Here is a 57,445-nt window from a genome sequence, read left to right on the forward strand (position 1 = left end):
TGGACACCCAGGTATCGGTGACGACGCAATCAGCGCCCGCCACTGCTTTATCGGCATCGTGGTACAGCGAGATTTCGCCACCATTGTTGCGTGCCCAGTTCAGGAACTTGTCGTGCGGTTCCGAACCCATCGGTACTGCCATCGCCATGCGGTAACCGAAACGGGCGGAGCCTTCCACGAACGAATGCAGCACATTATTGCCGTCACCCGTCCAGGCAATGGTCTTGCCCTTGACCGGGCCGCGATGTTCCTCGAACGTCAATATATCCGCCATAATCTGGCAGGGATGCGTGTCGTCCGTCAGGCCATTGATAACAGGCACGGTGGCGTGTTCGGCAAGCTCGAGCAGACGCGAGTGATCCGTGGTGCGGATCATGATGGCATCGACATAGCGCGACAGCACCTTGGCCGTATCGCCAATCGTTTCCGCGCGGCCCAGCTGCATTTCCGTGCCCGACAGGAACAGGGTCTCACCGCCGAGCTGGCGCATGCCGACATCGAAGGAGACGCGGGTGCGTGTGGACGGTTTTTCGAAAATCATTGCCAGCATCTTGCCAGCAAGCGGCTTTTCCGCCGTGCCGGTTTTGGTGGCAATCTTGCGCGTGCGCGCATCATCAAGAATTGTCCGCAGATCCTCCGACCCGACGGCCGAGAGGTCCAGAAAATGTTTTGGTGAACCCATTCTAATCTGTCCCATGCTTGCGAGCCCCTGAAGAGAGGCCCGCTCTTGATTTTTTCAGGCGCTTTTTGCCTGTTTCGCAACCGTCAGGGAGGCGGCAGCCGCGTCGATACGTGCAAGACCCTCACGGGCCTCTTCCGCCGTGGTGACGAGCGGCGGCAGAAGACGGATGACATTGTCGCCCGCAGGCACGCCAAGCAGATGCTCTGCGCGCATGGCCTGCAGCAATTCGCCCGAAGGAATCTTCGCCTTGATGCCCAGAAGCAGGCCTTCGCCGCGAATTTCCTCGATCACGTCAGGATAACGGTCCTTGAGCGAGGCCAGACCCTGCCGGAAGACCAGCGCGACGTCACGGACCTTCTCGAGAAAACCTTCGGAGAGAACGACGTCAAGCACGGCATTGCCGACTGCCATGGCCAGCGGGTTGCCGCCGTAAGTGGTGCCATGTACGCCCGCCGTCATGCCGGAAGCGGCATCTGCCGTGGCAAGGCATGCGCCGAGCGGGAAACCGCCACCGATACCCTTGGCGACCGCCATGATATCGGGCGCAACACCGGTATGTTCATAAGCAAACAGCTTGCCTGTGCGGCCGACACCCGTCTGGACCTCATCGAAAATCAGCAGCAGGCCGTGCTCGTTGCACAATCCGCGCAGGATTTGCAGGAATTCCTTGCTGGGCGAGCGAATGCCGCCCTCGCCCTGGATGGGCTCGATCAGAAGTGCTGCAGTCTCAGCCGTGATGACGGCCTTGAGGGCATCGACATCACCGAACGGAACCTGATCGAAACCTTCGACCTTGGGACCGAAACCTTCGAGGTATTTCTGCTGGCCACCCGCGGCGATCGTCGCCAGTGTACGGCCATGGAAAGCGCCTTCGAAGGACACGATGCGGAACTTCTCCGGATGGCCCTTGGTATAGTGATAACGGCGGGCGGTCTTAATGGCGCATTCCAGGGCTTCCGCGCCTGAATTTGTGAAGAATACCTTGTCCGCGAAAGTCGCTTCCGTCAGGCGCCTGGCGAGTTTTTCCTGTCCCGGTACTTCATAAAGGTTCGAGACGTGCCAGACCTTCTCGGCCTGCGTCTTGATCGCATCAACGAGGTGAGGATGGGCGTGGCCCAGCGAGTTGACAGCAACACCGGCCGCAAAATCCAGATATCGCTCGCCGCTTTCCGTGAACAGCCATACACCCTCACCGCGCTCGAAGCGCAGGGGGGCTCTTGAAAACGTATCAAACAATGGCGCGCCGGCTTCGGCCATGGCTGTATCACTCCTTGCGCAGATGCGCTGTCAAACTGTTGTCAATAGGCTTGCGGGGTTATCCCTCGCCTGAAAATCAAAATGCCGCCTTGCGGCGGCAGGGGCACTATTGTCACTTCGTTTGCCGATGTCAACAAAAGTCAGCGTTTCCCGGGCTTCTCAAGCACTAGTATGCGGCGGCGGGCCAGCCCCAAGGTGTTGCCTTTCAGACTCAATACGCCAGCAAGTTGGGGAAAACCGGAAAATCGATTCCAGATGATTCCCGCGACTCTTGCCACGGAGTCGGGCTGGCACTAGGTTAATCGCTAATTACTAGACTGCATTGCGGCGGAACTAGTCACCGAAAATCAGGCGGAAACCACGCTTGCGGCATGCGCGCGAGACGGAGAGGGATTCTGCCGAAAATACACGCGACAAGCGGAGAAGCGGCATGAACTGGACAGACGAACGAGTCGAAAAGCTCAAGAAATTGTGGTCCGAGGGCCTTAGCGCCAGCCAGATTGCAGCGCAGCTGGGCGGCGTCAGCCGTAATGCCGTGATCGGCAAGGTCCATCGTCTCAATCTGCCGGGACGCGTCAAGGCTGGCGGTCCAGTGACTTCGGCACGCTCCGCGCCGAAGCGCACAGCTGCCCCTGCCCCGCGCGCGACGACTTTCGCAGGTCGCGTCAACGCGGCACCGGCGCGTATCCTCACCCGTTCGAACGCTGCAACGGCGCTGCACGAGGAGATCGATATCGAGACCGCGCAGGTGCTCGATTACGTTCCTTCCAAGAACGTTGTCACGCCGATTTCCCGTCGCCTGACGCTGACGGAACTGACCGAGCGCACCTGCAAATGGCCGGTTGGCGATCCGCTGAAGGACGACTTCCATTTCTGCGGTTGTGAAGCGCTGGAATCTTCGCCCTATTGCAAGTTCCATGCGAAACTCGCCTACCAGCCGGTGAGCGAGCGCCGCAAGGCTTGAGTGTTGCGGCACGCATTCAGCACTCAAAAATTACGGGCCTTCGGGCCCGTTTTTTTATGACAAAAATAAAGCCGCTTTCTGGGCGGCTTGATGGCAGGCCTCACCCTTTCCCCTTACTATCGGGCGTGACCCTTCAATCCGGATTTCAACGCGCCGCCGATCTCCTCCGGTCAAAACGGACAATGGCATCGAGTTTGGCGGATATTCATATTGAAAAAGCCCGAAATCGTTTCAGATTTCGGGCTTCCTGATTTTTTGGTGCACTACTTCGCCAGCGAAACTATCTGGTTCCGCATCGCTCAGGCTTCCATCGAATATCCCGCACCACGCACCGTGCGGATGACATCCTGCATGTGCGAGAAATTCAGGGCCTTGCGCAGACGTCCGACATGCACATCGACAGTACGCTCGTCGACATAGATATCATGACCCCAGACGCCATCCAGCAATTGCGAGCGGGAAAACACCCGACCCGGCGACGTCATCAGGAATTCCAGCAAGCGGAATTCCGTCGGGCCGAGACGCACTTCGCGGCTTTTGCGGTGAACGCGATGGGTCTCGCGGTCCAGTTCGATATCGCCGCATTTGAGCACCGACGACAGAACCTCCGGACGGGCCCGGCGCAACATGGCCTTGACCCGGGCCATGAGTTCCGGCGTCGAGAACGGCTTGACGACATAATCGTCAGCGCCGGTAGCGAGACCGCGAACCCGTTCGCTCTCTTCGCCACGCGCCGTCAGCATGATGATGGGCAGGCGTTCTGTTTCCGGCCGCATTCTCAAGCGCCGGCACAGTTCGATACCGGAGACACCGGGCAACATCCAGTCCAGGATAAGAAGATCCGGAATGCGCTCCTGCAGCCTGATTTCCGCCTCATCGCCACGGGGTATCGTGTCGACGTCGTATCCCTCAGCCTCGAGATTGTAACGAAGCAGGACGCTCAACGCTTCCTCGTCTTCCACAACTGCAATCTTGGGCACCATATGCTGAACTCCGCAAGCTTCTGCTTGTCTGTTACTCGGTCACCGAACCAAGCGTGTTGGAACTGTCGTCCTTCGGACGCTCGCCCTCCGGCTGGCTGCCGGTGGTCATGTAATAGATCGTCTCTGCGATATTCGTCGCATGATCGCCGATACGCTCGATGTTCTTGGCGCAGAACAGAAGATGCGTGCAGGTGGTGATGTTGCGCGGGTCTTCCATCATGTAGGTCAGAAGCTCCCGGAAGAGCGACGTGTACATGGCATCGATTTCCTCGTCGCGTTCACGGATCGCATTGGCCTTTTCGGCGGAACGCGTGGAATAGACGTCGAGGACTTCCTTGAGCTGCACCAGCGCCAGGTCGGACAGATGCTCGATGCCGCGGGCGAGCTTGCGCGGAACACCGGTGCCGGCGACAGCGATAACGCGCTTGGCCGTGTTCTTGCCAAGATCGCCGACGCGTTCGAGATCGGCGGCGATACGCAGGGTGCCGATGATCTCGCGAAGGTCTGCCGCCATCGGCTGACGCTTGGCGATGGTTACGATCGCCTTGTCGCCAATTTCGCGCTCAGCGTGGTCGAGAATGGTATCGTCCGAAATGACTTTCTGCGCAAGCGCAGCATCGGAATTGACGAGTGCGCGCACGGCGTCACCGCACATCTGCTCGGCAAGACCGCCCATTTCGGCGATGCGGCGCGTCAGAAACTTCAGTTCGTCGTCATAGGCAGACAGGATATGCGAATGGGTCGTTGTCTGTGTCATGGTCTATTCCTCCGGCTTGGCCTGCATGCGCGTGCCCAACAGCGGGGCACGGCAGAGGCACCAGTCTTGTACGGTTACGATAAAGCACCGGCCGGGGATCAGCCGAAGCGGCCCATGATGTAGTCCTGCGTGCGCTGGTCGTCCGGATTAGTGAACATCTTGTCGGTTTCGTTTTCTTCGACAAGATGACCAAGATGGAACATGGCCGTACGCTGGGAAACGCGCGCCGCCTGCTGCATGGAGTGCGTGACGATGACGATGGTGTAGTTGGTGCGCAGTTCGTGGATCAGTTCCTCGACCTTCGCAGTCGCGATCGGATCCAGCGCCGAGCACGGCTCGTCCATCAGGATCACTTCCGGGCTGACGGCAACCGCGCGTGCGATGCACAGACGCTGCTGCTGGCCACCGGACAGGCCCGTGCCGGATTCCAGCAAACGATCCTTCACCTCGTTCCAAAGACCCGCTTTCTGCAAGCTATGCTCGACGATCTGGTCCATATCCGCCTTGTTGCGGGCGAGACCGTGGATACGCGGGCCGTAGGCGATGTTCTCATAAATCGTCTTCGGGAACGGGTTCGGCTTCTGGAACACCATGCCGACGCGGGCACGCAGTTCCACGACGTCGATCTGCTGATCGTAGATATCGTCGGTATCGAGCGTGATCTTGCCGGTGACCCGGCAACCGTCGATCGTGTCGTTCATGCGGTTCAAGGTGCGCAGGAAAGTGGATTTACCGCAACCGGACGGGCCGATAAGTGCAGTCACCGTGTTTTCGCGGACATTGAGGTTCACGTCGTAAAGCGCGCGCTTTTCGCCGTAATAAACCGAAACATCCTTGCCGATCATCTTGTATGAGACTTCATTCATTTTCTTGTCCAGCGCCTTTTCAACTGCTGCTTCCGACAACATGTTCATTGCTCTAGCTCCCTCTACCAGCGCCGCTCAAAGCGGCGACGCAACAGGATTGCGCCAACATTCATGAGAATGAGGAACAGAAGCAGGATGATGATAGCGCCAGATGTCCGTTCGACAAAGGCACGCTCAGCTTCGTTCGCCCACATGTAAATCTGCACCGGCAGGGCCGTGGACGGATCCATAGGCGTTGTCGGATAGTTCGCGACGAATGCCACCATGCCGATCAGAAGCAGCGGCGCCGTTTCGCCCAGTGCGTGGGCGAGACCGATGATGGTGCCGGTCAGAATGCCAGGCATTGCCAGCGGCAGGACGTGATGGAAAATCGTCTGCATCTTGGAAGCGCCAAGACCAAGTGCGGCGGCGCGGATCGACGGCGGCACGGCCTTCAATGCCGCGCGGGTGGCGATGATGATCGTCGGAAGGGTCATCAGCGTCAGGACGAGGCCGCCGACCAGCGAGGCCGAGCGTGGAAAGCCCATGAAGTTGATGAAGACGGAGAGACCGAGCAGACCGTAAACAATGGAGGGAACAGCCGCCAGATTGTTGATGTTGACCTCGATAAGGTCCGTCAAACGGTTCTTGGGGGCAAATTCCTCCAGATAGATGGAGGCCGCAACACCGATCGGCAGCGACAGCACCAGCACGATCAGCATCATGTAGAACGAGCCGATCAGCGCAACGCCAACACCCGCGGCTTCCGGACGGCTCGAAGCGCCGTTGACGAAGATGCCGGTATTGAAATGCTTGCCAAGCTGTCCGCTTTCCACGAGCTGGTTCATCCAGCCGAGCTGCTGGTTCGAGATACGGCGGTTTGCTTCATCCCCCGACATGTCGACCTGGCCCTTGAAGGCGCTGTCGACATCACCCGACGCCAGAAGCGTGACGCTGCGCGTGGTGCCGATGACGGACGGATCGGCGACGACGATATCACGCAGCTGGGTGCGTACGCTGTCGGAGATCATGACGTTGACGGCGCGAAGACCGGCCTTATCCGTCGGCGCGACGCCGAGAACCTTGGCCACCGCATCACGGGCGAGGACGGGGTAGTTGGCCGTCATCAGCTTTGCGGGATTGGTTGCGCGCTCGTTCTTTGGATCGATGATCAGTTCGGAAAACTCGACCGGAACGGTGATCATCGTCTGCTGGAAGGCGGTGTGACCCTTGGATACGACCGACCAGAGCAGCAGAAAGAGGAAGATGAGGCCGAACGAGATTGCTGCCAATCCATAGGCGCGGAAGCGGCGTTCAGCAGCATAGCGACGCTTGATGCCGATATCACGGCGCGCGGCCTTGTTCACGGCGGCAGCACCGGCCGCCGGGGAAACGATGTCGGTCATTCATATTGCTCCCGGTATTTGCGCACGATGTAAAGCGCGTAGATATTCAGGCAAAGCGTGATTGCAAAAAGAGTTATGCCCAGCGCGAAGGCCACCAGCGTTTGCGGCGAGGTAAACTCAAGGTCACCCGTCAGCTGGCTGACAATCTTGACCGTCACTGTTGTCATGGGTTCGAAGGGGTTGAGCTGCAGGCGGGCAGCGACGCCAGCCGCAAGAACCACGATCATGGTCTCACCGATCGCACGCGACGCCGTCATCAGCACGGCGCCGACGATGCCGGGAAGAGCGGCGGGAAGGATGACCTTCTTGATGGTTTCAGAGCGCGTGGCGCCGAGACCGAGAGAGCCATCGCGCAGCGAACGCGGCACGGCGGTGATGATGTCGTCAGACAGCGACGAAACATAAGGGATCAGCATGATGCCCATGACGAAGCCGGCGGTGATGACGCTCTGCGCCTGGATGAAGTTGGCGTAGTTGCCTGTCGCAAGACCGCTGATCTGTGTGGAAATGTCTCGCAGGAAAGGACCAACGGTCGTCAGCGCGAAGAAGCCGTAGACGATTGTCGGGATGCCCGCGAGCACCTCGAGCAGCGGCTTTACAATCGAGCGAAGGCGCGGCGTCGCATATTCCGACATATAGATCGCCGAAAACAGCCCGACCGGAACGGCGACCAGCATGGCGACGAAACCGATATAGAGCGTGCCGGCGAGCAGCGGGATCAGGCCGAACTGGCCGGAAGAGTCAGTCGCACCGGCAGCGGCAAAACGCGGATCCCATACCGTTCCGAAGAAGAACTGGTGCGCCGGAACCATGGTGAAGAACTGGATTGCTTCTGAAAGCATCGAAAGGACGATGCCGATGGTCGTCAGGATGGCGATGGACGACGCGACGACCAGAGCGGCGAGAATGACCCGCTCCACCCTGTTGCGCGCCCGAAAACGCGGCGCGATTGAACGCAGTGCATAAGCGGCACCGGCGAATGCGGCCAGCAGCACGGTGGCGATCATGCCCAGGCGGCTGGTGGAGGTCATCGCATTCAGCGTCTGGGCGGCATCGACCATGAAACGCTGGGGTTCGCCGGCAATTGCCACGCCCTTCGATGCCAGAAGCGATCTTACCGCAGCCGTATCCGCATCAACCTTTGCGGTTTCTTCCGGCGTCAGACGCTGAAGACCGCGGGCGATGGACGTTACCATGCCGTAGGTGAGGCTCTGCTGCGCTTCGGATTGGGAGCGCACATCTTCGGGAAATTCGCCACGTACCGCAGAGGTAACGATCAGCGGGCTGATAACAAGCCAGATACAGAGAATGAGCGCTGCGGGCAGCACCGCCCAGACGACAGCGTAGGAACCGTGATAACCGGCACGGGAATGCATGCTGGAGGGACGCCCACCAGACAAAGCAACGGCGCGGCGGCTGCCGAGCAGATAACTGCCGATGCCGATCAACACCAGTATCAGCAAAAGGATCGATGTGTTCATTAGAGTTCCCTCGTCGTGCCTCAAGAGCACGGTGCGATATCGGGCAAATCAAAAAGTCATCAAAACGAGACCGCTGGACCATCCAGAGATGCTTGCCGCCTGACTGTAACAAAGTCTGGCAAGCGTCAAGGTTGATACATCCTATCCATCTGTAATCCATCAACAATTATGTGGACGGCGATGGATGGGAACTGTCAACCGGAGACAGCCGCCTTAAGCACAACGGTACCGGAGCGGAGAGAGGGGTGCGGCAGGCCGCACCCCTCCTTGTTTATTACATCGAAGCGCCGGCAGCGAACTTGGAGCGAATTTCTTCGCGTTCTTTTTCCGGAGCGGCAACGAGGCCGTAGTTTGCGAGCGGGGAGTCGGGGCCGATCATTTCGTCAGAAACGAAGAACTCGACATATTCCTTGAGGCCCGGGATAACGCCCAGGTGAGCCTTCTTCACGTAGAAGAACAGCGGGCGCGAAACCGGGTACTTGCCGCTGGCAACGGTTTCCGTGGACGGAACAACGCCGCTGACGGTCGCAACCTTCAGGCGGTCAGCGTTGTTCTCGTAAAATGCCAGGCCGAAAACGCCGAGGCCGGTCTTGTTGGCGTCGATGCGGGCAAGCGTCTCGGTGTAGTCGCCGTCGATGTCGACTGCAGCGCCGTCCTTGCGAACTGCAACGCACTTGGCAGCAGCCTGCTTGGCGTCGGTGATCAGCGCCTTGATGGCGTCGGTCGCCTTGGCTTCCTTGCAGCCGTCAGCCATGATCTTCTCTTCGAAGACTTCGCGCGTGCCGTGCTTGGAACCCGGAATGTAAGCGGCGATCGCTACATCAGGCAGTTCCTTGTTGATTTCCGACCACTTCTTGTAAGGGTTGGCAACGAGCTTGCCGTCCTTGACGATTTCAGCGGCGAGCGCGAGGTACAGATCCTTCGGCTCGAGCTTGATGTCCTTGTTGGAAGAGTCCATTGCGAAGACGATGCCGTCGTAGCCGATCTTCACTTCCTGAACGTCGGCAACGCCAGCGGCCTTACAAGCGGCAAGTTCGTCGCTCTTGATCGGGCGCGAAGCGTTTGCAATGTCGATGGTGCCTTCGCCGACGCCGGAGCAGAACGCCTTCAGACCGCCGCCCGTGCCGCCAGACTCAACAACCGGAGCCTTGAAGTTCGGGAAAGTCTCAGCAAAAGTTTCGGCAACGATCTTGGCATAGGGCAGAACCGTGGAGGAACCAGCAACCTGGATCTGGTCGCGAGCAGCGGCGGCGCCAGCGAAGGCGACAGAAGCCACCAGAGCTGCTGCGGAAAATTTAACGAAGTTCATTTGTCTCTCCCGTCGTGGGCTTGTTTGTGGACGCAGCCGATAGCGGCAGACGCTCTTAGCATGCGCTCGGCGGTCTCTTCTTAACCACCGTAACCACTTCCTTTTATGTCACTTCGGTGAAAGATTTGTGACAGCCTAAATTATTGATTTTATTTATAAAATTTTTCGAAGCTAAAGACTGTAACGTACTCTATGTCAGAATCTGACGGTAAAGTCAGTGCCATTGCCCAGTTCCGATTTAATGATGAGGCGGGCGCGGTGGCGGGTGAGGATGTGCTTGACGATGGCAAGCCCGAGGCCGGTCCCTTTTTTGGAGCGACTGTCAGCGACACTGACGCGGTAAAACCGTTCCGTCAGACGCGGCACATGTTCAGCAGGAATGCCCGGCCCCTTGTCAATGACGCTCACCTCCACCGGCTTGCCGGGTTCGGCACGCAGCCAGACATCCACGACCTTGCCTTCCTGGCCATATTTACAAGCATTTTCAACGAGGTTCTGAAACACTTGCACCAGTTCGTCGCGGTCGCCCTGCACTTCTGCCGACCGGTCGGGCAGATGCAGCGTAATAACCACATCCAGCTCGTTGGCGAGCGGCAGCAGCGCATCCCGGACATGGCCGATGACTGGGACGAGATCGACCTTCTGGTCCGGCGCAATATTCGCCCGCAATTCCAGCCTTGAGAGTGACATGAGGTCATCCACCAGCCTGCTCATGCGTGTGGCCTGATCCAGCATGATGGCGAGGAAACGTTCCTGCGCTTTGGGGTCGTTGCGGGCCGGCCCCTGCATGGTTTCGATGAAACCGCGCAGCGAGGCGAGTGGGGTGCGCAATTCATGGCTTGCATTGGCGACGAAGTCGCTGCGCATGCGGTCGATGCGGCGAAGCTCCGAAACATCGCGGAACGACAGGATGTAGAACGGTGGACCCGCCGCCTCTCCCGCATCCGCCCGGGCAATGCGGACGATGAAGACCCGCTCTGAGGGAAAACGCTCGGAATGCTCGACCTGGTTGGGCTGGCCGGTGGTGATGGTTTCGCGAATGACATCCAGCAAGCCCGGCGAACGCAGCCGGGCGGAAATATGTGCGCCGGCCGGAAGCTGGCCAAAGGCGCGTTCCGCCGCGCCGTTCTGATAAAGCACGCCTGCGTTTTTATCGAGGATGAAGACCGGCGTATCAAGAACGGCCAGACCCGCCCTCACCCCGGAAATGACGTTTTCGCCGGGCACATCAGGTTCTTCCGCCTCAGCAGCTGCGGTTTCATCCTTAGCCGGCTCCTCCGGCTTTTGCCGGGCGGTCAAAATAGCGATGACGGCACAGAGCCACAGGACGGCGGGCATGTAGGGCGTTTGCAACTCAGAAACGGCAGCGACGGCAAGCATGCTGACGACGAGAACAGGCAACCAGTTTCGGCCAAGCTTTTTCGCAAAAAGCTTCAATCCACTCTCGCCTTTCATGACTGCCATTTCAGCACACTTTCCACTTTCACCTGACAGCGCATCGGAGTCTCATAGGCCAGCTTCATGACAGAGATTCATCATCGCGTATTTTCCACAGCGTATATGCCCAAAATCTGCGCCGCAATCGTCACTGCGGTAGCACTCAGGCTAACCAATCCTCTTTCACTTGAATTATGCGGGTGGATATGAACTCATTGGCAGCGAGTTGCCTTTACACAACAACATCAGGAGGAAAGCATGGGCGAAGAAACGAAGAAGCGATCGGTGGAGATCACCATTGGCGGCAAGCTGCGCAGCTTCGACATCGACGATCCGGTTCTTCCCGACTGGGTAGAGGAAAAAAAGCTTTCCGCCGGAGATTTTCCTTACGACAAAAAGATGAAGCGGGAGGAATACGACGCCACCCTCGAGGCGCTGCAGGTTGAGCTGGTCAAGGTGCAGTTCTGGCTGCAGGCCACCGGCAAACGGGTGATGGCAGTCTTCGAAGGACGCGATGCCGCCGGAAAGGGCGGCGCGATCTTTGCGGCCCACGCTTACCTCAACCCCCGCTATGCCCGTGTCGTGGCGCTGACCAAACCAACCGAGACCGAGCGTGGCCAATGGTATTTCCAGCGCTATATCTCGCATTTCCCGACGGCTGGAGAATTCGTCCTCTTCGACCGTTCCTGGTATAACCGCGCCGGGGTGGAGCCTGTCATGGGCTTCTGCACCCCGGAAGAGCACAAGCGCTTTCTCAAGGAAACACCACGCCTCGAAAAGATGCTGGTCCATGAGGGTGTTCATCTGTTCAAGTTCTGGCTTGATATCGGCCGCGAAACGCAGATCGAGCGCTTCCATGACCGTCGCCACAGCCCGCTGAAATGCTGGAAGCTTTCCGACATGGATATCGCCGCGCTGACGAAGTGGGACGACTACACACAAAAGCGCGACGAGATGCTGGAAAAGACCCACACCGATGTCGCCCCGTGGACGGTGGTGCGCGCCAACGACAAACGCCGTGCGAGGGTGAACCTCATTCGCCACATCCTCAATACGCTTGACTACGACGGCAAGGACAAAAAGGCGATTGGCGAAATCGACGACAAGATCCTGGGATCAGGACCGGGTTTTCTGAAATAAGACTGGGAGACGTCAACAAGCGCCCTGGCTGCGGCGCTTGTTCCCTCTTCTTGCTGGATTCTTACTGACCCGGCAAAATGCGCACGGAGTACAGGTTCACCGGGCGGGCATTACCATCGATATCGCTGTTGATGAAGATCTTGCCGGGCGCATTCGGGGCAAGCGAACGCTCGAACGTCGTGTTCAGCAGCATATCCGCACGCTCGGCCGTGGCCGTGAAACGGTGACGGGAGCAATCGCCCAACGTGGCGAAATCGCATGCTACGGAAACCTGCGTTTGCCGATCGCTGGAGGATTGCAGCGTGATCGAGATGGTCGAGGATTTACCCGCCATGTCGCGCATCACTTCCACCGGAACCTCGACGCTGATTGCGCCGTCCTGAGAGACGCTTCTCGAGGTCACCCGTATCGCCTTGCCGGCGGGTGTGGCGATGTTCTCGACATTGGCGCGGGGGCCTGCCGAAACTCCGGAACTGCCGCGCTCCGCATTAAATACTTCCACCCAGTCGTCGGAAAAACCGCGGCCGGCGGAAAGGCTCGGCGCGGGCTCAGTACCGTTGAAGTCCTCCGCCTGGACTTGTGCCGGCGGATTGGGCACGCTGGTATCGCGCTGCTCCGGCGTGAGCAGCAGGCCGGAGGAATAGACCCACCAGGCGCCGAAACCAACAAAGGCAAGCAGTGTCACGAGCATGAAAAGGCGGGCGAAAAGTCCGCGACGCTTGCGGCGGCCAACGGCACCTTCCGGACGAAACGCGAGCGAGGCGTCACCTGCGCTGGAGCCTCTTCTTGGCGGTTTTCCATTGCGACGTCCAGCACTCAGCGGTTCCGGAGCGGCAGCGGCGCCCGGCTGCACATCGCGCGTTTCGCCACGCAATTCCGGCTCGACGGCCATATCGCCGTGATGCTGCGATTGTGAGACGGGATCGACCGAGGGGCCGTCATGCGCCGCACTTTCCGGCACAGGCGGCCGCAACTGCTGCTCCACCCTGTCCAGAAGACGGTTCCGCTCTTCATTCTCTATAACATGGATCAGGCTTTCGAGCCGCTGGCGCTGCTGGCCCACAATCTGCGGGTCGTCTATGCCCTGCTTGCGCAGGCCCGCTTCCAGTGCCTGACGGGACGATTGGTAAATTCGTGCACGAACTTCGGCGTTCGATCTGTCCGATTTTTCCAGAGCATTTCTGATTGCCGTTTCCAGTCCGCTCACGACCGATCCTTATTCTACTGCTCTTCGCAAAAAATATGTGGCAGTGCGCCATTGGTTTACGATTCGGTAACGGCTATGCCGCGCCTCCGCAAGCATCGTTTGCGATAAAGACCGGATTGCCTTGGGGAAAATCGATCCATTGTGGCGCTGCGAGCGCAGGTCTGCCGGGCCAGTACGACGCTGTTTTCGCTTTCAATCCGCCGCCGAACACGATATTGACTTACGTGCGCGTAAACGTAATCCGTGGGAGGAGACATGCTGCCGTCCGTGCTGAAAGACAATCTGCGTCTTCCGGTCATAGCGTCACCGCTATTCATTATTTCGCATCCGCAATTGACGCTGGCGCAATGCAAGGCGGGTGTCATCGGCGCTTTCCCGGCGCTGAATGCGCGGCCCGAAAGCCAGCTGGACGAATGGCTGGCAATGATCACCGAGGAGCTGGCCGCCCACAACAGGGCCAACCCCGAGCGCCCGGCCGCTCCTTTCGCCGTCAACCAGATCGTACATATGTCCAACCGGCGGCTGGAACACGATCTCGGCCTCTGCGTCAAATACAAGGTGCCGGTGGTGATTTCCTCGCTTGGTGCAGTACCGGAAGTCAATGCGGCCGTGCATTCCTATGGCGGTATCGTGCTGCATGATGTCATCAACGATCGCCACGCCCGCTCCGCCATCCGCAAGGGCGCGGACGGGCTGATTGCAGTGGCAACGGGTGCCGGCGGACATGCGGGCACGCTTTCGCCCTTCGCCCTGGTTCAGGAAATCCGCGAATGGTTTGATGGCCCCCTGCTGCTGGCTGGCGCCATCGCCAATGGCGGCTCCATCCTTGCGGCGCAGGCCATGGGCGCGGATATGGCCTATATAGGCTCCCCCTTCATCGCGACGCAGGAAGCCCGGGCCTCCGACGCTTACAAGCAGGCGATCGTGGAGGCACAGGCCAAGGACATCGTTTATTCGAACTATTTCACGGGCGTACACGGCAACTACCTGAAAAGCTCGATCGTCGCCTCAGGCATGGACCCCGACAACCTGCCGGAAGCGGACCCTTCCAAGATGGACTTCGAAACCGCCACCGGCGGAGCAAAGGCCTGGAAGGATATATGGGGCGCCGGACAAGGCATCGGCGCGGTCAAGGTGGTGGAGCCGGTGGCTGACCTCGTCGATCGGCTGGTACGCGAGTATGAGGCAGCCAGACAGCGCATCTGCGCGAGAGGCTGAGGCCACTTATAAACAACGGGCAGGCAAAGCTTTTTTTCGGATTTTTCGAAACCCGCGCATTCAAGGCTTGAAATCCGTCAGCATTGCCTGTATCAGCCCGCCATGAAGCTGATCCGTAACAAACGGGTCACAATCGGGCCGCTTTAGCTCAGTTGGTAGAGCACGTCATTCGTAATGACGGGGTCACGTGTTCGAGTCACGTAAGCGGCACCATTTCTTCCCAAAAAATTCATTTCCGACATTGAGTTGTCTTTGACGCGGCGTTGTCCACTGGCGGAAATCGTCATTTGGCGCTGCTGCTGCAATCATAAAACCTTTGAAACCAAACAGGCCTCCGCACGTTGAGCAGCAAGTCGCAATCAAATGGAAAGCTTGCCATCGTGGATGTCCTTCGTATTCTCATCGCCATCATTCTTCCGCCGGTTGGCGTGTTTCTCCAGGTCGGACTTGGCCTGCATTTCTGGTTGAATATCCTGCTCACGCTTTGCGGTTACATTCCCGGCATCATTCACGCGATCTGGGTGATCCTGCGCAAATGAGATTTGCGCGGCATATGACGGGACAACCATCAGATGCGCACAATATTTTAGTACGTGATTAAATTCGTAATTCCGACTGGAACCTCATCTTCTCCCTCACGTTATGGTGATGACACCAGCTAAGGAGAAAATCATGAACCAGATCATCTACATCGTGGGCCTCGTCGTCATCGTTCTGGCGATTCTTTCGTTTTTCGGCTTTCGTTGATCACCGTTGTCAATTCGATCGCTTGCGCTTATTCTAATCAGCGGTGACACACGGCTGCGTTCATGGGTTGCTTTGCTGTCGGGTGTATTTCGGGATCGCGTTGCTCTGGGAGGTGCACGATGAAGAACGAGAGATGGACAGAGCCTGTCGAGGTCAATCTCGAGGCGAAGGGCAAAAGCGTTATCGCCGGCCCGTTCGAGGCACTGATGTTATTGACGGAAGGCTGGCCCAAAATTCGCGGATTGAGTTTCGTGAGAGCCAGAAGCGCCTGCCGCGCTGCGCTTGATGGACGCAAATCGCCGGAGGAAGCGCGAAAGTGCTTTACCGATGCGGTTTCCGAGATGCAGAAAAATCCGCACTGACCATATTCAGACGACAAATGGCCCCTCGAAAGGGGCCATTTTCATGCTTGCTATATTTCGTTCGATCTACATCCAGTAAGGTGCGACGCCGTAGTAGTCGTAAACCTTGCGGTCTCGCGAATGCAGCAGGTCGTCGTCGTCCAGGTTGGCGAAGTGAGGCGCATTTTCGATCTGCTCTTTAGTAAGATCGATGCGATAGCCGTCAAGCTCTTCGTCATAATGCAACTTTTCCCACGGCAGCGGATAATAGTCGTCGCCGATTCCGAAAAAGCCACCGAAGCTCAAAACCGCATAAGCGACACGGCCGCCGCGTTTTTCCAGAATGATACGCTGGATCGAGCCGATATGCTTGCCATCGGCGCCATAGACGCGCGTGCCTTCAACCTTGTCGCTGGCGATCAGGCTCGGTGTATCCTTGACGTAAGGGTCCTGCCCGGCACGGGGTTCTTGATGCAACATAACGTCTTTCCTCCTTGGTTTTTTCCTCGTGAGTATTACGCCTGGTAAACCCCTCCACCGGAAATTCGTTCCGAAGCTTTTCGCGCGCTGCGGACTGAAGACGCGGATCAGGAGGCGCGGAAAAAGCCCTATTGGCGGATTTTTTGCCAGACGGAAGGAGAAACGCCGACCATTTTACGGAAGACGCGGGAAAAATGCGCCTGATCCGAAAACCCGGCTGCGATGGCGATGTCGGTCAGCGCCATGTCGGTTCGCATCATCAGGTCCTTGACCCGATCGATACGCGCCTGCATCTGCCATTGATGCGGCGGTACGCCTGTCGACGCCTTGAAGGCGTGGCTGAAATGGGATTGCGACAGGTTGGTGAGTTCTGCCAGTTCCTCCAGCCTTATCGACCGCAGGCAATGTTCGCGAATGTAATCGGTCGCCGCCCTCAACTGCCAGGAGGCCAGCTTGCTGCGTTTTTTGACCGGCTCCCGCTTCACCTTGAGGAAATCCGTCAATAGCGCCAGCACGAGGCTTTCGCCGTATAGATCGTGCAAAGGGTCTGGATTATCACATTCTGCGGCGATCAGCCGCGCAAGCACCAGCAGGCGCTCATCCTCGAACATCAGGTGCGGATCGAGCAACCCGTGCGGATCGAACCCCTGCACCAGCCGCGCCCCCAGCAATCCCGCATCGAAGTGCAGATCGAGATGGCGCACGAAGGAAACATTGCTGAGTTCCGCATGTATATCCAGGTCGGCCGGTACGAAGGAAATGCGGTTCGCTTCGGATGACGCGTAATTGTCGCGGCGGCTACGGTTCATCATGAACCGGCCATCATCCGTCCCATCCATATCAAGCAGGAAAACGAAACGCGGGTCCTTGCCGACATAGCGGCCACCCGCCTTCGATGCGCAACGCACGTCCCAGAGATCGGCGACGATGCCGTTCCACACCCGCGAGCGTGGACCGCCGATAACGGCAAAGCCCTCGATCTCATTTTCCATCCGAACGCGGAAAGCCATGGCCTCTCGATCCCGCAAGGCGCAAAGGCGCCCCTATAAACATGATAAGATTATTCATGTTTATAGGGGCAAACTATTTTTCCCGCAACTGCCACCTACCCGTTACCACTTCTTGGAAAGCTTGAAGGTGATGGTGCGGCTGTCACCCCAGCCGCAAACCGAGACGCCGGCGCAACTCTTGACGTATTCCTTGTCGAAGACATTCGCGACGTTGACGGATGCCGTCCAGTCGTTCTTCTCGTAGCGGATCGCGGCATCGAAGACCGCAGCATCCGGAACACGCAGCGTGTTTGCCGCATCTGCCCAGGACTTGCCCTGATAACGCACGCCGCCGCCAATGCTGAGGCCTTCAAACGTATCATCGGTGAAGGCGTAATCCACCCAAAGCGACGCGGTGTGAGCAGGCACGATCCACGGCGATTTGCCGATCAGGTTAGGATTGGCGTCCTTGGTGATATCGAGATCGGTATAGGAATAGGAGGCGATGGTTTTCCAGTTGTCGGTGAGATTGGCCTTCGCCTCCAGCTCAAAGCCGGTGGACTCCACCTGTCCGAACTGGCCGCTCGTCGTTACGCCGCCGGCGGTATAGGAAACGATGGCGTTGTCCTTCACAAGCTTGAAGACAGAGGCGGTGATGCTGCCATCGAAGAAGGTCGGCTCGTATTTGATACCGGCCTCGAACTGATGTCCTTCCTCGGGTACGGCGGAGCTGCCATCCGCAAGTGTATCGATGAGCGGATTGAAGAAGGTGGCCGCCGAGACATAGGGCGTCAGGCCATTGTCGAATTCATAGGCAAGACCGGCGCGACCGCTCAGCGCATCGTCATTTGAGCGGCGAGACACACCCGCTGGCAGCCTGTTGTTCAGTTCGGTATCGACGTAATCGTAGCGCCCGTTCAGCGTTACCAGCCAGCCATCGCCGAAACGCAGCTGATCCTGTGCATAGATGCCGATCTGCTGCTGCGTCACGACGTTATTGGCGTAGACAAAATTCGTTCCCTGCGTCGAACCATAGACCGGTTTGAGCGCACCGATCGCATTCGATCCGCAGCACGCCTGCACCTGATCCAGCTTGTAGTATTTATAATCGAGACCGAAGAGCAGCGAATGGCTGACAGCACCGGTATCGAACTGGCCTTCGACGCGGTTGTCGACGCCGAAACTGTCGACCTTCGACAGGCCGTCATAACCAAAGCGGGTCAGCATATAGTCATTGGTGGTGGCATCGAGGATTGGCTGGCCATTGGCGTCAGTATTGGCCCAGCCGCCCGCATAGGGTCCGGTTTCATGCTTGTAGAGGTGGCCGTAGCGTGCGTTCTGGCTGATCTTCCAGCCATTGTCGAATTCGTGGCTGACTTCGTAACCCACCATGGACTGGTAGACGCGACCATTGTCGATATCAGGCTCGCCATAAAAGGCCTTGCGGTCGAGCTTGCCGAAAGGTGCGTCAACCACAGTGCCTACATAGGGCAGGAAGCCATTGCCGACATGGACCTGATCCAGCGCCGAGAAATAGCCGTAGAGCGTGGCACTGGTCTGAGCATCCGGCTCGAAGGTGATCTGCGGCATGATGAAGCCACGCAGATCCTCGGAGTAGTCGGTGTAATTATCGCCGCCCGAGACCTTGCCAGTGACGCGGTATTTCCACACACCCTCACCATCGATCTTGTCGCCGAGATCGAAACCGAAGAAAGCATTGCCGAAATTGTTGATGCCGATTTCCGTTTCGCGGACCGGCTCATCCTGCGGGCGCTTGCGAACCATCTGCACGATGCCGCCGGGATTGGCGCCGCCGTAGAGCACCGAAGCCGGTCCCTTCAGCACCTCCACCCGCTCCAAACCATAGGCATCCATCTGGAAACCGCCGAAACCATAGCTGAACAGGTTCAGCCCATCCAGAAACACGCCGGTCTGGGTTGCCTGGAATCCGCGAATGTAAAACCAGTCCGTATCCGGATCGGTGCCGAAAGGTTCAGCCGTTACGCCGGACGTATAGCGCAGTACCTCGTCGATCTTGGTCACGACACCGCGGTCATCCATTTCCTTGCGGCCGACGACCGATACGGACTGAGGAATGTCCTTCGTTTCCGTCTCAGTTTTCGAACCCGTCGCGCTTTTCTTCGCAACGTACCCCCGGACCGGACCAGTGGCGTTTTCCGCGCCCTGCCCCTCGACGGTGATCTCACGCAGGACGGTCGTCTGCTGTGCGTGACCTACCAATGGCGCCATCAAAACAATGGCAGCCGTTCCCAAAGCCAGGCGGCCCAAAAACATCTCATGCAAATTTTTCAAGATATGCCCCGAAACAGATCACGGCCGACGTTTATATACGGCAGGCCGCAGCACCTCAATTAAGCTGAGTATTTACATCAGGATTAAGGCCGGATGCTTGTCGTTTTCTGGGGAGATTTGAAGCTTATTGGCTTCTCGCACAGTTTTGCGCCTGTCATTTATGGTGCAGGCGTCAGCCCTTGCGCCGCCCGATCCTTGCAAGCTGCATGACCGGCAGGATGCCGATGACGACGATCGCCAGTGCCGCAATCGACGCTTCCTCGTAGGTGCCACGCGCTGCCTCACCGTAAAGATGGGTCGCGAAAGTCTCGAAATTCAAGGGCCGCAACAGGAGGGTGGCGGGAAGTTCCTTGACGCAATCGACGAAGATCAACAATGCGGCGGCGGCCAGCGATGCCTTTGAAAGCGGCAGATGGATCTGTCTGAATGTCTGTGTTGCGGATCGTCCCAGCGTTCGCGAGGCGTGATCGAAGGATTGCGGGATACGACTCAGGCCGGCATCAACGCCGCCAGCCGCAATGGTGAGGAACCGCGCCGAATAGGCGTAAATCAGGGCCGCACCGCTGCCGATGAAAATGAGGCCGGTGGATATGCCGAACCAGTCGCGCATGGTCTGGTCGACAAACCGGTCGAAGCCGCCAAGCGCAATCAGTACACCTATGGCGATGACCGTGCCGGGGGCCGCGTAACCTACCGTGGAAAGCCGGTAGGACCAGAGCGAGAGGCGTCCCGGAGCAAGGCGCATCGCGTAAGCGACCGCAAGGCCGAGGACGAGGGTGATCGCCGTCGCCAGTCCGGCAAAGAGGATGGTATTCAGAGCCTCATCGGCAAAACGGGACGACAGTCCGCTGAACCGGAAACGCTTCCATGCCTCGGTGACGAGATAGCTTGCCGGCGCCACGAAGCCGATCAGAACCGGCAGGCTGCCGAGCGCAAAGGCACCGCAAGCTTTAAGACCGGTGAGACGCACAGGCTCCAGTTCCCTGCTTTTCTGCGCCGACACGGTATAACGCTGCTTGCGCCGCGCCCATCGTTCAAATGCCACGAGGGCAACCACGATGAATAACATGGAAAGCGCGATCTGCGCCGCACCGGGCAGGTCGGATTTCGTGACCCATGTGGTATAGACCGAAACGGTGAGAGTTCGGACACCAAGGAATTCCGATGCGCCGATATCGTTCAGCGCTTCCATCAGGGCAAGGCTGATGCCGACCGCGACGGCCGGGCGCGCCAAAGGCACCGCAACCTTGAAGAAAGCCGCGCGTCTGGAAACGCCAAGCGTGCGTGCCGCTTCAAGCAGGTTGCCCGCCTGCGTGAGGAACATGGCGCGCACGGGAATATAGACATAGGGAAACAGCACGAAACCGAGCAGGATGATGCAGCCCGTCATGGACCTTATGTCCGGCAGGCGGAATTCACGCGGGCTGGAATAGCCCAGCAGCCAGCGGATCGCCCCCTGCACCGGCCCGATCGGATGCAGGATATCGAGATAGGCGTAAGCGACGATATAGGTGGGCATGGCGAGCGGCAGCAGCAGCGCCCATTCCAGTATTTTGCGGCCGGGAAAATCATAGGCCGTAACCAGCCAGGCGGCAAATGTGCCGATAACACCGGCCAGCAACCCGACGCCGAGCATCAGAACTGCGGTATCCGGCAAAGCCGTCAAAATCACGCTGGAACCGAGATGGGACCACAGGCCATCGGACCCCTGCACCGCCTGCGAGACGAGTGCCAGAACCGGCAGCATGGCGCCACAGACCGCTGCCAGAGACAGGCTCAGCCACCAGAAGGAGGATGAAAACCTTGGTCTTGCGCGGGGCATCAATGGCTGGACGGCGTCTGGATTCATGAGCTTCTTGAAAATACAGGGAAAGGCGCCCGCGGATGCGAACGCCTTCCAACTTGTTGTCGCCAATTGGCCTTTACTGGTCGAAACCGACCTTGTCGACCAGCTCGCTCGCCTGTTTGCGATGAGAGACGATCTCCGTCAGCGACTTGTTGTCAACCTTCAGGGTGCCGAAGGAGGCAACGATGTCGTTGAGTGCAGCGCCCTGCCTGACCGGATATTCGAAGTTGGCTTCGGCATAGATCTTCTGGGCTTCGTCCGAAACAAGGTATTCCAGAAGCTTGACGGCTTCGGCCTTGTTCGGAGCGTTCTTGGCAACAGCCGCACCGCTGATGTTGACCTGCGTGCCACCATTCTTGAACGTCGGCAGAACGACCTTGATCGCTTCGCCCCACTTCACCTGCTCCTCGCCGCCCTTGCCCGAGCGCATCAGGCCGACATAATAGGAGTTGGCGATGCCGATATCGCAAATGCCGCCGAGGATATCCTTGGCAACGTCACGGTCGCCGCCGCCTGCCTTGCGGGCCAGGTTTTCCTTGACGCCGGCAAGCCACTTTTCGGTGTCCGCTGCGCCATAGTGAGCGATGTAGTCGGCAAAGAGAGCCGTATTATAGGGATGCTGGCCGGCACGAATGCAGATCTTGCCCTTCCACTTCGCATCTGCCAGGTCTTCATAGTTGAAGGAGGCAAGGTCGAGATCCTTCGCCGCATAGAGAACGCGGGCACGCATGGAAAGTGCGAACCAGTGGCCCTTGGCGTCGCGAAGTTCCGCCGGAATAGCCTTGTTCAGGGTTTCGGATTCAACCGGCTGAGTAACACCCTTTTCCGCGAGATCGACGAGATTGCCGGCATCCACCGTCATCAGCACGTCGGCAGGTGAGCTTGCGCCCTCGCTCAGAACGCGCTCTGCAAGGCCATCCTTGAGGAATACGGTGTTGACCTTGACACCGCTGGAGGCCGTGAAGGATTCCAGCAGGGGCTGGATCAGGGCCGGCTCTCTCGTGGTGTAGATGTTCAGTTCAGCAGCGCTGACTGATCCCGCTGCAAAAGTGACCGTGCTGGCAAGCAGGGCAAGTTTGGCAAATTTCGTCATGGTGTGTCTCCCTCTTCAATGGCGCAATATAGGGGGAGCAAACATCATACATGACGTATCAAATCAAGTTTTATTTGGCCGGTTTCAGACGGGTTTCGATCACCAACAGTTGAAAATGGAGCGAAAATAAACATGCAAATCCGCTCATTCAACTTCAGGTAAATATCAGGACACCCTTCGGATCGATGCCGAAGCGCACGGCCTTGGTCTTGGCGGGTGTGCGCTGCATCGTCCTGACGCGCAGGTCGGCTGGAAGGCCGGGAACGGCTATGCCGAGCTGTTCGATCTCGCCGAGGAACACACGACTTGATATCTCGCCGGCAATGCCGTCTTTCGCAGCGCTGTCCTCGATGATCGAAATCGCATTGGGGCGAACATAGGCGGTGGCGGCAAGACCTTCCGCCAGACCGGACGCATCGCCCAGAGGCCCGAGCGGCGTTTCCACCCGCCCCTCCCTCACCCTGCCCTCGATCTTGTTGAAGGCGCAGAAAAAATCGGCGGCGTAGCGGCTTTTGGGATGATCGTGGATTTCGTAGCCCGTGCCGCTCTGGATGATACGACCGCGCTGCATCAGCACCACACGATCGCCGGCGGAAAGCGCTTCTTCCGGATCATGGGTGACCATGATCGCCGTCGTGCCCAGTTGCCGCAGGACGCCCAGCGTTTCCTCGCGCACAGTGTCGCGCAATCCCCGGTCCAGATTGGAAAAGGGCTCATCCATCAACAGCAGGCCCGGTTGCGGGGCAAGGGCGCGGGCGAGGGCTACGCGCTGCTGCTCACCGCCCGAAAGCGTGTGCGGATAGCGCTTGGCCAACTCCTGCAGATGAACGTGCTCGATCATCTCCGCAGCGCGGCGGCGGGCCTCGGCCTTTGGCAATGACCTGAGACCAAACATCACATTCTGTTCGACGGTGAGATGCGGGAAGAGCGCATAATCCTGAAAGACGAAACCGATATTGCGCTTTTCCGGTTCCACGAAACCAGCCGGACCAGCAACGACTGCGCCATTCACACAAACGCTGCCATGATCCGGCGTTTCCACACCCGCTATAATGCGCAGCAGGGTCGATTTTCCACAGCCGGAACGTCCCACCAGACAAATGATTTCGCCGCGTTCGACGGTCAGATCGATATCGGACAATACATCCGTATCGCCGAATCTTTTTCCGACCGATTTCAGTTCAAGCGCTGCGTTGCCTGCCATTTCCAATCCTGCCCTGCTTTGCGAATTATGTTGATCGCTCAAATCAGGATTAAAGTCAAAAGGCGGGGGAAATAGGTTTCCACTCACGAGGTTGCGAGATGTTCGGCAGGAATATTGACGTTTACGTTAGAGTTAAATAGGCTTTGCCGATACGATGGACGTCAGGTGATTAGACGTCTATCATTCGTCATCGGGGAGCGGAGGAGCAGTCGATCCGGTGACGCCACATGCGGTTCCCTCAATCCGGCCATTGCGCCGGTTGATTGGGGGTCTCATGATGATCAGGCAGCTTATAGCGCCTTTCATGCGTTCCATCGAACGCACGGCGCGACAGAGACTCTGGGAGGAGAAGCATGAGTGAATTGTCCCTGGGACATCCGGAAAATGTCAGCGCAGAGAAGCGCTGGCTGGCATCCTACCCGCCGGGCGTACCTTCCGAAATCCCCGCATCCGCCAATACCTCCCTTGTCGAACTTCTCGAAAAGAGCTGCGCGAAATTTGCCGACAGGAAGGCCTTTTCCAGCATGGGAAAGTCCCTGACCTACCGGGATCTGGATATTGAAACCCGCGCGGTGGCCGCATGGCTGCAATCCAGAGGGCTGGAAAAAGGCGACCGGGTTGCCGTGATGATGCCGAATATCCTGCAGAACCCCGTCGCCGTATACGGAATTTTGCGGGCAGGCATGATCGTGGTCAACGTCAATCCGCTCTATACGCCGCGCGAGCTGGAACACCAGCTGAAGGATTCCGGCTCAAAAGCGCTTTTCGTACTGGAGAATTTCGCCCATGTGGCGCAGCAGGCGGTGCCGAAAACCGCCGTCAGACATGTGGTCGTTGCGGCCATGGGTGATCTCCTCGGCCTCAAGGGACATATCGTCAATCTTGTGGTTCGCAAGGTGAAGAAACTGGTGCCGGCCTACGCTATTCCCGGCTCCATCAGCTTCAAGGCCGTGTTGAAGGAAGGTCAGGGTTTTTCCCTGAAGGCGGTCCGCCTCCTGCCGCAGGATATCGCATTCCTGCAATATACCGGCGGAACGACGGGCATTTCCAAAGGTGCGATCCTCACCCACGCCAATCTTCTGGCCAACAAGGCCCAGATCAGCCTGTGGCTGGATGCCGCTTTCACCCAACGCAAGGACCGTCCAGAAGTCCTCAACTTCATCTGCGCGCTGCCCCTGTGCCACATCTTTGCGCTGACAGTGAATTCGCTGATGGGCATCGCGCTTGGCGGCCATAACCTGCTGATCGCCAATCCACGCGATATTCCCGGCTTCGTGAAGGAGTTGTCGCATTATCGACCGCATATTTTTCCGGGTATCAATACGCTGTTCAACGCGCTGATGAACAATGAGGATTTCCGCAAGCTCGATCTGTCCTCGCTCATTCTCGTTCTCGGCGGCGGCATGGCGGTGCAGAGGCCGGTGGCCGAGCGTTGGCTTTCCATGGTCGGCTGCCCGATCGCTGAAGGTTACGGGCTATCGGAAACATCGCCTGTTGCCACCGTTAACAGACTCGATGCCACGGAATTCAGCGGCACCATCGGCCTGCCAATTTCCTCTACGGAAATCGACATTCGCGACGAGGAAGGCAAAAGCCTGCCGACCGGCGAGGTCGGCGAGATCTGCATTCGCGGGCCGCAGGTCATGGCCGGTTACTGGCAGAGGCCGGATGAAACCGCGAAAGCAATGACCGAAGACGGCTTCTTCCGTTCAGGCGACATGGGCTTCATGGACGAGCGCGGCTACACCAAGATCGTCGACCGCAAGAAGGACATGATCCTCGTTTCCGGTTTCAACGTCTATCCGAACGAGATCGAGGAAGTGGCCGCCAGCCATCCCGGCGTGCTGGAATGTGCGGCAATCGGGGTTCCCGACGAACATTCCGGCGAGACCGTCAAGCTTTTCGTCGTCAAGAAGGATCAGTCGCTGACGGAAGCGGAACTCAAGGCCTTCTGCGCCAAAAGCCTGACAAACTACAAACGGCCGAAAATCATCGAGTTCCGAACGGAGCTGCCGAAATCGAACGTCGGCAAGATCTTGCGGCGTGAGTTGCGCAATCTGAACTGAAGGACGAGAGCCGGGTGACCGGCTCTTTTCTTTTCTCCCAGTCCATTTCTTTTACCGAAGTCGCCTTGATTTGGTCGCCTGAAAAAGAATAGTTTCCTCATCCTTCCAGGAAGCCGAGGAGCACGAGATGCAGGCCACCATCGAAAAACTGAAAGCAACGGCAAGCAGCACAGCCGCAACCGATCTGCGCGCTGCTTTTGCGGCCGACGACAAACGATTCAGCCGTTTCAGCGCCAAATTCGATGACCTGCTGATGGACTATTCCAAATGCGCTGTTAATGACGAAATCGTCACGCTTCTCGAACAGCTGGCGCGCGACGGTGGCGTCGAGGCAAAGCGCGAGGAGATGTTCTCCGGCAAGGCGATCAATTTCACCGAAGATCGTGCCGTGTTGCACACCGCACTGCGCAATCGCTCCAACACGCCGGTTCTCGTTGACGGCAAGGATGTGATGCCGGATGTGAACGCCGTTCTTACCGCCATGGGCAAGTTTGCCGACGCCATTCGCTCCGGTTCCCTGAAAGGTGCGACCGGCAAGAAGATCACCGACATCATCAATATCGGTATCGGCGGCTCCGATCTCGGCCCCGTCATGGCGACGCTGGCGCTTGCGCCTTTCCATGATGGTCCGCGTGCGCATTTCGTCTCCAATATCGATGGCGCGCATATTGCCGACACGCTGAAGCTCGTTGATCCCGAGACCTCGCTCTTCATCGTCGCCTCCAAAACCTTCACCACAATCGAAACGATGACGAATGCCGCGACCGCGCGCCGTTTCATTGCCGAAAAGCTGGGTGAAGAGGCTGTGAAGCACCATTTCGCCGCCGTTTCGACAGCGTTGGAAAAGGTTGCCGCCTTCGGCATCGAGAGCGATCGCATCTTCGGTTTCTGGGACTGGGTTGGCGGACGTTATTCGATCTGGTCGGCTATCGGCCTGCCGCTGATGATTGCCATCGGGCCGGAGAATTTCGGCAAGTTTCTGGATGGCGCGCATGCCATGGACAAGCATTTCCGCGAGGCGCCGATCCGTGAAAACCTGCCGATGCTGCTCGGTCTCATCGGATTTTATCACCGCAACGTGCTGAACTATTCCACGCGGGCGATCCTGCCCTATGACCAGCGCCTGTCGCGTTTCCCTGCCTATCTGCAGCAACTCGACATGGAATCGAACGGCAAGGGCGTGACGATCGACGGGACACCTGTCGAAGGCCAGTCCGGCCCGGTCGTCTGGGGCGAACCCGGCACCAACGGCCAGCACGCCTTCTACCAACTCATCCACCAGGGCACGAGCGTCATTCCGGCGGAATTCATGATCGCCGCCAACGGTTTCGAACCGGAACTGCGCCATCAGCACCAGCTTCTCATCGCCAATTGCCTGGCGCAGTCGGAAGCCCTGATGAAGGGCCGCACGCTGGCCGAAGCGAAAGCCCAGCTCACCTCCAAGGGCATGGAAGACAGCCAAGCCGATTTCATCGCGCCGCACCGCGTTTTCACCGGCAACCGCCCGTCCATTACCTTCGTCTACGACAAGCTGACGCCATTTGCGCTTGGCCGTCTGATCGCGCTCTACGAACACCGCGTCTTCGTGGAAGGCGTGCTGTTCCGCATCAACTCCTTCGACCAGTGGGGTGTGGAGCTTGGCAAGGAACTGGCAACCGGCCTGCTTCCCGTCGTTGAAGGCAAGGAAAGTGCAGCCGGCCATGACAGCTCGACACAGGGTCTGGTGAAGGCGCTGTCGGGACTGGCGGGGTAAAATCCTTGCTCCCTTGATAATTACGAAAGCCGGAAGGAAACTTCCGGCTTTTTCAATTCAGCATCGATGGAACGCCGATTGGAGGCACATATGGCACTGCGGCAAGGCAAGGATTTTCTGGCGTTTCATGACCTGCCTGAAGATGCGGTGCTGTCGATCATAGACCGTGCAGGCAGTCTGGCGCAGGACTGGTCAAAGGGCACGATGCCACAGCTGCTCAAGGGAAAACGCATCGGGCTGATCGTCGACGACACCGGTTGGCGCAACACCGCTGCCTTCGATCTCGGCATTCAGGCCATGGGCGGTGTTTGTGTCACCGTCCCGATCAGCTTTAATGGCCGCGAAGAAATTGCCGACCTGGCGGGCTATCTCGACAACTGGTTCGATCTAGTCATTATCCGCACGAAAGAACTCTCGACCCTCCGGGCGCTTGCGGGCGAAATGCGCGCACCCGTCATCAACGCGCGGACCAAGTCCAATCATCCCTGCGAGACGCTTGGCGATCTTGCCCACATCAAAAGCTTGAGAGGCCGGGTCGACGGTCTCAAGATCGTCGGCGTCGCGCCGGATGCCAATATTTTGCGCTCGTGGGTCGAGGCCTCGATTTCCCTGCCAATTCAGGTCACACAAGTTTACCCCGAACAATGGCACGTCACCGATGCTGCGCTCATCAACCCGAATTTCCGGGCCAGCTCTGATATGGCGGAGTTGCTCGACGCGGATGTGGTCATTACCGATTCCTGGCCCGCCGGTTCGGATCATATCCTGATCGACTACCGTATATCCGCATCCCTTCTCGACAGGATGCAGCCCGAGGTGATCTTTTTACCCTGCCCACCGGTCGCCCGTGGTCAGGAAGTGACGGCAGATGCAATGTCGCATCCGGCCTGTCAAAGCCGGCCCGCAAAGGCATTTCTTCTGCACGCGCAGAATGCTCTGATGGAATTTCTCCTCGCCTGAGGCGGCGCCGATCGCCTCAGATATACAGCGCCGCCATCTTGCGCCAGGCGCCTGCACGATGAGCACGTCCCTCCCAGACATGCAACTGATGCCCTATCTGCTTGTCATTAAGAACCCGGCTCAGGTGATGGTTGTTGTCCAAAAACGGATCGGCATCGCCGATGGTGAAAACCATGTCGATGCGGCGGAGGTTTTCAAGCCGCCAGCCGCAGGCGAGGTCCGGCAGAAAGTGGCTCGGCATGTGGAAATAGACATCGTCATTGTAGTAACCGTCGAACAGATCGCCGAAGGATTCCACCTTCATCGTCAGATCGTAGCGGCCGGAAAAGGCGACGAGCTTGCGGAAAAGATGTGGGTGACGAAAGACGAGGCTGGCGGCCTGAAACGCGCCGAGACTGCAGCCCTGCACGATGGTATCACCATGCGGGTTTTTCTCAGCCATCAGCGGGAGCACTTCATTGAGAATATAATCTTCGAAGGCGGCATGGCGGCGAATGCGCTCGGCCGGGTGATTATGGGCCGCATAAAAGGTCTCTTTGGCCAGCCCCTCGATACAATAGAGCTGAAGATGACCGGCCTCCACTTTATCGGCCAGACTGTCGACAAGGCCAAGTTCCTCATATTCGAAGAAGCGCCCGTCGCGTGTGGGAAACATCAGCACCTTGGCGCCAGAATGACCGAATATCAACAGCTCCATATCACGATGAAGCCTTTGACTATACCAGCGGAGATATTCGCGTTTCATGACACCTTGAAAAACTGTCTGACCTTGTCCCTGTGGACCGCATCTTGGGATGCACTGTCAGCGTATTCGAAATGTCCCGCGTCTAGGATGAAGATTTCATTAAATTTTGAGAACGGCAGGGCATTGGCAACCGCAAACTGGCACGGCGGCGCCACCGCCGGATCGAACAGGGCGGGCGCGACCAGCATCGGCACTTTTATGCGGGAAGCCGCAGAAGCGGCATCGAACAGACGCAGCATTTCCAGCACATTGGCATGGGTCTTCTGATAGGTCTGGACCGCATCCGCGCTGCCGACGGTCGGCAGCGTCAGCCAGAACGGCCGGTGTCCGAATGTGGGTACGACCAGATGGCCCCGGTCGATGCGCGCATCATATGGTATCGCCAAAGCCCCAATCCCTCCCCCGAAGCTGATGCCGCTGTAACCCACCTGCCCTTCCAGCCATGGATAGAGCGTGACGAGCGTGGAGACGGCGATCCACAGATCATCGACACAGCCACCGATGATGTAGTCGTCTTTTCTGTCGATGTTGTAGAGGACATGAAGGGCCGGGTCGGACGAAATCGGCGGACAGGCGCTTAGCGAAAGCCCGCGAAAACAGGGAAACAGCACGGCCGTTTCTTCCACCGGCACATCGAAATCGGGCTCTCCCCGCCCGCCATAACCATGGCCGACAACAAGTCCGCGCCGCACCTGTCCTTTGCGCGGCAGAAGCATCCATCCACCGATGCGGAAGCCGCCTGTGGATGTGTATGAGATATCGAGAACATGCCAGCGGGGATGGCTGAGTTTGCTCTTGCGCAGCACCGGTCGCGGATCCGTGGCCAGCGCGCGGCGATAACGCTTCTTCCAGAAATCATCAAAGCCCGGCGGCGCCTCAGGCGGGATAATGGCCTGCAACTGCTCGCGCCGCATGCCATAGGTCGGGTCGAAATCGAAAGGATGGGTTGTTGGAACGCTCATGCGATGCTCGTTTCGTGAAAGACCGGCCGACACAAGCTTCTTGATATCCAAATATCGGTTTTTTACGACCCTGGCCCAGGCAGGAGTGGTGAACCGCCTTTTCAAAACGGTTCAACCATATCCTTTACAATCCGATTTCATGCGCGAAGGGCGGATTTGCGCCAGCTCGCGAGACGGTCACCGCAGCAGCCTTTGCGCCGAGCGCCAAAGCCTTTCTGATCTGCTCTTCCGTCAGCGAAGCGACCTGCGCCTTCGTCAGAAGCCCCTGCATTTTCAGCGAGGCGAGAATGCCGGCGTCGAAGGTGTCGCCCGCGCCGACGGTATCGACGACCTCCACCCGCTCGGAAGCCACTTCCACCTTGAAATTGGCGGTGTAACCGACCGCACCCTTGGCGCCACGGGTGACGACGACCAATTTCGCGCCGTGATGCAGCCAGTGGCGAGCGAGCGTGTCCTCATCACCTTCCAGACCGAACCATTCGAGGTCTTCGTCAGAGAATTTCACGATATCCGACATGGCAGCCATACGGCGGATGCGGGCCATATGCGACTGCTTGTCCTTGATGAAACCGGGGCGGATATTCGGATCGAGGGAGATGACTCGGCTTTGATGTTCGCGCACCATAAGCGCCTCATAGGTGCTGCCGCAGGGTTCCGGAATGAGGCTGATCGCGCCGAAATGCAGCGCCTCGCAATCGGCGCCCAAGGCCGGAAGCTCTGCCTCGGTGATCATACGGCCGGCGGTGTTTTCGTCATAAAAGGCGTAGGTGGCATGGCCATCGACGAGCTTGACAAAGGCGATGGTGGTCGGCCGCGAAAGCGTTGCGCAATAGCTGAAATCCACGTTGCTCGCCCGCAGGGTTGTCCGCAGGATATCGCCCATCATGTCATCGGAAAGACCCGTGAAGAACGCGGACGGGACGCCGAGACGCCCGAGCGCAATGGCCGTGTTGAAGACTGCTCCGCCTGCATAGGGGGCAAAACCCGCCTCACCCAGCGTCGTCTGCCGGGGCAGCATGTCGATCAGGGCTTCACCACAACACAGGATCATTACGGTCCTCCTCAAACAGCAAATCAAATGGACTTAAATCGATTTAGACGAAGATCTATCGGAAGGCCAGCCACAAGCTGGCTGGCCGCATCCGAAATTAAGATTGCGGCAATTCGCTGACGCCGCCGCGCTTTGCAGACCATGGCAACGGGTTATCGAGGAAGGCCTCGACCTCCGACAGGGTCTTTTCGTCGAACAGCTTTTCAGCCCGGGCAACAGCCAGAACATCGCGCCAGGTCGTGAGATAATGCAGCTTGACATTGCCATTGGCGAAGCGCGCTTCGGCCTGTTCGAAAATGCCGTAATAGAAGAGCGCAATACCGTGATCGACAATGCCGCCTGCCGCGCGGATGGCGTCGATGAAGGTGAACATCGAGCCGCCGGCCGTCGTCAGGTCCTCAATGACGAGCACGCGGGCGCCTTCCGGCATATGGCCTTCGATCTGGGCGTTGCGGCCATGGCCCTTTGGCTTCTTGCGGCAATAGATCATCGGCAGGCCAAGACGCTCAGCAAGGAAAGCCGCGAAGGGAATGCCCGCCGTTTCACCGCCCGCGACACAGTCAAATTTCTCGAAACCGGCCTCGCGCATAACCGCCGCTGCCGCAAAATCCATTGCCGCAGAGCGAATGCGCGGGAAGGAAATGAGCTTGCGCATGTCGATATAAACGGGGCTCTTCATGCCCGAAGCGAAGGTGTACGGGCTTTCCGAATTGAAGTGGACCGCCTTGATTTCCCACAACATCTTCGCAACCAGTTCTGCAACGACAGTGCGGTCAGTGAATGTGAAATGGTTCATAGGCGTTCTCCTTTTTCGGCCTTCATAACAAAACCGCCGGCAGTGCCGGCGGTCATTAAAAAAAATCAGCTCACGTCCCAATGAAGCGGGAACATCGGATCAAATACGGTCACCGGCCCGGCGCCCGTCTCGATCTTGGCGGGAAACGACACCGGCTCATCGCGCTTCACCAGCGTGATCGTCTCCTCATTTGGCGCCAACCCGTACCAGGCTGGGCCGTTGAGGGAAGCGAAGGCTTCCAGCTTGTCGAGAGCGTTTTCCTGCTCGAAGACATGCGCAAGACAGCTCATGGTGTTGATCGAGGTATAGATGCCGGCGCAGCCGCAGGCGCATTCCTTCAGCGGATCGACATGCGGGGCGGAATCGGTGCCGAGGAAGAAGCGGGCATCAGCCGAAATCGCGGCCGCACGGAGTGCCAACCGGTGCTCCTCGCGCTTTGCGACGGGCAGGCAGTAATAATGCGGCTTGATACCGCCGACCAGAATGGCGTTGCGGTTGATGATGAGATGGTGAGTGGTAATGGAACCGGCGAGATTGGCCTTGGACGACTTGATGTAGTCCACGCCATCGCGGGTGGTAATGTGCTCCATCGTCACCTTGAGTTCAGGCAGGCGCTGGCGCAGCGGCTCCAGAACCGTGTCGATGAAGGCTTTCTCGCGGTCGAAAATATCGACCTCCGGCGTCGTCACCTCGCCATGCACGCAAAGCGGCAGGCCGATCTTCGCCATGCGTTCCAGAACCGGCATCGCCTTGTTGAAATCGCGCACGCCGCCGTGGGAATTGGTGGTCGCGCCGGCCGGATAGAGCTTCACGGCGGTGATAAGGCCACTTTTCTTGCCCTCTTCCACGTCGTCGGCCTGCGTGTCCTCGGTGAGATAAAGCGTCATCAGCGGCTCGAAACGGTCGCCCGCAGGAATGGCCTTGACGATGCGTTCGCGATAGGCGCGGGCATCGGCGCAGGTGACCACCGGTGGCACCAGGTTCGGCATGATGATTGCGCGTGCGAAATGGCGGCTCGTATCCCCGATCACGCCTTCCAGCATGGCGCCATCGCGCAGATGCAGATGCCAGTCATCAGGGCGGCGAAGGGTGAGCGACTTCATCGGGATACCTCGGAGCATGACGGAATTGGCGCCCGCTTAGCATCTTTCATCACAGGAAAACAGCCGCCGAGAGGCATCGGGCGGCTGTAAATGTCATTTTTTTGAAGCGAGCCTCAGATGCCGCCCGCTTCGGGACCCCACACATCCGTCATGGCAAAGCCGTCCGCAAAGGGATCGAAGGGGTCAAGGCCGACCTGGTGCAGCCCGAAGGTGAAACCGCGCCCGGCAATGGTGGGAATGACCGCCGGACGACCTGCCACTTCGGTGACGGCGGAAAGGCCGACATCGAATTCCGAACCGATGATCGAACGGGATTTGTATTCGTCTCCCACCTTCACCTTGCCGCGCGCGTAAAGCGTTGCAAGATTGGCGGAGTTGCCGGTACCGCAAGGCGAGCGATCCGCCCGGCCCGGCCACATGGTGGTGCAGGTGCGGATGGAACCATCGGCATCCACATCGCGGAACATCACATAGGCCACGCCTGATATGGCGGGGATTTCGGGATGCACGACCGTCATTTCACTGTTGACGAGGTCCTTGAGGATCATGCCCGCAGCAACCAGTTTCGCTGCATTGGCCTTTTCGATGGTCAGGCCGATCTGGCGCACATCGACCAGCGCGTAAAAGATGCCGCCATAGGAAATATCCATCGTCACCTTGCCCCATTCGGGCGTGTCGATGGTCACATCCAGCTCATGCACGAAGGACGGCACCATGGTCAGCTTGACCTTTTCGCAGCGCCCGTCGCGGCAGGTGGCGGTGGCCTTGACCAGACCGGCGGCCGTTTCCAGAATGACGACCGTTTCCGGTTCCTGCATCTCCACCATGCCGCTTTCCAGAAGTGCTGTCGTCGCGCAGATGGAATTGGAGCCGGAGCTGGCATGCGCCTGATCCGGCTGGAGAATGACGAAGGCCGTATGGGCATCCGGGTGCTTCGGCGGCAGCAGAAGATTGACTGACCCCATGGGCGTGCCACGCGGCTCCAGAGTCAGAAAGCGGCGCAGGGCTTCCCCTTTTGGATCCGTATTCATCCAGTTAAGCTGCTCGGCCACGGTGTTGCCGGGAATTTTCGGCGCGCCGCCGGTGACGACACGGCCGATTTCGCCTTCGCAATGAACATCGAGAAGCTGCAGGGTGCGTTTCCAACGCATGGGATCTTACTCCGGAAGTTGAGCTGTTGACCCGACCATATAGGTAAAAATACAAGCTGTATACAAATCTGCGCGAGCTGGATGGCGAAAATCGTTTATGGTTTTCGCCATCCACTTCTCATCGTGATCTAGCGATTGCGGCACTCCGCCCGGTTACGATTGGCGGCGGCGTCGCAATTCACTCTCGAAGACTGAACTGCCTGATCGTCCACCACGGAGCCGGCCGTATCACCAACCGATCCGACGGTGTTTTCAACAGAGCGGCCGAGCCTCTCCACCTGCCTGCCGTAATTTTCACGCGTGCGCGGATCGAAAACCGCAATGGGCGCGCTGACCACGACGCTTGCCGCCGTTCCGACAGTTTGCGCGGCACCGATGCTGACCGCGCCCAGCGCCTCCCCCAGACCGACATCGGAATCCGTCACAGTCTGGCCGGCAATGAGGCGGTCGCCGATCAGGCGCACGACTTCAGGGCTTTCTGCAAATTTGCCGTGGTTCAACCGGTCACCGGATTGCAGCTTGGTCAGATCAAGAACAGTGATGCCGGCCTTTTCCAGCTGGCTGCGATAGGGTTCGACGGAAGGGTCGATCTGGCCCAGACGGTCGACATTGCCGGAAATGCGGCGCGACAGGCTGAGCGCACGGTCATCCTGCGAGACGAACAGGGTGAATTTCGGCGGCGCCTTGCCGAAGCTGGCGAACTGCCGGCTGAATACGTCCACATCGAGATCTGGTGCTGCCAGAATGACATTGCTGATCTTCGGATCGACGCGGCCGTTGCGGATGGCCATCTGGCGCAGCGCCTCCACGGCAAGCCAGGTGCCCATGGAATGCGCCATGACCGTGACCTCGCCGATCGACTTGTCCTTTGCCAGACGGGTCAGCATTTCCTCAAGCGCATCGCGCGAGTAATTGGTGCTTTCCTTGTCGTAATTATAGTCGAAAATACTCGCCCGTGACGGCCATGTGAAAACCACAGGCACGACATCCGAGCCGGAATCATAGACGATCTGCGCAAAGCGATAGACCGATTCCTCGTAACGATTGTTGAAACCGTGCACGAAGACCAGAACGCGGCGGTCCTTATGGATATGTTTGCTGATCCAGCTTTTCGTCTCCGCTTCGGAACGAACAGGCTCAACCGCCACCGTGGTGAAGTCCTTCAGAGGGTTAGGCGGCAGCTTCTTCGGCCACTGCACCTGCCCGACCTTGCGGTTGGCCTTGGGCGGAATGGAGATGGTGACGGCATCGACCTTCAACCCGGTTCCGCGTTCGCCGCCGAAAAGCACGGCGGCATTGTCCGAGGGCGCTCGCGTGGTGGCGACCAGGAGATTGACGGGCGTGGTTCCAGCCACGGTCTGCCCTGTTGGCGTCATGACCCCGATGGGACGCCCCCCGCAGCCAGCGAGCAGGGCAACAATCGCGATTATGGCTACGAAGCGGATGGGCATCACATCATTCTCCTGCAACCCAAAGGCAGCCGGATAGCGGCCAGAGGACAGGAATTTCTACCGGAGGCGGAACTGCCGCGCCAGCAACCATCGCGCAAGCGCGGAGATTTCCGCGCCGGTGTGTCCAAACAGACCCAATTTTCCCGCCTTGCGGAGCCGGGAGACGTGATTGTAACGTGCAGGCGAGTTCTATCGCTGCGGCAGCATCGTGCCCCTTTCGCGAAGGGCATTGTGCCAGGACAGTGCCTCTTCAATGAGGTGCGGCGTATGTCCGCCACGTGCCACTGCCCGCTGGAAATAGTCCGTCAGGGCATCGCGATAGTGGGGATGCACGCAATTTGCGATAATGACAGCAGCGCGCTCACGCGGGGCAAGGCCGCGCAGATCGGCCAGCCCGATTTCCGTGACCAGAATATCCACATCATGTTCGGTATGGTCGACATGGCTGACCATCGGCACGACGCTGGAGATGGCGCCGCCCTTGGCAATCGACTTGGTGACGAAGATGGACATATAGGCGTTGCGGGCAAAATCCCCCGAGCCGCCAATGCCGTTCATCATGTGAGTGCCACCGACATGAGTGGAATTGACGTTCCCGTAAATATCGAACTCCAGCGCGGTGTTGATGCCGATGATGCCGAGGCGGCGGATGACCTCCGGGTGATTGCTGACCTCCTGCGGACGCAGGATCAGCCTGCTCTTGTAATCGGCCAGTCGCGGCATGACCCGTTCGTTCATGGCAGAGGAGAGCGTGATCGATGAACCGGAGGCGAAAGTCAGCTTGCCTGCGTCGAAAAGCTCGAAGGTCGAATCCTGCAGAACTTCCGAATACATTTTGAGATCGTGAAACGGCGTATCGATGAAACCGTGCATGACGGCATTGGCGATGGTGCCGATACCGGCCTGCAACGGCTGGAGTTCGTGGGTCATGCGGCCATGACGGACCTCATTCAGCAGGAATTCGGTGAGATGGCCGGCAATCGCCTTGGTCTCGTCATCAGGTGGCAGCACCGTCGAAAAACTGTCGCTCTTGTCGCTCAGGACGATTGCGGCGATTTTTTCCGGCGGCACCGGAATGAACGGCAGACCGACGCGGCTGTCCGTTGCCACCACGGGAATGGGCATGCGGGTCGGGCGTTTTGCCGGGATGAAAATATCATGCAACCCCTCGAGAACGTCGGGTTGCGACAGATTGATCTCAACGATGACCTTTTCAGCAAGAATGGCAAAGCTCGCCGAATTGCCGACGGATGTGGTGGGCACGATACCGCCGTCCGCCGTAATCGCCACCGCCTCGATGATGGCCACATCCACACCGTGGATCTGGCCGCCGCGCAATTGCTCGACCGTTTCAGAAAGGTGCTGGTCGATGAACATCACCTTGCCGTCATTGATCGCCTTGCGCAAAGCGGGGTCGGACTGAAACGGCATACGGCGCGCCAGCATGCCCGCCTCCACCATGGTCTTGTCGAGATCATTGCCAAGCGATGCACCGGTCATCAGGGTGATCTTCATCGGGTGCGTCTTCGCACGCTCGGCCAGCGCCAGCGGTACCGCCTTTGCTTCGCCGGCCCGCGTAAAGCCGCTCATGCCCACCGTCATGCCATCCTGAATGAGGCCGGCAGCCTCTTCGGCGCTGACGATCCTGTTCAAGAGGGACGCGTTGCGGATACGCTTTTCAAGCATGCACTTCTCCATGATCTGCATTCGAGATGGCGCGTCACGTGGCTGGCCACCTCACCAGTGACTATGGCGCGGAGTTTCAACGATGAAACTGACATAGATCAAGGGTGTGAACGGGACCATGGCTTTGATCCATAAAATCTGATCGACAAACCGCAAGTGGCGCATCGGCGCGACAGGCTGCGGGGCCATCGCAGCATCGCAGCCGACCGCAACCGCTGATGAGGCGTATGGATCGCCTCATTACTTGCCGGAGGGTTGCCTCAGCTATTGCCCGCAATCAGGGGCCTTCGCATGCGGAGGCCTGACCCAGCACGACCTGCCCTACTTCGACATCATAGGCACGCATGCCGAATGTACCGAGGCTGATCACCCGGTAACAGGGGTTGCCGCCGGTCCACAGGGGATCGACAACCTCGATATCGGTGATGAAGCGATGCGCGCAGGCCTGGCCGGAACTATAGGCGATGCCTTCAGCGCTGGTGCCCGCCATCGGAACGTGGATATGGCCAAAAACAATATGGCGCACACCAGCCGGATGTCTGCCTAGACGCTGCATAACCGCGCCGTCATCATGCATGCCGATGTTTTCGAAATGCCGGATACCGCAATCCATTGGCGGGTGGTGAACGAAAACCGTCACGGGAAGGTCGCCAGCGCCTTCAAGCGCCTTGTCCAGCCATGTCAGGCGATCCGCACCGTACATGCCGCCGATGACATCGGCCTCGTGGCTGTCGAGAAACAGCAGCCGGCCGAATTCGGTATCGATAAAGGACTGGATATAGCCGTTTTCATCCCGTGGCTGTTCGGGAAAAGCCGCCACGAATTCCGGACGGCGGTCGTGATTGCCGAGCATCAGCCGCACGGGCAAGGACACGGGCGCCAAAATGTCGCGAAGGAGTTCATAGGCCTCCGGCTCGCCGTAATTGCAAAGATCGCCCGTCATCACCAGAAGGTCGGCGTCGGGATGTTTTTCGACGATATCTGATATCGCCGCGCGCAACTGCTTCTCGGGATCCACGCCGTTTATCGCAATGCCTAGCGGCAAAAGATGGGTGTCTGTAATCTGGATGATCTTCATTGTCGGTCTCTCTGCATAAAATGGCTGCGAGAATGTGGTTCCCGCAGCCTTTTCCATGGTGTCGCTTACTTCAGCAGGGCGTTGGTCTGCTCGACGATCTGCTTGAGACCGGCTTCGGGCGACACTTCACCGCGCATGACGGTGCCGATGATATCGCGCTGGGTGCGCCAGATGCGGACGGAATCACCACCGGGATAACCGGCCCACGGCAGAGAACGATCAGCCTGCAGCGAAGCTGTCTTCACATTCGGGTTCTCGGCGTAATAGGGAGCCAGGAAGTCAGCGCCGGTTGCCAGCTTGTTGGTCGGCAGGTAGCCGGTGATGCGCACGATGGTGTTCTGCGCCTCGGGGCCGGTGATCCACTTCAGGTACTTCCACGCCGCGTCCTGCTTGGCTTTTTCCTGCGTCAGGATAACGGCAGAGTTGCCGCCCGTCGGCACGCCGCCCTTTTCCTTGTTGTCGAGCGGGAAGGTTGCCGTCTTCAGCTTGAAGCGGTCACCAACCAGGCCGGTGATGGTCTGAACGTGGGCGGGCGTCGAGAAGATGAAGCCGGTAAGGCCTGCACCGAACTGCTGGCGCGACTGGTCCCAGTCGAGCAGGTTCTGACCACCTTCGGTGACGAACTGGCGGGTCATCTTCAGGGCGTTGAGGCCGATCTCGTTGTCGAACGCAACGGTCTTGGTCTTTTCGTCAACGAGCTTGCCGCCCTGTTCGAAAACGAGCGCCTGCCACAACCAGTCATCCGGCCAGCCATTGATGTCGTAGCTCATGCCCGCAAACTTCGGGTCGAGTGCCTTGATCTTCTTGGCGAGAGCGATCAGCTCCGGGAAGGTCGTCGGCATCTTGTCCGGGTCGCCGCCAGCCTTGGTGACGAGGTCGGAGTTGATGTAGATGATCGGCGAGGAAGCGTTGACCGGCAGGCCGTACTGCTTGCCGTCGATCTGGCCGAGAGCTGCCATCTTCGGGCTGTAGTTCTTGTCGAGGAAGGCCTGACCGCCTTCAGCCTGGATGAATGGGCTAAGATCGGTGATCTGGTTGCGCGGTGCGAGCGTGTGCACCAGTTCCGCCGTCAGGTTGTAACCCGAGAAATAAACGTCGGGCAGATTGCCAGTGACGGCCGAGCGCAAGACCTGCTGCTGGCCTTCATTGTAGCCTGCGGCCGGAGCGAGGAAGTTGATCTTCACATCCGGGTTCTTCTTCATGAATTCATCGGCCAGCGGCTGATGGAATTTCGTGAAACCCGGCAGGTTGTAGAGAACGTTCAGCGTGATTTCGTTGGCAAGAACCGGCGTTGCGAGGCCTGCAAAGGCCACGCCGAGTGCCAGACCGCCCATCAGAGCGCGTCGGTTAATTTTCATGTCATTCTCCAAAATGGGTTGGGAGGAGGAGTTCGAACGACGTCACTTGACGCCGGTCATGGTAATACCGGCGATGAAATGCCGCCGTGCGAGGAGGAAGCACAGCACCATTGGCGCGGTAATCAGTGTTGCGCCCGCCATCAGGGCACCGTAATTGGCGCCGGATTCGACATCCGCAAAAAGCATCATGCCGAGCGGCGGCGGGGCGAGATTGGTGTCGGAGACCACGATCATCGGCCAATAAAGGTCGTTCCAGTGGGCGACGAGCGAGAAGATCGAGAAAGCCGCGAGCGAAGGCAGCGAGCCGCGCAGCACCAGTCCCCAACAAATCTCCATTTCCGAAAAACCATCCATGCGGGCCGCTTCGATGATTTCATCCGGGTAGCTGCGGAAGGACTGGTTGAACAGGAAGATGGCGAAGACCGACAGGAAGAACGGCATCATCATCGCGAAATAGGTGTTCAGCAGTTCCGTCTTCGCCAGACCGACGAAAAGCGGCAGGGCAAGTGCCTGAATTGGCACGCAGAGTGCCGCGATGATGAGACCCAGCAGCAGCTTGCGGCCCGGAAACCTGAGCTTCGCCAGCGCATAGGCCGCCGGCACCGATGTCAGGACCTGTACGACGAGGATACCGACGCAGACGATGACGCCGTTCAGCATGAAACGTGCCATCGGCACCTGGCTCGCTGCGCGGGTATAGTTTTCGACGGCATCGAATTTCGCCGGGATCGGCCAGAGCGAGACGTCGAATATTTCCGCAGGCGAGCGGATCGACGTCAACATCATCCAGTAGAACGGCAGGAGCATAAAGAAAGCGCCGAGTGCCAGCACGAGATGCGGGAAGTATTTGCGGAGCGCGGCCATCAATAGTGCACCTTCCGGTCCATATGCAGCGTCTGGCCGATCGAGAGGATCAACACGATAGCGAGGAAGATCACCGTCAGCGCAGCGGCATAACCGGTGTTGGAATATTCGAACCCTTCAAGATAGAGATCGAAAAGCAGGGTTTCGGAACCGAAGCGGCCCTTGGTCAGCACGGCAACCGTCTCGAACACCTTGAAGGCCGAGATCGAGGTGGTGACCACCACGAACATCGTCGTCGGCCCCAGCATCGGCCAAGTCACCGTCAGAAACCGGTCAATCGGGTTTTTCGCGCCGTCCAGTCTCGATGCCTCGTGCAGATCCTTCGAAATGGCGGTGAGGCCGGCGAGGAACAGCACCATGTTGAAGCCCAGAACCTGCCAGACACCCATCAGCGCCATGGTGGGAATGAGCAGGACCGGGTTGGAGAGGAACGCGACGGGCTCGAAGCCGAACCACTTGATCGCCGCATTCACCGGGCCAAGCGAAGGATGCAGCAGAAATTGCCACACGGTCGCCATGGCGACGAGCGTTGCGGTGACGGGCAGGAAATAAGCGACTTCCCAGAAGGCACGGCTGCGCTTGCGATTATAAACGAGCAAAGCGACGCCAAGCGCCAGGAAAACGCCGAAGGGAATGACGATGACCGCATAAATGGCCGTATTCGCCAGCGCGCGCAGGAAGACCGGGTCGTGGAAAGCCTTCACGAAATTGTCGAGACCCACAAAGCGGGTGGAGAGTGCGCCGAGCTTGTAATCTGTGACGGAAAAACCGGCCAGAACGAATATGGGAACGATATAGATCGCCAAAAGCAGCAGACTTGCCGGTGCCGCGAACATAAGGCCACGCCAGATCATCCGCCGGTCCGCCTTCGAGAGGCGCGGGCGAGACTTTGCGCGCGTGGCCGAGGAAAAATCAACCGCCGTCATGCCGGCACCATTTCACGCACCGTCGTCTTGCGACGCAGGCCGTCTGCGGCAAAAAGATGCACGCGCTCCGGCGCAAAGCCGAGGTTCATCACACCGTTCTCATCGGCGCCCAACACCTCGCCCGCGGCCTGACGCAGGGTAATGGCGACGGTCTCGTCGCTCAGAAGACGGCAGTTCACGAAACGGTCCGCGCCGTGGGTTTCGCTGCGGGTCACCCGCACCGCGAAGCCTTCCGCACCCGGGCGCAGATCCTCGGCGCGAAGGCCAAGCGTCGCCGGGCCGGCATCACGACCAGAAGCCTCGACGCCAAGATCGCGGCCGAAAGCCGTGACCTTACCTTCAGCATGGATTTCCACCGGCAGCAGGTTGATCGACGGCGTGCCAATGAAGCGCGCAACCGTCAGTGTCGCCGGTTTCCGGTAAAGCTCGTCCGGCGTGCCCAGTTGCTCGATACGACCTTCCGACATCAGCGCGATGCGGTCCGACATTGTCATCGCTTCGATCTGGTCATGGGTGACGTAGATAAACGTCGCGCCCAACCGCCGGTGGAGCCCGGCAAGCTCCTCGCGCATGTGGGCGCGAAGCTTTGCATCTAGGTTGGAGAGTGGTTCGTCCATGAGGAATGCGGCAGGCGAGCGCACCAGTGCTCGGGCCAGAGCCACTCGCTGGCGCTGGCCGCCTGAAAGCTGGGCCGGCTTGCGGTCCAGCAGATGCGCGATCTGCAGGGTCTCGGCCGCCTGTTCGACGGCAGCATCGATCTGGCGCAAAGTTTCGGCAGGCGCCGCAAATCTTCCGATCAGTGGCAAGCGTGCAGCAAGCGGCAGACGTCGCATCCGAAGCGGCGTCGCGATGTTCTGGCGCACGCTCATATGCGGATAAAGCGCGTAGGATTGAAACACCATCGCCAGATTGCGGTCACTCGGATCGATCTCCGTCACATCCTGACCGCCGATCGTCACCGAACCGCGATCCGGCGTTTCCAGCCCCGCGATGATGCGCAGCAGCGTTGACTTGCCGCAGCCGGACATGCCGACGAGGGACAAAAATTCTCCGGGACGGATGGAGAGATCGATCTCTTTCAGAACATCGTCAGCTCCAAAGCCTTTTCCGATACCCGAAAGTTCAAGTGATTGTGGCGTCATTCTGCGCTCCTTTTCTGGAGCGCATATGCTTATATTGTATGACAATATGACGAAGGTTTGCAGAAAGTTCCGTGACACTGAAAAGCCCGGCAATCCCTGCTCATCGCCATGCCTTGCGATGCCGACCTTCACAAAAAACCGCTAATATCAGGGGGCAGTTCGACTATCCGAGCTCGACGCTTGTTCACCGGCTCCGCGAGCCTCGCGGGCCCGGTTTCTAAACGGCTGCAAGAATCACATGAGCCTGAATTTTGGTGACGACTTCGTCGCTGCCATAGCGCGCTTCAATGGCGGATGCGGCGCAGTCCGTCGCGGCTTCAAGTTTTCCCGGCGCTCTGGCTTCGATTTCGGTCCGGAGAACGGTTCCCTGACAATAGGCGATGGCAGGAATGCGCGGTGACGATGCACGGCTTTGCGCCGCTATCGTCTCGATCACCACCCGAGAGAAGCCGGCACTTTCCAGCTCACCACGAATCAATGTCGTATCGTGGTAGCCGTGCGGGGTGCGGACCATGAAGCGCGGCGGATCGTCGGGAAACAGGCTTGCAAGGGCGTTCGTCACCTCATTCGCGAGATGATTCTCCTCGATGCGGTCCCATACGTTGAATAAATAATGGCCGCCGGGCTTCAGCACCCTCTTCGCTTCGCGATAGGCAGACGGGCGGTCGGGAAAAAACATCGCACCGAACTGGCAGATAACGAGATCGAAAGCAGCATTTTCGAACGGCAGCGCCTGAGCGTCGGCTTGGCGCCACTGGATGCGATTGTCGGGCACCTGGCGCGACGCCGCAAAGTCGAGCATCGGCTGGTTGAGGTCTGTCACGACATAGTTTGCGGCGGGCGGTAATCCTGGTGCCAGTTCACGCGTGACAACCCCGGTACCTGCGGCGATTTCCAGAACATTGATCGGCGTCAACGCCGCCGCCCGCCGTGCCAGATCGCGGGCGAATGGCTCGAAAATCAACGGCACCATATAGCGGTCGTAGTTTTCCGGGATAGAGCCGGCAAAAACCTTGTCCGTTTCCAACATGGCTTTCACCCTGCGGTCAGCTGATGACCCCGGAACTTTAGCACATATAAGGGAAATTCGGAATCTGTTCGCCACGTGGGTTTTACGGATATGCCAACAGTACCGATATTCTATCGACACAACAAACAGCTTTAGGCAAAGGCCGTATCATAGTATTTTTGTGGGAAGAGAAATGGCGCACCCGAAGAGATTCGAACTCCTGACCCCCAGATTCGTAGTCTGGTGCTCTATCCAGCTGAGCTACGGGTGCGTGCCGTTCCGGTCATTTCCGGTGGCGTGGCGATCCTCTAAAACGTCCTCATTCCGATTGCAAGCGATTTCGTTTCGAAATTGTCATTTTTCCGCAGCAATTCATGTATCTTATTGATTATACTAGAAATTCCATCAAGGGCATTTTTGAGTGGCCATATGGGGCGCATATTCCGGGAGGTGCGGCGATTGTGCAGGACCTTCTTCAGGCGAAGTGATCAGGCGGTCCGAGCGGCGTGTACGGAGGCGGCGCGGTCGGCGATCTCGATGCGAAACTGCGTGCCGGGACCGGGTTTTTCGACAAGCGCTATCGTGCCGCCATGAGCAAGCACAAGTTCCCGCGCAATCACGAGGCCGAGACCGGTGCCGCCGGAGCGGGCCGATCCCCTGAAGGCGGAAAACAGGTTCTCTTTCGCCTTGCGTGGCATTCCCGGCCCGTTGTCGTCTATCACGATGCTGACGACGTTGCCGGCCCTCTGGGCTGCAATCGACAGATGCCGAGGCGACGCGTTCGCCGTGTCGGATTGCAGTGCCTGAACGGCGTTGCGACAGAGATTGTGGATCACCCGGAAAAGCTGCTCGGCATCCGCATCGACGGTGAGATCGGGCGGCACGCTATCGTGAAACTCGATGCCGCTTTCCGGATCGAGCGCCAGAATGTCACGCACATCCCGCACCAGAAGACTTAACTGCACCGTCTTGCGTTTCGGCGCGCCTTCCGTCGCCTGCCCGTAGGCCAGAACCTCGGTTGTATAGGCCACGGCGCGGTCGATCGTGCGCAGCAGTTTCGGCGCAAAGCTCCTGACCATCGGATCCTTGGCGTCCACCAGCCGGTCCGACATAAGCTGTGCGGATGACAGGATATTGCGCATGTCGTGATTGATCTTCGAAACCGCCAGACCGAGATCCACGAGGTTTTTCTGTTGCCGCAGGGTTTTCTGCAACTCCGTCTGCATGTCGGCCAGGTGACGGCCCGCGACGGACAACTCGTCGCTTCCCTCCTCCGGCACGAAAATCCGCTCGGGATTACCTGGTTCCTCGGAAAAACGCTGCATGCCGAGCGTCAGGCGACGTATGGGCCGGATCATGATGCGGTTGATGGAAACGAAGATGAGACCGGCGGTGACAAGCGACAGGACGATGGAGATCAGGAAAACATTGCGGGCATAAGCCAGCATCGCCGCCCGTAGTTTGTTTTCACCCAGCACGAGTTCAATGATGGTGTCGCTGTCTCCGACCACATCGAAAACGCGGATGACGCGATTGCCGCCAAACAGCAATGTGGAGAAGGCATCCCGCACCGCTGCCAGTTGCGAGACATCGGAAAGATCATATTGCTCATCGACCCCGGGTGGCGTTTCCGCCACGGCAAGCAGGCGCGATGTGCCATCCTTGCGCAGCGCAATCAGCTTCGCCCCGGTGGCCATCAGCGTGTCGTTCTGCACGCTCCGCGGCAATTCGGCCTGCAAGCCATCGATCACCGCGCCGGCTGCTGCCGCCGTGTTCAGACGGTCCCGCAGCCATGAAAGGCGCATATTGGCGACCGAAGGCACGAAGATCAGCACTTCCGCAATCATCACGAAAATAACGGTGAGCAACAGCAGGCGCCCGGAAAGCCCCCCGGTCAATCCCGGCATGCAGTGCACCGGATTGTCTTCCGTGCCGTCCAAGCTGTCTACGCCTTTAGAAAACACCGGGCCCTGATCCTGTATGCGCGCCGCCGCTTCGGTGGAACGGCTCGGTTTATATGCAAGCACGATAATAGGACCTAACAGATATTTTTCAAATGCGTTGCAAAACAAACGTTTCCATCGCCTGAAAAACAAAACGCCGCCCGGGAGGGCGGCGTTTGACTTAGAACCGGTCTCAAGCGAAACCGCAGGCGGAATGGCTTAGAACTCCTGCCAGTCCCCGTTCGCTACAGCAGCGGCTGGTTGGGCGTTGAGAGCGCGGCTGACGCTGCTCATCAATTTACGTGCCGGAGAGGCCACGGCCGCTGCCCTTTCGGACACCGCCACGGGCCGCATCGGCTGTTCTGCGCGAGAGCGGATCTGACCATCCTCTACGCCGACCTTGAAGCGCGCCACCAGCGTGACGAGATGGCCCGCTTCACCGCTCAGCTTGTGGGTTGCGGCCGAGGTTTCCTCGACCATTGCGGCATTGCGCTGCGTCACCTGATCCATCTGGTTGATGGCGGTATTCACCTCATGCAGGCCGGTCGACTGTTCCCGCGCCGCCGTGGCGATCGAATGGATATGTTCGTTGATAGCCAGAACGCGGGTCTCGATCTCGCCCAGCGCGCTGCCGGTTCTCTGCACCAGCGACACACCGCGACCGACCTCTTCGCCGGACTTGGTGATCAGCGCCTTGATGTCCTTCGCAGCCGTCGCGGAGCGTTGCGCCAGTTCACGCACTTCCTGTGCGACGACAGCGAAGCCCTTGCCCGCCTCACCCGCACGCGCGGCCTCAACGCCGGCGTTCAGCGCCAGGAGGTTGGTCTGAAAGGCGATCTCGTCAATGACATTGATGATCTGGCTGATTTCCCGCGAGGCATGCTCGATCCGATCCATGGCGGAGACGGCATCGCGCACGACATTGGCGGATTCTGCCGTCTTCTGCTTGGTCTCGGCAACCATGGTGCTGGCTTCCTGTGCCCGATCCGTGGAATTGCGAACGACCGCGGTGATTTCATCAAGGGCGGCGGAGGTTTCCTCCAGTGCCGCAGCCTGCTGTTCCGTCCGCTTCGAAAGGTCGTCGGCCGCCGAACGCAATTCGTTCGCATTGCCGCTGATGCCTTCCGTGCTGCTGCGCACTTCCCGCATCGTCTCCCGCAGCTTGGCCAGCGTCTCGTTGACATTGGTCTGGAGCTCGGCGAAGACGCCGCGGAACTCGCCATCCATCTTTTCCGTCAGATCGCCCCGCGCCAGACCTTCGATGACGCGGCTGGTCTCGGAAACACCATTGTCCACGCCGGTGAGCAGGGCATTGATCGTCGCAGCGAAACGATTGAGGTTTTCGTCGCCGTAGTCCTTGTTGATGCGGCGGCTGAAATCGCCCTGGGCCGCAGCGTCGACGACAACGGCCATGCCGGCCTGCAGATCATCGCTCTTGGCACGCATGGCGGTTTCCTGCGCATTCATGCGGCGCACTTCACGACCGTTCTTCTTGAAGACTTCGACTGCCGCTGCCATTTCGCCGATTTCGTCGGTCCGGCCGAGATAGGGAACGTCCGCATCCAGATTTCCGTCCGCAACGGCATTCATCACTTCCGAAACCTTGCGGATGGGCGCGCTCAGCTGCCGCGCTCCGATGTAGAGGCCGAACGCCGCGCCGGCCAATATGCCGCTGCCGGTGACGATGATGACCAGCCAGAAGGTCGTCGTTACAAACCCGTCGATGCCCGCCTTGACGGCTTCAAGCCCGGCGATGTCATTCTTCACGACAGCATCGATTTCCGCCTGATAGGCTTTGCGGTTGGCCCGGTTTGCGTCGTTGTTACCCTGCTGGTTGGCGGCCTGCGGGCCGGCCTCGCGGGCAAGCCGCGCCGTTTCCAGACGGAAGGCCTTGAATTCCTTGAAGCGACTGGAGAGATTGTCGAAGGCCGCCTTCTGTTCTGCCGGAACGAGAGGGGTCCAGGTTGCGATCAGCTTCTCCATGGCGTCGAGGTTCTTGACGATGCCATCAGCAAAAGGTGCCGCCTTTTCGATATCGGGCGCAGCGTAGACCCCGCGCGCCTCCATGACGACCGCAGTCACAAGCCGGTTCAGCGCTTCACCCTTATAGGCGCGCTCCGCTGCCTTTTCGTATCCGACCGTGCGCACCTGAAACTCGCTGACCGCATATATGGACAGGCCGCCGATGGTGCAGGCCACAAGGCTCATAAGCCCGACAAGAAGATTGATACGACCGCGAATTCTCAATTTCGTTCCCCCAAAAGCCAGCCGCACGATGGAAAATGGGAAGCTGGCATAACTTTTCCCATCACAACATTTATCAATGCCGCCTTAAGAAAGAATTTCAGAATTTACCGATCGTGCGATCGGAATGCGCCCGCAGCGCCCGTGAGCGAAGCCAATTTCATGGCGCTTCCGCAAAAGGTGAAGCGCGAAAACCCCTTCGGCAATTGACTTTGCTCGGCCTATGCCCTTATAAGCCGCGCACGCTCGGCCATTAAAAGCTCGCCCAGGCGGGGTTAGCCGTGCAAAAAACGAAACGCTCTTGCAAATAGTGCAAATTCAAGAAGGGCCGCACACCGCGGTATTAAATAAATGTCGAAGCGTACATTCCAGCCATCCAAGCTTGTTCGCAAGCGTCGTCATGGTTTCCGTGCCCGTATGGCTACTGCCGGCGGTCGCAAAGTTCTCGCAGCCCGCCGTGCGCGCGGCCGCGCAAGTCTGTCGGCTTAATTGCCGTCTCTGTGGCCCGATGAAAGTCGCGGGCACATGAGCAAGACAAAAAAACTGCCCGGCCGGCTTAAAAACCGGTCGGATTTTCTTGCCGTGCAGACGGGGGAAAAGCGTCGGGGAGGCACCTTTCTTCTGGAGATCCTCGACAGGAAAACCCCGGAAACCGAACCTCGGGTCGGTTTCACCGTAACGAAAAGACAAGGCAACGCGGTCGAGCGAAATCGCATGCGCCGCCGTCTCAAGGAAGCCGTCAGGCTTTCTGCCGGATTCGCAATGAAGCCCGGCCATGACTATGTGATTGTCGCCCGCAGGGACGTGCTCGAGACGGCCTTCCCGAAACTTCAGTCTCTCCTTACCGAGCGAATTGAAGGAACGGCGAAACCGAAACGGTCCCAGGACACCCGCTCCAGGAAAGAATGATGGAAAAGAACCGCAATTACTTCATCGCGATAGCCCTTTCGGTTGTCATCGTCCTCGCCTGGCAATTCCTTTACATGAATCCGCGCATCGAGCAGCAGCGCCGCGCCGAAGAGGCCCGCCAGGCGCAGCAGCAGACGACGCAGCAACAACCGGCACCGGGTGCCGCACCCGGCGTGACCGTCGACGGCGCACCGCCTGCCTCCTCCACGCAGGCCGCCGCCACTGCGACGCGTGAAGAGGCGATTGCAAAAAGCCAGCGTGTGGCCATCGACACCAACGCCATCGCCGGCTCGATCAATCTGACCGGCGCCCGCTTCGATGACATCCGGCTCAAGGGCTACCATGAGACCGTCGATGACTCGAGCCCGATCATCACGCTGTTTTCGCCTTCCGACACCAAGGACGGCTATTTCACCGAACTCGGTTACGTTGGCGGTGCCGATGCCGGCAGCGTTCCCGGTCCTGCGACCGTGTGGACGCTCGCAAGCGGTGACAAGCTGACGGAGACCACACCGGTTACGCTGAAGTATACCAACCAGAATGGCGTCGTTTTCTCCCGTACCGTTTCGATCGACCAGCATTACATGATCACGGTCAACGACAAGGTCGAGAACCCCGGGCAGGCGCCCGTCTCCTTTGCCACCTACGGCCGCGTGACGCGCAACAACAAGCCCGCAATACCGCCCGTTTTCGTCATCCATGAAGGCTTCCTCGGCGTCTCGGGCAAAGACGGCAGCCTGACGGAAGAAAAATACAAGGATGTCGAAGAAACCCCGGTAACGATTGCCAAGGCGACCGGCGGCTGGCTCGGCATCACCGACAAATATTGGGCCGCTGCCATTGTGCCGCCGCAGATGACACCGTTCGAAACGCGTTACTCGCACATCAAGGGCAATCAGCCGAGCTACCAGGCCGATTTCAAGAGCGACACGATGACGGTCGAACCCGGCCAGTCCATCGAACTGAAGAGCCTTGTCTTCGCCGGTGCCAAGGAAGTGCCGCTGGTTGACCGCTATGAAACCGAATATTCCATTCCGAAGTTCGACCTGTTGATCGACTGGGGCTGGTTCTACTTCATCACCAAGCCGATGTTCAAAATGATGGATTTCTTCTTCCGTTATTTTGGTAACTTCGGTGTGGCCATCCTGCTGACCACCATCGTCGTCAAGGCTCTCTTCTTCCCGCTCGCCAGCAAGCAATATGCATCCATGGCGAACATGAAGCGCATGCAGCCGAAGATGGAAGAGCTGAAGGCCAAGCATGGCGATGACCGCATGGCCATGCAGCAGGCGATGATGCAGCTCTACAAGGAAGAGAAGATCAATCCGGTTGCCGGCTGCTGGCCGATGCTGCTGCAGATTCCGGTCTTCTTCGCGCTCTACAAGGTCATCTACGTCACCATCGAAATGCGGCATGCACCGTTCTTCGGCTGGATTCACGACCTTTCCGCGCCCGATCCGACCTCGCTTTTCAACCTGTTCGGCCTTCTGCCCTACGACGTGCCGCACTTCCTGATGATCGGCGTCTGGCCGCTCGTCATGGGCATCACGATGTTCCTGCAGATGCGCATGAACCCGACCCCACCCGATCCGACACAGGCGATGATCTTCACCTGGATGCCGCTGATCTTCACCTTCATGCTGGCTTCGTTCCCCGCCGGTCTGGTTATCTACTGGGCATGGAACAACACGCTGTCGATCTCGCAGCAGGCCCTCATCATGAAGCGCCACGGTGCCAAGATCGAACTGTTCGATAATCTCAAAGGGCTATTCAAGCGAAAGCCGGTGCAATCGAAATGAGTGAAACCGGCCCGGCAACCGAAAAGCCCCTCTTCGGGCGACCCTGGATATTCATTCGCGGCGTTCCCGCGATGAAATTCCTGCCGCCCGAAGGCCCGCCGGAGATTGCCTTCGCCGGACGTTCGAATGTCGGCAAGTCTTCGCTCATCAATGCGCTGGTGGGCCACAAAGGCCTTGCCCGCACCTCCAACACACCCGGACGCACGCAGGAACTGAACTACTTCGTTCCTGAGGGTTATTCCGGTGAGCCGGGCGACCTGCCGCCGATGGCGCTAGTCGATATGCCGGGTTACGGCTATGCGCAGGCGCCGAAGGACCACGTCGATGCCTGGACGAAGCTCGTCTTCGATTACCTGCGTGGACGTGCGACGCTGAAACGCGTCTACGTGCTGATCGATTCCCGCCACGGAATAAAAAAGAACGACGAGGAGGTTCTTGGCCTGCTCGACAAGGCGGCCGTGTCCTATCAGGTCGTGCTGACGAAGACGGACAAGATCAAGGACGTTGGCGTTCCCCGGCTGATCAGTGAAACGCTGGAGAAAATCCGCAAGCGTCCCGCCGCCTATCCGGAAGTTCTCGCTACCTCGTCGGAAAAATCCTTCGGGCTGGATAGCCTGCGCGCCGAGATCGTACGAACGGTCTCGCTCTAAAAGACCATCGCCTTCAGGCGATGGTGAAAAGCAGGACGGCGGTCCACAGCATCGCCGTCAATGCCAGAAGCCGCCAGAAACGCACGGAATTCCACACCTCCAGAAGCATTGCGGCGAATATGCTGCCATTGCGAAGCGGCTGGCCCTTGAATGGCAGACCGGAGCGAAGCGGATCCCTGTCAAGCAGGGCTGCAACGCCCGCTCTTTCGCGATATTCGGTTTCCGCCAGATTGTCCCGCCAGCGCCTGACCATGGCCGCAAACTGGCGGTCGCGTTTGACGCGTTTTGCAAGCTCCGCCATGCTTTCCGGTGGCAAGGCACCCAGCACATATTCGCCAGCGAGTACTTCGTCCCGCAAACCGCTTTGCTTGTCTCGATCCGGTACGGTCATATGTTTTCAAACTCCTCGGTCGTTCAGGCCAGCATCGTTTTTTGCGATGCGCAACGATCCTCCGTCGCCCTGCTGAATAACCCCTCCCCTGCTCGCCACAAGGCTGGTCCGATTGGTGCTTTATGTCAATCTTATTACGCGCCCCAGGCCGCCCAAAAGCGGAATTTTACTATGCGCCGACACAATATGGCCCGGAGGTTACTTCATTCATTCACCCCGCGTATTCACCTGTCTTTGCAAACGCATCGACATGCCGAATCTGCGCATCCTGCACCGCAAAAATCGATTCCGATTTTTGCGCCGATGCTGTAGAGCGATGAAAGGCTCTCAAGGGCCGCAACCACAGACCGAGGTTTTTCCATGACTGCTTCCGAAAGCGAGACTCAGGCGCGGCTGCTCGCACAGGCTCTGCCCTTTATGCAGAAATATGAGAACAAGACCATCGTGGTGAAATATGGCGGTCATGCCATGGGCGACTCAACACTTGGAAAGGCTTTTGCGGAAGATATCGCCCTGTTGAAGCAGTCCGGTATCAACCCCATCGTCGTGCACGGCGGCGGCCCGCAGATCGGCGCGATGCTGACGAAGATGGGCATTGAATCGAAGTTCGAAAGCGGCTTGCGCGTTACCGATGCCAAGACAGTCGAGATCGTCGAAATGGTTCTGGCCGGCTCGATCAACAAGGAGATCGTCGCGCTCATCAACCAGACGGGCGAATGGGCCATTGGCCTGTGCGGCAAGGACGGCAACATGGTCTTCGCCGAAAAGGCGAAAAAGACCGTCGTCGATCCCGACAGCAATATCGAGCGCGTTCTCGATCTTGGTTTTGTCGGTGAAGTCGTCGAGGTCGACCGCACCCTGCTCGACCTGCTTGCCAAGTCGGAGATGATCCCGGTCATCGCTCCCGTCGCTCCCGGTCGCGATGGCGCCACCTACAACATCAATGCCGACACCTTTGCCGGCGCAATTGCCGGTGCGCTCAACGCCACCCGCCTCCTGTTCCTCACGGACGTGCCTGGTGTTCTCGACAAGAACAAGGAACTCATCAAGGAACTGACGGTCTCCCAGGCGCGTGCGCTGATCAAGGACGGCACGATTTCCGGTGGGATGATCCCGAAGGTCGAGACCTGCATCGAGGCCATCAAGGCCGGTGTTCAGGGCGTGGTGATCCTCAACGGCAAGACCGCCCATTCCGTTCTTCTGGAAATCTTCACGGAAGGCGCGGGCACGCTCATCGTGCCCTGATACGGTTCATGTGGCGGACGGGAGTGCCTGTCCGCCACGACAACACTTTCAGCCGAATATCAGAAGCGACAGCACGCCCAGAACGATCAGCAGGCAGCTCGAAAGTTCCAGCCGGTTGATCTTTTCCTTGAAGAAGAGCACGGTCGAGGCGAAGGCGAAGAGCATCTCCACCTGCGCCAGCGCCTTGACCACGGCCGCCTGTTGTAACGTCATCGCCGTGAACCAGCCGAATGACGCCGTGGCCCCCACGAAACCGACCGCAAGCGACGGTTTCCACGCCTTCGCGATCCGCCGCAATTCGTCCCTCTCCCGCCATACGATCCACAAGAACATCGCCAAGGTCTGCGTCACGATGACAACGACGAGGGTAAAGCCGGCCTGCATCACCGCATCCGGTGCCGGCAGGCTGGGTGCTAGCGCCAGCGAGGCCGAACGGTAAGCGACAGACGACAGGCCGAAAAAAGCCCCCGAGGCGAGGCCGATGCCCGCCGTCCGGCTGAAGATGGAGGTGAGAATGGAGGCAGGGGTCACTTCCGTGCGTGCAACCGAAATCAGCATGACGCCGGCCACCGAAATAGCGATGGCCGCAAGAGTGCCGCCATTGACGCTTTCGCCAACGAAAATCAGCGCAAACAATGCCGCCTGCGCCGGCTCAGTTCGGGAATAGGCCGTGCCAACCGCGAAGTTGCGGAAGGAAAACAGGTGCACCAACAGGAAAGTGGCGGCGATCTGCGCCATGGCCCCGACCATCGCCCAGACGGCGAATGACATGTTCGGCACCGGCAGCGGCCGGCCAAGTACACCATGCAGAAAAACGAGATAGGCAAGAGCGAAGGGCATTCCAAAAACGAAGCGCACGAAAGTTGCGCCCGTGGTGCCCATCATGCCCTTCAGGTGTTTTTGCAGGGTCGAGCGCAGGTTCTGCAAGAACGCGCTTGCGAAGGTTATGCCTATCCAGAGTTCCATGATCTTGGCGGTATCATGCGCTGGAGGCCGCAGCCAAGCCCGATTTTCCCGTCTGTCGTCGTCTTTTCGATTTTCTTCGGCATTCGAAACGGGCATAAAGCTGCCCATGGACACAAAGCCGAAAAACCTGCCCGATGCCGCCGATTTCGCCCACGTCAGCGAATGGGTCTTCGACCTCGACAACACGCTCTATCCGCATCACGTCAATCTGTTTTCGCAGATCGATCGTAACATGACGGCCTATGTTGCGGAGCTTTTAAAGCTCGAGCCCGACGAGGCTCGCGCACTTCAGAAGCGCTATTACCACGAACATGGCACCACGCTTCAGGGCCTGATGATCCACTACGGCATCAGCCCGGACGAGTTTCTGGAGCGCGCGCATGCCATCGACTATTCCGCGCTGAGCCCGCATCCGGAGCTCGGCGAGGCAATCAAGGCGTTGCCGGGCCGCAAGTTCATCCTCACCAATGGCAGCGTCAAGCATGCACAGGCAGCGGCTGGCGCGCTCGGCATTCTCGACCATTTCGAGGATATTTTCGATATCGTCGCCGCGGACTATCTGCCAAAGCCGGCCAGTGCGACCTATGAGAAGTTTGCCGCACTTGCGAAGCTCGACACCAGAAAAGCCGCCATGTTCGAGGACCTGCCGCGCAATCTCGCGGCGCCCAAGGCACTCGGCATGAAGACCGTGCTGCTCGTTCCTTCGAACCTCGAAGGCGTCATCATGGAGCGCTGGGAGATCCCCGCCGCGACGGATGAGCATATCGACTACATCACTGACGATCTGACCGGTTTCCTGATCAAAACGATCGCCCGCTGACAGGTAACATCGAAATCGAGCGCAGACGACATTACCGAAGCTTCATGCACGTTACGGATGTTTAAGTAGTGAACTGCCCCCTGCGCCACTATCTTCCTCCTCAGGGACACCAACGGAAGGTAATGACGATGTCTACACGAAAGATCGCACTCTCTGCTCTTGGCGCAGCCCTCTTGCTCGGCTCGGCCGCTACAGCCAGCTTTGCGGCCCCGCCAGCGCACGGCAAAGGCCACGGCGAGCGCATGCCGTTCCGCCCGGAACTGGCGTTCGTTCAGCTGCTGAAGGTGGCCGACACCAACAAGGACGGCAAGATTACCAAGGAAGAGTTCGCCGCACGTCAGGACGCACTTTTTGCCGAGATCGACAAGGACAAGGACGGTTCGATCACGCCAAAGGAAATGCGTGAATACCGTCAGGCCAAAATGGAGGCGTTCCGTGCGGCTCATCCGCGCCCAGAGGCTGCTGACGCCAAAGCGGGCGAAGGCAAGGGACCTGAAGGCAAGCGCGCCGAACGCGAACATGGCGGTCGTCAGGGCTGGGGCAAGCATGGCGGCAAGGGTGGGGCGTTCGCGATGATGCGCATGGCCGACACCGATGAAAACGGCCAGGTCAGCAAGGCCGAATTCACCGCAGCCGGCGAAAAAATGTTCGAACGGCTGGACAGGAACAAGGACGGCGTCATCTCTATCGATGATATGCCAGACCGCCCGTTCCTTTAATCACATAAGAAAAAGCCCGCTCAATCGGCGGGCTTTTTTCCTTTCAATGCAGGCTGACGGTTTTCAGATCGTCTTCGGCAGCCTTGAAAAACGTGCTGGAACGATTGTCTGTCAGGAGGATCGGCGTGCCATCCGCGCCAAACAGGGCCCAGAGATCGAGTTGCGGATCGAGATCAGGCGCTTCCGGGAAACAGCGGCTTACGTCTTCCGCACGGATTTTACGGATATAGCCCACTTCTCCCTCGCCGATATGAGCGAGCTGGGACCGGGTGAGACGCGCATGCGCTTCTTTTAAAAGCATATTTCAGCCTCCTTCTTCACGCCGAGCGATTCGTGTCGGATTCCGGCGTTCACGTTCTACTCTGAGACGGAAATATTAATTTTCTTTACCACGTTTGAAATTTCGGGCTTCACCAGATCGATGGCAAGAAGGCCATTGCGCAGGCGCGCGTCCCTCACCTGCATGCCGTCTGCAAGCACGAAGACCCGCTGGAATTGCCGGGCAGCGATACCCCGGTAGAGAAAATCCCGCTTTTCCTGCTCCTGCTGGCGACCGCGAATGACGAGCTGGTTGTCGGCCGTCGTCACATCCAGATCGTCCTGCGAAAAACCGGCGACTGCAATCGTGATACGCAGGCGTTCCGGCACGTCTTCAGCGCCGGGCAGACGCTCGATGTTGTATGGAGGATAGCCATCATTGGCCTTCGCCATACGCTCCAGCGTTTTTTCCATGGCATCAAAACCCAGCAGAAGCGGGTGGGTGAATGGCGTCATGCGGCTCATATCGTCTCTGTCCTTGCAACCAAGCGACGTTTCGCGGTCCCGCTTCCGGCAACCCTGCCGGTCAATCTTACCGGCTGTACGCAATATGGGAAGCAAAACCACGATGCGCAAGGCGGGGCCACAAGGCAAAGGCAGGCACGCCGAGGAATGAGACTTGACAAGTGAGCGTCCGCCGCTCGAAAAAAGCGCCTTATCTCAACGGCGGGCAAGACATGGCAGAACGCAGAAAAATCATCATAGACACGGATCCAGGTCAGGACGACGCGGCAGCGATCATGCTGGCTTTCGCAAGCCCGGAAGAAATTGAGATTCTCGGTCTGTGCGCCGTCGCCGGCAATGTTCCGCTGAAACTGACCAGCCGCAACATCCGCATCATCTGCGAATTGTGCGACCGCACCGATATTCCCGTCTATGAGGGTGCCGAGCGGCCACTGGTGCGAAAGCCCATCACTGCCGAGCATGTTCACGGCAGCACCGGCCTTGATGGCCCGGTTCTCGACGAGCCGACGATGGAGGCACAAAAGCAGCACGCCGTCGATTTCATCATCGAAACGCTGCTGCGGGAGCCTGCGGGCACCGTGACGCTCTGCACGCTCGGCGCGCTGACCAATGTGGCGCTGGCTTTGCAGAAGGCCCCCGAGATTGCAGGCCGCGTCAAGGAACTGGTGATGATGGGTGGCGGCTTCTTTGAAGGCGGCAACATCACACCGGCTGCGGAATTCAACATCTATGTCGATCCGCAGGCTGCCGATATCGTCTTCCGTTCCGGCGTGCCCATCGTCGTAATGCCGCTTGACGTAACCCACCAGTTGCTGACAACCAAGGCGCGTGTCAGCCGCATTCGCGATATAGGCACACGCCCGGCAATCGCCATGGCGGAAATGCTGGAATTCTTCGAGCGTTTCGACATCGAGAAATACGGTTCGGACGGCGGCCCCCTGCACGATCCAAGCGTTATCGCCTATCTCCTCAAGCCCGAGCTGTTTCAGGGCCGCGATTGCAATGTCGAAATCGAGGTCAATTCCGAACTGACCATGGGCATGACGGTGGTGGACTGGTGGCGGGTGACCGAGCGCCCGGTCAACGCCCGCGTGATGCGCAATGTGGATGCGGACGGCTTCTTCGAGTTGCTGACGGAACGTTTCGCCCGCCTCTGATGGGAACGCAGACATGAAA

General features: G+C 58.7%; 52 protein-coding genes and 2 tRNA genes (1 of these 54 running past the window's edge). 17 read left to right on the forward strand and 37 right to left on the reverse strand.

What is annotated here, in order from left to right; genetic code table 11:
• Positions 1–682, reverse strand: partial view of an ornithine carbamoyltransferase gene (gene argF, locus ACQZ63_RS04945; RefSeq protein WP_003514928.1) — the 5' portion only. 236 nt of this gene lie to the left of the window's left edge; 682 of the gene's 918 nt are visible here — the first part of the coding sequence; its start codon is at positions 680–682; its stop codon lies off the left edge, out of view.
• Between the two features lie 54 nt (positions 683–736).
• The gene (locus tag ACQZ63_RS04950) at positions 737–1,939 is read right to left on the reverse strand and encodes an aspartate aminotransferase family protein (protein WP_112154782.1); all 1,203 of its coding nucleotides are present in this window, start codon (positions 1,937–1,939) and stop codon (positions 737–739) included.
• A 430-nt stretch (positions 1,940–2,369) separates the two neighbouring features.
• On the opposite strand from ACQZ63_RS04950, the gene ACQZ63_RS04955 reads away from it, so the two are divergent.
• Positions 2,370–2,903: a GcrA family cell cycle regulator gene (locus ACQZ63_RS04955; RefSeq protein WP_003514924.1), complete on the forward strand. Its 534-nt coding sequence runs from the start codon at positions 2,370–2,372 to the stop codon at positions 2,901–2,903.
• 299 nt (positions 2,904–3,202) lie between these two features.
• Here ACQZ63_RS04955 and phoB read toward each other — a convergent pair whose 3' ends face one another.
• From phoB to phoR, 7 genes are all read right to left on the reverse strand, one after another.
• Positions 3,203–3,886: a phosphate regulon transcriptional regulator PhoB gene (phoB, locus tag ACQZ63_RS04960; protein ID WP_003493692.1), complete on the reverse strand. Its 684-nt coding sequence runs from the start codon at positions 3,884–3,886 to the stop codon at positions 3,203–3,205.
• 31 nt (positions 3,887–3,917) lie between these two features.
• Positions 3,918–4,643 (reverse strand): phosphate signaling complex protein PhoU, encoded by a 726-nt coding sequence (phoU, locus tag ACQZ63_RS04965; protein ID WP_003514921.1) that lies wholly within the window; start codon positions 4,641–4,643, stop codon positions 3,918–3,920.
• 98 nt (positions 4,644–4,741) lie between these two features.
• Positions 4,742–5,557, reverse strand: coding sequence for a phosphate ABC transporter ATP-binding protein PstB (gene pstB, locus ACQZ63_RS04970; protein ID WP_003514913.1), 816 nt, complete (start codon positions 5,555–5,557; stop codon positions 4,742–4,744).
• A gap of 14 nt (positions 5,558–5,571) precedes the next feature.
• Positions 5,572–6,894 (reverse strand): phosphate ABC transporter permease PstA, encoded by a 1,323-nt coding sequence (gene pstA, locus ACQZ63_RS04975; protein WP_111782834.1) that lies wholly within the window; start codon positions 6,892–6,894, stop codon positions 5,572–5,574.
• Positions 6,891–8,375, reverse strand: coding sequence for a phosphate ABC transporter permease subunit PstC (gene pstC / locus ACQZ63_RS04980; protein WP_003514909.1), 1,485 nt, complete (start codon positions 8,373–8,375; stop codon positions 6,891–6,893). The genes pstA and pstC overlap by 4 nt, the downstream gene beginning before the upstream one ends.
• A gap of 274 nt (positions 8,376–8,649) precedes the next feature.
• Positions 8,650–9,684, reverse strand: coding sequence for a substrate-binding domain-containing protein (locus tag ACQZ63_RS04985; RefSeq protein ID WP_003514907.1), 1,035 nt, complete (start codon positions 9,682–9,684; stop codon positions 8,650–8,652).
• 195 nt (positions 9,685–9,879) lie between these two features.
• Complete coding sequence (gene phoR, locus ACQZ63_RS04990; protein ID WP_050923853.1) at positions 9,880–11,139, reverse strand: phosphate regulon sensor histidine kinase PhoR; 1,260 nt, start codon at positions 11,137–11,139, stop codon at positions 9,880–9,882.
• A 240-nt stretch (positions 11,140–11,379) separates the two neighbouring features.
• Between phoR and ppk2 the strand changes: the two genes are divergently transcribed.
• The gene (gene ppk2 / locus ACQZ63_RS04995; protein WP_003514903.1) at positions 11,380–12,261 is read left to right on the forward strand and encodes a polyphosphate kinase 2; all 882 of its coding nucleotides are present in this window, start codon (positions 11,380–11,382) and stop codon (positions 12,259–12,261) included.
• Positions 12,262–12,322: 61 nt separating this feature from the next.
• Here the strand turns inward: ppk2 and ACQZ63_RS05000 are convergent, their stop codons facing one another.
• On the reverse strand, positions 12,323–13,468 hold the full coding sequence (locus tag ACQZ63_RS05000) for a hypothetical protein (protein ID WP_065661404.1): 1,146 nt from the start codon (positions 13,466–13,468) through the stop codon (positions 12,323–12,325).
• A gap of 255 nt (positions 13,469–13,723) precedes the next feature.
• Between ACQZ63_RS05000 and ACQZ63_RS05005 the strand changes: the two genes are divergently transcribed.
• The 4 genes from ACQZ63_RS05005 (at position 13,724) to ACQZ63_RS05020 (ending at position 15,795) form a co-directional block, all read left to right on the forward strand.
• The gene (locus ACQZ63_RS05005; RefSeq protein ID WP_065661405.1) at positions 13,724–14,686 is read left to right on the forward strand and encodes an NAD(P)H-dependent flavin oxidoreductase; all 963 of its coding nucleotides are present in this window, start codon (positions 13,724–13,726) and stop codon (positions 14,684–14,686) included.
• A gap of 137 nt (positions 14,687–14,823) precedes the next feature.
• Positions 14,824–14,899: transfer RNA gene (locus tag ACQZ63_RS05010), tRNA-Thr, on the forward strand.
• Positions 14,900–15,066: 167 nt separating this feature from the next.
• A complete protein-coding gene (locus ACQZ63_RS05015; RefSeq protein WP_003514897.1) occupies positions 15,067–15,225 on the forward strand; it encodes a YqaE/Pmp3 family membrane protein in 159 nt (52 codons plus the stop codon).
• A gap of 327 nt (positions 15,226–15,552) precedes the next feature.
• Positions 15,553–15,795 carry a DUF982 domain-containing protein gene (locus tag ACQZ63_RS05020; protein ID WP_003514896.1) on the forward strand — a complete coding sequence of 81 codons (243 nt, stop codon included), beginning with the start codon at positions 15,553–15,555 and terminating at the stop codon, positions 15,793–15,795.
• A 66-nt stretch (positions 15,796–15,861) separates the two neighbouring features.
• Here the strand turns inward: ACQZ63_RS05020 and ACQZ63_RS05025 are convergent, their stop codons facing one another.
• The 6 genes from ACQZ63_RS05025 to ACQZ63_RS05050 all read right to left on the reverse strand — a co-directional run bounded on the left by ACQZ63_RS05025 (position 15,862) and on the right by ACQZ63_RS05050 (position 23,699).
• Positions 15,862–16,254 (reverse strand): PRC-barrel domain-containing protein, encoded by a 393-nt coding sequence (locus ACQZ63_RS05025; protein WP_111790144.1) that lies wholly within the window; start codon positions 16,252–16,254, stop codon positions 15,862–15,864.
• 128 nt (positions 16,255–16,382) lie between these two features.
• Positions 16,383–17,264 carry a helix-turn-helix transcriptional regulator gene (locus ACQZ63_RS05030; protein ID WP_162686714.1) on the reverse strand — a complete coding sequence of 294 codons (882 nt, stop codon included), beginning with the start codon at positions 17,262–17,264 and terminating at the stop codon, positions 16,383–16,385.
• Between the two features lie 102 nt (positions 17,265–17,366).
• Positions 17,367–19,556: a TonB-dependent siderophore receptor gene (locus ACQZ63_RS05035; protein ID WP_448799096.1), complete on the reverse strand. Its 2,190-nt coding sequence runs from the start codon at positions 19,554–19,556 to the stop codon at positions 17,367–17,369.
• 172 nt (positions 19,557–19,728) lie between these two features.
• The gene (locus ACQZ63_RS05040; protein ID WP_065659891.1) at positions 19,729–21,405 is read right to left on the reverse strand and encodes an ABC transporter permease; all 1,677 of its coding nucleotides are present in this window, start codon (positions 21,403–21,405) and stop codon (positions 19,729–19,731) included.
• A gap of 73 nt (positions 21,406–21,478) precedes the next feature.
• Positions 21,479–22,495, reverse strand: a complete 1,017-nt coding sequence (locus ACQZ63_RS05045) for a Fe(3+) ABC transporter substrate-binding protein (RefSeq protein WP_038489739.1) — start codon at positions 22,493–22,495, stop codon at positions 21,479–21,481.
• Between the two features lie 154 nt (positions 22,496–22,649).
• The gene (locus tag ACQZ63_RS05050) at positions 22,650–23,699 is read right to left on the reverse strand and encodes an ABC transporter ATP-binding protein (protein WP_113555569.1); all 1,050 of its coding nucleotides are present in this window, start codon (positions 23,697–23,699) and stop codon (positions 22,650–22,652) included.
• A gap of 353 nt (positions 23,700–24,052) precedes the next feature.
• On the opposite strand from ACQZ63_RS05050, the gene ACQZ63_RS05055 reads away from it, so the two are divergent.
• From ACQZ63_RS05055 to ACQZ63_RS05065, 3 genes are all read left to right on the forward strand, one after another.
• The gene (locus ACQZ63_RS05055) at positions 24,053–25,765 is read left to right on the forward strand and encodes a long-chain fatty acid--CoA ligase (protein WP_003514883.1); all 1,713 of its coding nucleotides are present in this window, start codon (positions 24,053–24,055) and stop codon (positions 25,763–25,765) included.
• A 127-nt stretch (positions 25,766–25,892) separates the two neighbouring features.
• Positions 25,893–27,518, forward strand: a complete 1,626-nt coding sequence (gene pgi / locus ACQZ63_RS05060) for a glucose-6-phosphate isomerase (protein WP_038489735.1) — start codon at positions 25,893–25,895, stop codon at positions 27,516–27,518.
• 90 nt (positions 27,519–27,608) lie between these two features.
• Entirely contained in the window at positions 27,609–28,478 is an 870-nt protein-coding gene (locus tag ACQZ63_RS05065; RefSeq protein WP_113555570.1) for an ornithine carbamoyltransferase, read from the forward strand.
• Positions 28,479–28,494: 16 nt separating this feature from the next.
• Here ACQZ63_RS05065 and ACQZ63_RS05070 read toward each other — a convergent pair whose 3' ends face one another.
• From ACQZ63_RS05070 to ACQZ63_RS05150, 17 genes are all read right to left on the reverse strand, one after another.
• Positions 28,495–29,223, reverse strand: coding sequence for an esterase family protein (locus tag ACQZ63_RS05070; RefSeq protein ID WP_113555571.1), 729 nt, complete (start codon positions 29,221–29,223; stop codon positions 28,495–28,497).
• On the reverse strand, positions 29,220–30,185 hold the full coding sequence (locus tag ACQZ63_RS05075) for an acetylxylan esterase (protein WP_113555649.1): 966 nt from the start codon (positions 30,183–30,185) through the stop codon (positions 29,220–29,222). The genes ACQZ63_RS05070 and ACQZ63_RS05075 overlap by 4 nt, the downstream gene beginning before the upstream one ends.
• Positions 30,186–30,309: 124 nt before the next feature.
• On the reverse strand, positions 30,310–31,236 hold the full coding sequence (locus ACQZ63_RS05080; protein ID WP_003514875.1) for a carbohydrate kinase family protein: 927 nt from the start codon (positions 31,234–31,236) through the stop codon (positions 30,310–30,312).
• A gap of 97 nt (positions 31,237–31,333) precedes the next feature.
• Positions 31,334–32,032 carry an orotate phosphoribosyltransferase gene (locus tag ACQZ63_RS05085; protein ID WP_003514873.1) on the reverse strand — a complete coding sequence of 233 codons (699 nt, stop codon included), beginning with the start codon at positions 32,030–32,032 and terminating at the stop codon, positions 31,334–31,336.
• Positions 32,033–32,097: 65 nt separating this feature from the next.
• A complete protein-coding gene (pyrC, locus tag ACQZ63_RS05090) occupies positions 32,098–33,135 on the reverse strand; it encodes a dihydroorotase (protein ID WP_113555650.1) in 1,038 nt (345 codons plus the stop codon).
• Between the two features lie 113 nt (positions 33,136–33,248).
• A complete protein-coding gene (locus ACQZ63_RS05095) occupies positions 33,249–34,286 on the reverse strand; it encodes a 4-hydroxyproline epimerase (protein ID WP_038489725.1) in 1,038 nt (345 codons plus the stop codon).
• A 128-nt stretch (positions 34,287–34,414) separates the two neighbouring features.
• On the reverse strand, positions 34,415–35,737 hold the full coding sequence (locus ACQZ63_RS05100) for an alpha/beta hydrolase (protein ID WP_013635402.1): 1,323 nt from the start codon (positions 35,735–35,737) through the stop codon (positions 34,415–34,417).
• 189 nt (positions 35,738–35,926) lie between these two features.
• Positions 35,927–37,423, reverse strand: a complete 1,497-nt coding sequence (locus ACQZ63_RS05105; protein WP_003514866.1) for an acetyl-CoA hydrolase/transferase family protein — start codon at positions 37,421–37,423, stop codon at positions 35,927–35,929.
• Positions 37,424–37,700: 277 nt separating this feature from the next.
• The gene (locus tag ACQZ63_RS05110) at positions 37,701–38,501 is read right to left on the reverse strand and encodes a phosphodiesterase (protein ID WP_448799097.1); all 801 of its coding nucleotides are present in this window, start codon (positions 38,499–38,501) and stop codon (positions 37,701–37,703) included.
• Between the two features lie 65 nt (positions 38,502–38,566).
• Positions 38,567–39,859: an ABC transporter substrate-binding protein gene (locus ACQZ63_RS05115; RefSeq protein ID WP_013635399.1), complete on the reverse strand. Its 1,293-nt coding sequence runs from the start codon at positions 39,857–39,859 to the stop codon at positions 38,567–38,569.
• Positions 39,860–39,901: 42 nt separating this feature from the next.
• Entirely contained in the window at positions 39,902–40,723 is an 822-nt protein-coding gene (locus ACQZ63_RS05120) for a carbohydrate ABC transporter permease (protein WP_113555572.1), read from the reverse strand.
• Positions 40,723–41,649, reverse strand: coding sequence for a carbohydrate ABC transporter permease (locus ACQZ63_RS05125; RefSeq protein ID WP_003514858.1), 927 nt, complete (start codon positions 41,647–41,649; stop codon positions 40,723–40,725). The genes ACQZ63_RS05120 and ACQZ63_RS05125 overlap by 1 nt, the downstream gene beginning before the upstream one ends.
• Positions 41,646–42,791, reverse strand: a complete 1,146-nt coding sequence (locus ACQZ63_RS05130) for an ABC transporter ATP-binding protein (RefSeq protein WP_162686713.1) — start codon at positions 42,789–42,791, stop codon at positions 41,646–41,648. Before ACQZ63_RS05130 ends, ACQZ63_RS05125 begins: the two co-directional genes overlap by 4 nt.
• Before the next feature lie 217 nt (positions 42,792–43,008).
• Positions 43,009–43,821: a class I SAM-dependent methyltransferase gene (locus ACQZ63_RS05135; protein ID WP_003514854.1), complete on the reverse strand. Its 813-nt coding sequence runs from the start codon at positions 43,819–43,821 to the stop codon at positions 43,009–43,011.
• A gap of 173 nt (positions 43,822–43,994) precedes the next feature.
• A tRNA-Arg gene (locus tag ACQZ63_RS05140) sits at positions 43,995–44,071 on the reverse strand.
• 217 nt (positions 44,072–44,288) lie between these two features.
• Positions 44,289–45,707 carry a sensor histidine kinase gene (locus ACQZ63_RS05145; RefSeq protein ID WP_034501842.1) on the reverse strand — a complete coding sequence of 473 codons (1,419 nt, stop codon included), beginning with the start codon at positions 45,705–45,707 and terminating at the stop codon, positions 44,289–44,291.
• 255 nt (positions 45,708–45,962) lie between these two features.
• On the reverse strand, positions 45,963–47,990 hold the full coding sequence (locus ACQZ63_RS05150) for a methyl-accepting chemotaxis protein (RefSeq protein ID WP_113555652.1): 2,028 nt from the start codon (positions 47,988–47,990) through the stop codon (positions 45,963–45,965).
• 348 nt (positions 47,991–48,338) lie between these two features.
• Here ACQZ63_RS05150 and rpmH point away from each other — a divergent pair, with 348 nt between their 5' ends.
• From rpmH to yihA, 4 genes are read left to right on the forward strand one after another with little or no spacing between them, the layout of a single operon-like run.
• Positions 48,339–48,476, forward strand: coding sequence for a 50S ribosomal protein L34 (gene rpmH / locus ACQZ63_RS05155; protein ID WP_013635393.1), 138 nt, complete (start codon positions 48,339–48,341; stop codon positions 48,474–48,476).
• Between the two features lie 36 nt (positions 48,477–48,512).
• Positions 48,513–48,896 carry a ribonuclease P protein component gene (rnpA, locus tag ACQZ63_RS05160; RefSeq protein ID WP_113555573.1) on the forward strand — a complete coding sequence of 128 codons (384 nt, stop codon included), beginning with the start codon at positions 48,513–48,515 and terminating at the stop codon, positions 48,894–48,896.
• Entirely contained in the window at positions 48,896–50,695 is a 1,800-nt protein-coding gene (gene yidC / locus ACQZ63_RS05165; RefSeq protein ID WP_003514840.1) for a membrane protein insertase YidC, read from the forward strand. The genes rnpA and yidC overlap by 1 nt, the downstream gene beginning before the upstream one ends.
• Positions 50,692–51,345, forward strand: coding sequence for a ribosome biogenesis GTP-binding protein YihA/YsxC (yihA, locus tag ACQZ63_RS05170; RefSeq protein WP_003514838.1), 654 nt, complete (start codon positions 50,692–50,694; stop codon positions 51,343–51,345). Before yidC ends, yihA begins: the two co-directional genes overlap by 4 nt.
• A 13-nt stretch (positions 51,346–51,358) precedes the next feature.
• On the opposite strand, the gene ACQZ63_RS05175 is transcribed toward yihA, so the two are convergent.
• Positions 51,359–51,736: a hypothetical protein gene (locus tag ACQZ63_RS05175; RefSeq protein ID WP_003514836.1), complete on the reverse strand. Its 378-nt coding sequence runs from the start codon at positions 51,734–51,736 to the stop codon at positions 51,359–51,361.
• Between the two features lie 360 nt (positions 51,737–52,096).
• Here ACQZ63_RS05175 and argB point away from each other — a divergent pair, with 360 nt between their 5' ends.
• On the forward strand, positions 52,097–52,981 hold the full coding sequence (argB, locus tag ACQZ63_RS05180; protein ID WP_003514834.1) for an acetylglutamate kinase: 885 nt from the start codon (positions 52,097–52,099) through the stop codon (positions 52,979–52,981).
• A 48-nt stretch (positions 52,982–53,029) separates the two neighbouring features.
• Here argB and ACQZ63_RS05185 read toward each other — a convergent pair whose 3' ends face one another.
• Entirely contained in the window at positions 53,030–53,947 is a 918-nt protein-coding gene (locus ACQZ63_RS05185) for a DMT family transporter (RefSeq protein ID WP_113555653.1), read from the reverse strand.
• A gap of 106 nt (positions 53,948–54,053) precedes the next feature.
• On the opposite strand from ACQZ63_RS05185, the gene ACQZ63_RS05190 reads away from it, so the two are divergent.
• Positions 54,054–54,767 (forward strand): pyrimidine 5'-nucleotidase, encoded by a 714-nt coding sequence (locus tag ACQZ63_RS05190; protein WP_013635389.1) that lies wholly within the window; start codon positions 54,054–54,056, stop codon positions 54,765–54,767.
• Between the two features lie 122 nt (positions 54,768–54,889).
• Positions 54,890–55,486: an EF-hand domain-containing protein gene (locus tag ACQZ63_RS05195; RefSeq protein WP_025592284.1), complete on the forward strand. Its 597-nt coding sequence runs from the start codon at positions 54,890–54,892 to the stop codon at positions 55,484–55,486.
• A gap of 43 nt (positions 55,487–55,529) precedes the next feature.
• On the opposite strand, the gene ACQZ63_RS05200 is transcribed toward ACQZ63_RS05195, so the two are convergent.
• Together ACQZ63_RS05200 and ACQZ63_RS05205 are read right to left on the reverse strand one after the other, a co-directional pair.
• Entirely contained in the window at positions 55,530–55,787 is a 258-nt protein-coding gene (locus ACQZ63_RS05200) for a BQ00720 family protein (RefSeq protein WP_003493591.1), read from the reverse strand.
• 56 nt (positions 55,788–55,843) lie between these two features.
• The gene (locus ACQZ63_RS05205) at positions 55,844–56,269 is read right to left on the reverse strand and encodes an Hsp20 family protein (protein ID WP_019564411.1); all 426 of its coding nucleotides are present in this window, start codon (positions 56,267–56,269) and stop codon (positions 55,844–55,846) included.
• 212 nt (positions 56,270–56,481) lie between these two features.
• Between ACQZ63_RS05205 and ACQZ63_RS05210 the strand changes: the two genes are divergently transcribed.
• Positions 56,482–57,426, forward strand: coding sequence for a nucleoside hydrolase (locus ACQZ63_RS05210; RefSeq protein ID WP_013635386.1), 945 nt, complete (start codon positions 56,482–56,484; stop codon positions 57,424–57,426).
• Positions 57,427–57,445 lie beyond the last annotated feature (19 nt).

Source organism: Agrobacterium sp. CG160-95 (assembly GCF_053521725.1).

Bases quoted from the DNA above. Each gene is read 5' to 3' on its own strand.
- ACQZ63_RS05175 (WP_003514836.1), bottom strand. From the start codon at position 51,736: ATGACCGTACCGGATCGAGACAAGCAAAGCGGTTTGCGGGACGAAGTA.
- ACQZ63_RS05095 (WP_038489725.1), bottom strand. From the start codon at position 34,286: ATGCGTTGGAAACGCACCCTGCAGCTTCTCGATGTTCATTGCGAAGGC.
- yihA (WP_003514838.1), top strand. From the start codon at position 50,692: ATGAGTGAAACCGGCCCGGCAACCGAAAAGCCCCTCTTCGGGCGACCC.
- rpmH (WP_013635393.1), top strand. From the start codon at position 48,339: ATGTCGAAGCGTACATTCCAGCCATCCAAGCTTGTTCGCAAGCGTCGT.
- ACQZ63_RS05085 (WP_003514873.1), bottom strand. From the start codon at position 32,032: ATGAACCATTTCACATTCACTGACCGCACTGTCGTTGCAGAACTGGTT.
- pstC (WP_003514909.1), bottom strand. From the start codon at position 8,375: ATGAACACATCGATCCTTTTGCTGATACTGGTGTTGATCGGCATCGGC.
- ACQZ63_RS05050 (WP_113555569.1), bottom strand. From the start codon at position 23,699: ATGGCAGGCAACGCAGCGCTTGAACTGAAATCGGTCGGAAAAAGATTC.
- ACQZ63_RS05025 (WP_111790144.1), bottom strand. From the start codon at position 16,254: ATGTTGCATCAAGAACCCCGTGCCGGGCAGGACCCTTACGTCAAGGAT.
- phoU (WP_003514921.1), bottom strand. From the start codon at position 4,643: ATGACACAGACAACGACCCATTCGCATATCCTGTCTGCCTATGACGAC.
- ACQZ63_RS04950 (WP_112154782.1), bottom strand. From the start codon at position 1,939: ATGGCCGAAGCCGGCGCGCCATTGTTTGATACGTTTTCAAGAGCCCCC.
- ACQZ63_RS05055 (WP_003514883.1), top strand. From the start codon at position 24,053: ATGAGTGAATTGTCCCTGGGACATCCGGAAAATGTCAGCGCAGAGAAG.
- ACQZ63_RS05005 (WP_065661405.1), top strand. From the start codon at position 13,724: ATGCTGCCGTCCGTGCTGAAAGACAATCTGCGTCTTCCGGTCATAGCG.
- ACQZ63_RS05105 (WP_003514866.1), bottom strand. From the start codon at position 37,423: ATGCTTGAAAAGCGTATCCGCAACGCGTCCCTCTTGAACAGGATCGTC.
- ACQZ63_RS04955 (WP_003514924.1), top strand. From the start codon at position 2,370: ATGAACTGGACAGACGAACGAGTCGAAAAGCTCAAGAAATTGTGGTCC.
- ACQZ63_RS05020 (WP_003514896.1), top strand. From the start codon at position 15,553: ATGAAGAACGAGAGATGGACAGAGCCTGTCGAGGTCAATCTCGAGGCG.
- ACQZ63_RS05075 (WP_113555649.1), bottom strand. From the start codon at position 30,185: ATGAGCGTTCCAACAACCCATCCTTTCGATTTCGACCCGACCTATGGC.
- ACQZ63_RS05205 (WP_019564411.1), bottom strand. From the start codon at position 56,269: ATGAGCCGCATGACGCCATTCACCCACCCGCTTCTGCTGGGTTTTGAT.
- pgi (WP_038489735.1), top strand. From the start codon at position 25,893: ATGCAGGCCACCATCGAAAAACTGAAAGCAACGGCAAGCAGCACAGCC.
- ACQZ63_RS04985 (WP_003514907.1), bottom strand. From the start codon at position 9,684: ATGAACTTCGTTAAATTTTCCGCAGCAGCTCTGGTGGCTTCTGTCGCC.
- ACQZ63_RS05130 (WP_162686713.1), bottom strand. From the start codon at position 42,791: ATGACGCCACAATCACTTGAACTTTCGGGTATCGGAAAAGGCTTTGGA.
- ACQZ63_RS05125 (WP_003514858.1), bottom strand. From the start codon at position 41,649: ATGACGGCGGTTGATTTTTCCTCGGCCACGCGCGCAAAGTCTCGCCCG.
- ACQZ63_RS05065 (WP_113555570.1), top strand. From the start codon at position 27,609: ATGGCACTGCGGCAAGGCAAGGATTTTCTGGCGTTTCATGACCTGCCT.
- ACQZ63_RS05185 (WP_113555653.1), bottom strand. From the start codon at position 53,947: ATGGAACTCTGGATAGGCATAACCTTCGCAAGCGCGTTCTTGCAGAAC.
- ppk2 (WP_003514903.1), top strand. From the start codon at position 11,380: ATGGGCGAAGAAACGAAGAAGCGATCGGTGGAGATCACCATTGGCGGC.
- ACQZ63_RS05080 (WP_003514875.1), bottom strand. From the start codon at position 31,236: ATGATCCTGTGTTGTGGTGAAGCCCTGATCGACATGCTGCCCCGGCAG.
- ACQZ63_RS05070 (WP_113555571.1), bottom strand. From the start codon at position 29,223: ATGAAACGCGAATATCTCCGCTGGTATAGTCAAAGGCTTCATCGTGAT.
- ACQZ63_RS05045 (WP_038489739.1), bottom strand. From the start codon at position 22,495: ATGACGAAATTTGCCAAACTTGCCCTGCTTGCCAGCACGGTCACTTTT.
- pyrC (WP_113555650.1), bottom strand. From the start codon at position 33,135: ATGAAGTCGCTCACCCTTCGCCGCCCTGATGACTGGCATCTGCATCTG.
- ACQZ63_RS05135 (WP_003514854.1), bottom strand. From the start codon at position 43,821: ATGTTGGAAACGGACAAGGTTTTTGCCGGCTCTATCCCGGAAAACTAC.
- pstB (WP_003514913.1), bottom strand. From the start codon at position 5,557: ATGAACATGTTGTCGGAAGCAGCAGTTGAAAAGGCGCTGGACAAGAAA.
- ACQZ63_RS05200 (WP_003493591.1), bottom strand. From the start codon at position 55,787: ATGCTTTTAAAAGAAGCGCATGCGCGTCTCACCCGGTCCCAGCTCGCT.
- ACQZ63_RS05040 (WP_065659891.1), bottom strand. From the start codon at position 21,405: ATGAATCCAGACGCCGTCCAGCCATTGATGCCCCGCGCAAGACCAAGG.
- ACQZ63_RS05030 (WP_162686714.1), bottom strand. From the start codon at position 17,264: ATGGCTTTCCGCGTTCGGATGGAAAATGAGATCGAGGGCTTTGCCGTT.
- argB (WP_003514834.1), top strand. From the start codon at position 52,097: ATGACTGCTTCCGAAAGCGAGACTCAGGCGCGGCTGCTCGCACAGGCT.
- ACQZ63_RS05110 (WP_448799097.1), bottom strand. From the start codon at position 38,501: ATGAAGATCATCCAGATTACAGACACCCATCTTTTGCCGCTAGGCATT.
- ACQZ63_RS05115 (WP_013635399.1), bottom strand. From the start codon at position 39,859: ATGAAAATTAACCGACGCGCTCTGATGGGCGGTCTGGCACTCGGCGTG.
- ACQZ63_RS05100 (WP_013635402.1), bottom strand. From the start codon at position 35,737: ATGCCCATCCGCTTCGTAGCCATAATCGCGATTGTTGCCCTGCTCGCT.
- phoB (WP_003493692.1), bottom strand. From the start codon at position 3,886: ATGGTGCCCAAGATTGCAGTTGTGGAAGACGAGGAAGCGTTGAGCGTC.
- pstA (WP_111782834.1), bottom strand. From the start codon at position 6,894: ATGACCGACATCGTTTCCCCGGCGGCCGGTGCTGCCGCCGTGAACAAG.
- ACQZ63_RS05120 (WP_113555572.1), bottom strand. From the start codon at position 40,723: ATGGCCGCGCTCCGCAAATACTTCCCGCATCTCGTGCTGGCACTCGGC.
- ACQZ63_RS05210 (WP_013635386.1), top strand. From the start codon at position 56,482: ATGGCAGAACGCAGAAAAATCATCATAGACACGGATCCAGGTCAGGAC.
- phoR (WP_050923853.1), bottom strand. From the start codon at position 11,139: ATGAAAGGCGAGAGTGGATTGAAGCTTTTTGCGAAAAAGCTTGGCCGA.
- ACQZ63_RS05145 (WP_034501842.1), bottom strand. From the start codon at position 45,707: ATGCCGGGATTGACCGGGGGGCTTTCCGGGCGCCTGCTGTTGCTCACC.
- yidC (WP_003514840.1), top strand. From the start codon at position 48,896: ATGGAAAAGAACCGCAATTACTTCATCGCGATAGCCCTTTCGGTTGTC.
- ACQZ63_RS05190 (WP_013635389.1), top strand. From the start codon at position 54,054: ATGGACACAAAGCCGAAAAACCTGCCCGATGCCGCCGATTTCGCCCAC.
- ACQZ63_RS05195 (WP_025592284.1), top strand. From the start codon at position 54,890: ATGACGATGTCTACACGAAAGATCGCACTCTCTGCTCTTGGCGCAGCC.
- rnpA (WP_113555573.1), top strand. From the start codon at position 48,513: ATGAGCAAGACAAAAAAACTGCCCGGCCGGCTTAAAAACCGGTCGGAT.